The following is a 44,640-nucleotide window of genomic DNA, read 5'->3' as shown; positions in this document are numbered from 1 at the left end:
CCTTACTCGCCGCATCGCAAGAGCATGAAATCAGGCCCGATAGTTTTGAATCAGACTCTTAGGGTTTCAAGTATCCTGTTGGTTAGGGCTTTCTGCATGTGTCATCCTTTCGAATGACACTTCAATAATCACGGAAATCGGCCAATCTCAAAGAAATTCCCAGCGCTCGAAGGGCCTGCATCGGGAAAATGCAGCGCGATGCGATTTGACCATGCAGCCTGCGACCGGGGGGTGCTTTGGATCGAGGCTCTACATTGGTACTCGGACCAGATAGCGCGACACTGATTCTGGGTTTTTCAGTCTAACGCAATTACGTGTCGGGATGGCTGGAACCCAACTCCTCATCAACGATGGAGGCGATGCCATCGGTAGACAGACCACCCGCCAGACCCTCGGCGATCCTTTGTCCCAGCAGGCGCTTCAGTTCTTGCCATGCGGCCTCTTCACCGGCAGCGGCCGAAGAAGGCAAATCAGATCCTGCTTTATTCATCATTTCCAAGCTCCGTACCGATCCGAAGCAAATCGACATAGGCGGCGTAGGCAAAACTGCGGTCCCGACGCCTGCCGGTCGTTTCCGTCAGAACTCCCGCCGACATCAGCGTCTCTATCGCGCGGATAGCGGTTGGCTTGCTGATCCCGAGTAAGGTCATGACTGACGCGACTGTGACAATCGGGTGGCTGGGAAGTTCTTCAAACAGCCTGACGGCCGAAACGGAAGCCGCATTGCTCGCCAGCAGCCGGGTGCGATCTTGGCCGACTATTGCGAAGATATCCCGCGCCGATGTCACCGCCTCGTCGGCGATGGTTGCGACCCCGTCGAGAAAGAAGTCGGTCCAGCCTTCCCAATCGCCTTGCGTCCGCACAGCATCCAGCCGCCGGTAATATTCAGCACGATGACGCTTGAAGAACAGACTGAGGTATAGCGATGGCGCGCGAAGCAGCCCCCAATGCTGGAGCAGCAACGAAATCAGCAACCGGCCTATGCGTCCGTTACCATCAAGATAGGGGTGGATCGTTTCAAACTGGACATGAACGAGCCCGGCGCGAATGAGCGGGGGCAAGTCATCATCCGCGTGAATGTATTTTTCGAGCGCGCTCAGTAGCTCCGGTACGCGCGTGGGCGGCGGCGGAACGAACACCGCGTTGCCGGGCCTGCTACCCCCAATCCAGTTTTGGCTGCGCCGGATTTCGCCCGGCTGCTTGGTCGCGCCCCTCACGCCGTCCATCAATCGGCGGTGCGCGTCATTCAAGAGACGCATGGAAATCGGAATGCCCGATGGGTTCGCCAGTTCCTGTTGGACGTGGTTCAGGGCATCGAGATAATTGCAGACTTCTTCCACGTCCGCATCCGGCGCTTTTACGTCATCCGCTTCGAAGCTGAGCAGGTCGAGCAGCGTGGCTTGGGTGCCCTCGATCTGTGACGAAATCACCGCTTCCTTGCGAACGAATCCGTAGAGGAACCAGTCGAGCGACGGCACCATCTCGGTTGCTAGATCAAGCCGCACCAAGGCTTGTTCCGCAGCACGTAGACGCCTGCTGATTGTCTCGGACATGGCAAAAGCTGGATCACGTGGCGGCAGTGGGTGAGGCAGAAACGCAGGGACGCTCTCCCCGCCTGCGACCACATTTTCATATTCGCCCGTTGTTCGCTTCGTCATGGCATCCTGCAATCCAGTTCAGAGGTAGGAACGGCAGTGTACCTTTCTCTCCTCACTAATAACGATATCGTGACTTATTGTGCGCAAAAGTCAACCATCCGTTATTAACGCCTTCGGAGTTATGGTGACGACGAAGTGGGATTTTTCCTGACGCACGCCACCGCGATCGATATCACGCTGCTGCTAGGCTAGCGGTTGGATCACACCGCCTTTACCCTCCATCGCTCTGATACCCAGAAAATCGACGATCTTCCGTGTGGGTATCACGGGGGTCCCGGGCGCCCGAACTTGCATGAATGGACCTGAAGCAATACGCCTCGGAATCAGCGGGTCGAAGATACGATTTCGTGTTCCCCAAGATGCAAAATGACGAAGAATGAAGAGCAATAACAAGAGCTTATGGCTAGCTCTTAATCAGCGGGTCCTAGGTTCGAGCCCTAGTGCTCCACCAATTTTTCTCACAAATACAGCAACTTATTGTATCCGCAGCTAGGCGGCACACAGCCCGTAAGCATCGTGCAAGAGCATTGTAAGAGTGCGCGCCGCTGTGAGCTTGCTTTGTTCACTGCCGCAAAACGCGAGTAGCGGCATGAGATTTGTCATTTTAAGCCTTGCGCTTGCATTTGCCGCGCCAGCATACGCGGAATCTGATCTCGAACGAGGCTTCAGTGGAGCGTTGAAAGGCTGCGAGACTTGGGTGCTTGACCCCACCAGTTGGGCTAGTGGTCCTGAGCCGTTCATAAAGGCTGTCGGCCTCGGCGCGAAGATGGGATTGGTGGAGAGCGTGGAAGCCGTAAACCTTCCTCCCACCCAACTTCGGCAGGCAAATCACTTCTGGCGCATCAACTCAACGGAAGGCGCCGGCTACATTTTGGTTGTCTCTGACCAACTACCGATGTGCCACATCACTGGTGGCGGCAATGCGGACCTTCAGCCTGCGATTGAAGCGGTCCTTGCTTCGCCTGCATTCAGGAGTCGTTGGGAGCAGCAGAGCAACTCGATAAAAGACGGAATGGCTTCCACCACTTTCCGGAATCGCGAAGAGCCTGCCATGACGATCCAAATCAGTCGAGCGGTCCAGCCTAAGCAACGATTGGACAGAGTGCAGCTAATCGCGACAGCGACATTCAAAACGAAATAGCGCGGCTGACGCTGCTGCTCGTGCCACACTAGTAGCCATGCGGGGGCACCGTCAGCGAGCATGTGCACCACTCCGTCCTGCTCCCAGCGACGCAGTGCACCGACGACCGCCATATCCCTCCTCAGTGATTATGCCGCGGCGTCTTGTCCGCCACGGCGCGGTAGTTCACCGCGAATTCCAGGACGGCGCCGTCGGCGAGCTGGCCGGTCTTTTCGCGGTAGAGTTCTTCCCAGGGGGTGTGGCTGGCCGGCACGGGCGGCGGGGCTTCGGCCTTGCGGTGGGCGATTTCGGCCGCGTCGACCAGCGCGTCGCAGGTGCCATCGTTGAGATCGATCCTGAGGATGTCGCCGGTGCGCAGCCAGGCCAGCCCGCCGCCAGCCGCGCTTTCCGGCGAGGCGTTGAGGATGGACGGGCTGTCCGACGTGCCGGACTGGCGGCCGTCGCCCAGCGTGGGCAGCGCCAGGATACCCTTGCGGATCAGCGCGTCGGGCGGCTGCATGTTGACCACCTCGGCCGAGCCCGGCCAGCCGATCGGGCCTGAGCCGCGGATGACGAGGATGCAGTTTTCGTCGATATCGAGCGCCGGATCGTTGATGCGGTGGTGATAATCGTCCGATCCGTCGAACACGATCGCCCGCGCCTCGAACACGCCTTCCTGCCCCGGCCGGCTGAGGTAGCGCTGGCGGAAGGCATCGGAGATCACGCTGGTCTTCATGATCGCGAAATCGAACAGATTGCCCTTCAGCACGAGGAAGCCAGCGCGATCCATCAGCGGATCGGCGAAGGGGCGGATCACCTCCCGGTCCGAAGCCTCGCGGCCGGCCAGATTGTCGGCCACGCTGCGGCCGGTGACGGTGAGGCAATCGCCGTCGAGGCGCCCGGCGCCCAGCAGCTCCCACATCACCGCCGGCACGCCGCCCGCACGGTGGAAACGTTCGCCGAGATATTTGCCGGCCGGCTGCATGTTGACGATCAGCGGCAGATCATAGGCCGCGCTCCAGTCGTCCGGGCCGATCTCGACGCCGGCATGGCGGGCCATCGCCTGGATGTGCGGCTGGGCATTGCTGGAGCCGCCGGCGGCGCTGACCACGGCAATGGCGTTGAGGAAGCTCCGGCGCGTCAGGATGCGCGACGGGCGCAGATCCTCATAGGCCATGTCGACGATGCGGCGCCCGGTTTCGTAGGCGATCTGGCCGCGTTCGCGATAGGGCGCGGGGATCGCCGCGCAGCCGGTGAGCGACAGGCCCAGCGCCTCGGCCACCGCGTTCATCGTCGATGCCGTGCCCATGGTGTTGCAATGGCCGGCGGAGGGCGCGCTGTCGCACGCGCGGTTGAGGAATTCCTCCTCGTCGATCTCGCCGGCGGCAAGCTTGCGGCGGCTGCGCCAGATGACGGTGCCGGAACCGACCAGTTCGCCTTCGTGCCAGCCATCCAGCATCGGCCCGCCGGAAAGGACGATGGCGGGAATATCGACGGTGGAAGCCGCCATGATCCCCGAAGGCGTCGTCTTGTCGCAACCCGTGGTCAGCACCACGGCATCGATGGGATAGCCGTAAAGTATCTCGACCAGCCCGAGATAAGCGAGGTTGCGATCGAGCGCGGCGGTGGGCCGGCGGCAATTTTCGAAGATCGGGTGGACCGGGAATTCCATCGGAATCCCGCCGGCATCGCGAATCCCGTCCCGCACCCGGCGCGCGAGATCGAGGTGGATGCGGTTGCAGGGGGAGAGATCGCTGCCCGTCTGGGCGATGCCGATGATCGGCCGGCCGGAGCGCAGTTCCTCCGGCGTGATCCCGTAATTCATGAAGCGTTCGAGATAGAGCGCCGTCATGTCCGATCGGGCGGGATCGGCGAACCAGTCGCGCGAGCGGAAGGGGCGAACGGGGGTGCGCGGCACGGAACCTCTCCTGCATGTCCGGCCGGCGGCAGCCCGCCGCCGCGCCCGGAACTCCTCTCTATGGTAGCGTTACCATAGACCCCTTGGCGGTCAAGGCTTCACGCCATGCTGAACGTCGGTCGACGGCGCGGCGCGGCATCGGACTGGCGGCGCACCAGCGTGAAATCCAGCAGCATGCGACGGTGCTTCTCGCCTTCGCCGCCGCGCCGGCGCTTGATCTCGTCCACCAGCAATTCCACCGCCGCGCGCGACATGTCGGTGATGGGCTGGTGGATGGTGGTCAGTTCCGGCCAGATCGTCGTCGCCAGCGCGGTATCGTCGAACCCGCAGACGGTGAGGTCGCCCGGAACGTCCAGGCCGCGGCGGTGCGCCACCGCCACCGTGGCGGCCGCCATGTCGTCATTGCTGGCGAAGATCGCCGATGGCGGCTCGGCCAGCTCCAGCAGCCGCTCAGCCGCGTCCAGGCCCGATCGGTAGGTGAAGAGGCCCTGGGTGATCAGCTCGTCCGCAAGGGGCAGGCCCGCCGCCTCCAGCGCCGCGCGATAGCCTTCGAGGCGGCGGCCGCTGGCGGTCTGGTTGGGATTGCCGATGATGAAGCCGACGCGGCGATGGCCGAGCGACACGATATGGCGCGTCATCGCGAAAGCCGCCTCAAAATCGTCGATGCTGACGGCGGATACGTTATCGGCCACGCGGCCGGTGGCGACGGCGACGGCGGGCGTGCCGGCATCGGCGAGCACCTTCAGCACCGCCTGGGAATCGCAGAGCGGCGGCGGCAGGATGATGCCGTCTATCCCGCTGGCGACCAGCCGCTGGGCCACCTCCACCTCATGCCGGTCGAGATCGCATTTCTCGACCACGAGCTGCACGTTGCGGCGGCTGGCCTGATCGAGGCCGCCGACGAGGAATTCGCTGAGATAGGCGGAGGACGGGTTGCTGTAGAGCAGGCCGATGCGGATCTGGTCCGCGCCAGCCAGGCTGCGCGCCGCGGGATTGGGGGCATAGTTCAGCGCGGCGATCGCCGCGTTCACCGCCTCGCGGGTGGCCTCCCGCACGTTCTTTTCGCCGTTGATGACGCGCGACACCGTCATCGGCGACACGCCGGCCTCCCGCGCGACGTCCGCGATCGTGGGGGCGCCGCCCTGCCGTCGTGAAACCTTATTGGCCATCTGGTTCTCCCACCTGTTACGATTGCCTTACAGCAACCGGCGGGCCTGCCGCTACCGGCCAGGGAAAGAGGCGGCCGACATCGCTGCCGGCCGCCGAGGGTGGGGAAATCAGAAGGTTCCGCGCAGGCCGATCAGAAACTGGGTTCCCGGCTTGTACTGCGTGAAGGTGGCGTTTTCGAACTGGAAGTAGCTGCGCTGCTTCGCGTTGAAGATGTTCACCACGTCGAAGGTGAGCTGCGGACCGTGGTTGAGGCCGAACACCTTCTCCAGATCGACGCTCGAGGAGAAATCCCACTGCTGGTAGCTGTCGGAGAACAGCGCCGCGGCCGAAATGCCGTTCTGGCCGCCCAGCGAGCTTTGCGAGCCCTTGTTGTAGGTGGTCGACAGGCGCGCCATGAAGCCGCCATTCTCGTAATAGGCCGTCAGGTTATAGGCATATTTGGCGACGCCCAGCGCCACCGCCGGCGCAGCACCCGTGCCCTTCTGGTCGATGATGGTGGCGTTGGCGGTGAAGCCGAAGCCCTTCACGCCCAGATAGCGATCCAGCAGGAAATCGAGCGGCTGGACCCAGTTGAACTCCAGGCCGTTGACGGTCAGCGTGCCGGTGGCGTTCACCTGCTGCTGCACCACGACATCGGCCTGGCCCGGCCCGCCGCGGGCGTCGATCGCCTGCTGCTGCGAAGGCGTCAGCGTATCGTAGGTGATGCCGTAGGCCGCCAGATCGGTGAAGGCGACGGTGTTGAAGCCGGTCTGGGTGAAGCCCTTGATCGACTTGCGGAACGCCGCGAAGCTCACATAGCCGGCGCCGCCGGTATAATATTCGAAGCCCAGATCGATATTCTTCGAGATAAAGGGCTTCAGCGCCGGATTGCCGATGGTCGCCTGATCGGCGGACGGGGTGCTGAAGTTCACGCCCGGCAGCATCGCGTTCGGATCGGGCCGCGTCATCGTCTTGGAAAGCGAGACGCGGACCACCGCATTGTCCGCGACATTATAGGCCGCGCTCGCCGAAGGCAGCCAGTTGTCGTAGCTGTTCTGCGTCTCAACGAAATTGATGACGTTCGGGTAGAGCGAGCCGTCGGCCGGATTAGGCCCCGAAGGCGGCGCCGGCGGATTGCGCGGATCGGCAAGCGACACCTGGCCGCCGATCGTCTGATCGGTGTGGGCGTAGCGGATACCGATGTTGAAGCGCAGCGGGTTGCCGGCCACGTCGATGTCGCCGTTCACCTCGGCATAGGCGCCGGTCGTCTTCTCGCGGACATAGCCGCCGCTGGCGCCGGTATTGGCGGCACCGGCCTCGGGCGCATTGTCGTGGAAATAATCATAGTTGGAAGCGCCGGCGAACTTCTTCCAGTCCAGCGTCACGAAGCCGGGGCCGGGGCGCAGATAGGATGCGACCGCGCTGTTGGGGATCAGCGACCCCTGATAGACCAGCGGCGTGGTGATCCCGCTGGAATAGCCCGTGCCCAGCGCCGGATAGCTGGGATAGCCCGGCTGGCCCGGCGTGACGGAGGTCAGGCCCTCGCAGGCCGGCTGGCTGTTCGGCGAGAGCAGGAAGACATTGGGATTGCCGCCGCAAGCCGCGTTCTGCCAGGCTTGGCTGTTGTCATAGGCGCGGATGCGGCGCGACACATCGTCATAGGCGCCGCCGACCCGCAGGTTCAGGCGCGCATCCCCCCAGGTCAGGTTGCCGCGAATGCCCTTGGTCTTGGTCAGGCGGCGTTCGTCCTGCACGTTGACGCGGCTGCCGGGGAACCAGCCGAAATTGGCCGGATCGTTCAGGTCGACATTGGAGGCGATGTTGGGGATGCCACCGTCATTGCTGTAATCGACGGTCAGGCCGGAATTCGCGGCCGTGCTCAGCACCACCGACGGCGATTCACGATGGAAGCGGCTTTCCGTCCAATTGCCCTGGAGGTCGACCTTGATGGTGTCGGTCGCCTGCCATTCGATGCCGGGATTGACGCCCCAGAATTTCGTGTCCTCGATGAAGGGACGATATTCCAGGAAGAATTGCGAATTGGCGAAGGTGCCGTCGGTGACGACGCAACCGCCGCCGCAATCGTCGCGATCGACCTGCATGTTGATCGGGATCGGCGCGCCGCTGCGGACGACCCAGTTCATGTCGATGCGCTGGAGGTTGTTCTTCTTCCGCCCATATAGCGAGTCGACATAGATATTGAGATCGTCGCTCGGCTTATATTGCAGGCCGAAGATCGCATTGTAGCGCTTCTTGGTGCCGAACGTCTCGGATGGGCGGCCAAGGCGCGGCAGCAGGGCGTTGTCGATCTGCTGGATGGTGAGGCCGGGATTGTGATCGAGCAGCCACTGCTTGTCGATCGTCTCGCCGGCCGTCAGGCCGTTGCCGGCATTGCTGGGCACCGTGCCGGGGATCGACCAGTTGCCGCCCCCGGTATTGTTGCAGCCCGTGGCGGCACCGCATTGCGCGGCCGACAGATTGGCATTCGTCCAGCCGATCGTCTCGAAGCCCTTGGTGTTCACCTTGTTGCGCACGCCGGTGACGCCGGCGATCACGCCGAAATCGCCGAAGGTGGTGCTGGCGAGCAGCGAGCCGCGCTGGCCCCAGCCGTCCGCCGCGCTGTTCTTGGTGCCCTGCAGCGAATAGGCGATCCGCGTGCCCGGCTTGTCGAACGGCCGCGCGCTGCGCATGTCGACGGTGCCGGCGGCGCCGCCTTCGACCTGCTCGGCCGTGGGCGTCTTGCTGACGGTGAGCTGGGTGAACAGCTCCGTCGGGAACATGTCCAGATCGACTTCGCGGTTGGTGTTCTGCGAATCCATGCGGCCGCTCGATGCCACCGCCACCGGCGCGCCGTTCAGCAGCACCTTGGTGAAATTGGTGCCGAGGCCGCGGATCGCGACGTTCAGGCCCTCGCCGGAAGTGTCGCGGACGATGGTGATGCCGGGGATGCGGTTGAAGGATTCGGCGATGTTCGTATCCGGGAACTTGCCGATATCTTCCGCGAAGACGGAATCGGTGAAGCCGATGGCGTCGCGCTTGGCGTTGGTCGAGCTCAGAAGGCTGGCGCGATAGCCGGTGACGACGATGTCCTCGTTGGACACATTGGCGGCCGTGGCCGGCGAAGCATCCTGCGCGAAAGCGGGAACGCAATGCCCCGCCAGGATCGTCGCGCCCAGCAGGGCCAGCCGACGCACGGCAAAGCGAGTCTGTGATTCGGTAGACATGTCACTCCCCTCTCCCAACCGCGGCCGGCCTCACATGGGCTGATCCGCGGGGCGCCACACCCCTGTTTGGTAGCGCTCACATTTCGCAATCTACGTCCATTTCTCCGGACGTGTCAATCGGTCTTTCCGCGAATAATTCCGTGCTATTTCAAAGTATGTTAGCGCTCAATTTCCCGGCGCGTAAGGAAAACGCAGCGCCTTGTAATAGTCCAGATCATGCGCCGGCGGCGGCGATCCCGCCGGCAGCGGCCGCCGGGCGAAGGTGGCGAAATAGGCGATCGAGGCATCGCGCCACCACTGCGCCTCCCGCGCCTGCACCGCCAGGAAGCGCATCACGTCGGCGTGCCGATCGGCATCCACATAGGGCGCCAGCGTCGCCCAGCGCGCCCGCATCGCCGCCACCTCGGCAACGCCGCGATCATAACGGGTAACAAGCTCGTCCCACAAAATGCGGCCTGATGCCATGCGATGATCCCAGCGCACATGGTGGAACCACAGCAGATCGCGTTCCGGCACGGTGCGGATATCGCCGAGCTGCCGCGCCACCGGCGGCGCATATTGGGCGACGGCGTTGCTGCCGGTCTTCGTCCGGTCGAAGCCGATCCCCTGGGCATCGGCCCTGTGATAATAGACCGGGTTCCAGTCGGGCCGCTCGAGATCGTCGACCCAGGGGCCGGGGCCGTAGTGATGGCCGGTCGCCATCAGGTGGTGCAGGCCCAGCGGCGTCATATAATCGACCACCGCCTCGCGCGAACGCATCATCATGTCGACCACTGGAGCGACGAAGGCGGGATCGGTGGAGAAGGTCATCCCCGCCCAGTCCGCCGCGATCCTTCTGGCCGAGGCCTCCGGGTCCCAGGCGAGCCGGCCGAAGGCATACCAATTGGCCTGATCGAACTGCGATCCCGTCCAGTTGCGATCGACGCCGATATTGGCGACGCCGGCCATGCCGGTCCGCGCATGGCCTTCCAGCGATCCATCGATCACGCGGGCGACGGTCGATCCCTTGCCTTTGGCGAAGGTGTCGCTCGCCAGCGTCTCCTCGAACAGCGCGCCGAGATAGACGAGGTGGGTGGCGAAGCCGAGATATTCCTTGGTGATCTGGAATTCCATCATCAGCGGCGTCTTGGGCATCGCGCCGAACAGCGGATGGAAGGGTTCGCGCGGCTGGAAATCGATCGCGCCGTTCTTCACCTGCACGATCACATTGTCGGCGAACCTGCCGTCCAGCGGCTTGAACTCGTCATAGGCCTGCCTGGCGCGATCGTCGGGATTTTCATGCGCATAGACGAAGGCGCGCCACATCACGATGCCGCCATGGGGCTTCACCGCCGCCGCCAGCATGTTGGCGCCATCGGCATGGCTGCGATGATAATCCTGTGGCCCCGGCTGGCCTTCCGAATTGGCCTTCACCAGGAAGCCGCCAAAATCGGGGATGGCGGCATAGATCTCGTCCGCCTTGGCCTTCCACCATGCGGCGACGGCGGGATCGAGCGGATCGGCCGTCTTGAGCCCGCTAATCTCGATCGGCGCCGACCAGCGCGCGGAAAGATAGACGCGGATGCCATAGGGGCGGAAAATGTCCGCCAGCTTCGCCGCCTTGGCGATATAAGGCGCGGTCAGGCTGTCCGCCTTGGCGTTGACGTTGTTGAGGACGGTGCCGTTGATCCCGATCGACGCATTGGCGCGGGCATAATCGACATAACGGGGATTGGTGATGTCCGGCAGCTTCCACCAGTCCCAGATCGACTGGCCGGCATAGCCGCGCTCCACCGAGCGATCGAGATTGTCCCAATGGTTGAGCAGGCGCAGCTCCACCTTGGGCACCGAACGGATGTCGATCCGATCGATCGGATCGCCGGTCTGGACGAGGCGGAGCAGATGGAAAGCGCCGTAGAGCACGCCGACGCCGCTGTTGGCGGCGATCACCGTCGCCGGCTTGCCGTCCACGCGGACGCTGCGGATCAGATAGCCTTCCCGGCCAAGCGTCGAAAGCGGCAGGCCGAGCGCCGCGATCCGCCTGTCCCCGCCGGTGCCGAGCAGGATCGCGCCGGGCGCGATGGCGTCGGCCGATGCCGGCACGTCGGCGCGCAGCAGGCCGGTAAGGCCGCGATGCAGCTCGGCTGCGGCGATGCGGATCGAGGGATCGTCCTGCGGGGCGGCGATCGCCGTCGCCAACGGCCGGTAGCGCGCCTGCGCCGAATCGGCGAGCGGGCGATAGCGCAGCCAGAGGTCATAGCCGTCCTCGGCCATGGCCGGCCCGCTTGCCAGCAGCGCCACCACCGCCAGAATCAGCGCGCGGCAGGCGCCGAACACCCCTTTCCTCATCCCTTCTCCCTTTCCACGGCGCCACGTTTTGAAATGGTCGCGGCTGCCGTCCGCCATTGACAAGCTTTGCGGGACTATATCATGGTAGCGCTATCAATCAATAAAGCGGCGCGCCAATGTCGTCGCAGGCGGCATAGCCGCGACAGGAGAGGAGACGAAATGCGTTCCAGCGCCCGCCTTGCCATGCTTGCCTGCGCTTCCGCGATCACCGCGATCGGAACGCCCCTCGTCGCGCCCGTGATCGCCGCCGCGCAGCAGGCGCCGGCCCGGCCTATCTACAAGGATGCGTCCCAGCCCGTCGAGGCCCGCGTCGAGGATCTGCTCAAGCGGATGACGCTGGAGGAGAAGGTCGCCCAGATCATCACCGTCTGGGAAGGCAAGACCGCCGTCTTCGACGACAAGCTCCAGCTCGATCCGAAGAAGCTGCCCGCCGTCTGGCCGGACGGCATCGGCCAGTTCGCCCGCCCGTCCGACGCGCGCGGCGCCGTATCGCCGCGCGTCGTGCCCGGCCGCGACGTCCGGCAGACGATCGCGCTGGTCAACGCGCTCCAGCGCTGGGCGACGACGCAGACCCGGCTCGGCATCCCGATCCTGTTCCATGAAGAAGGGCTGCACGGCTATGCCGCCGTCGGCGCCACCAGTTTCCCGCAGGCGATGGCGCTCGCCTCCACCTGGGCCCCCGATCTGATCCGCCAGATCAACGGCGTGATCGCGGGCGAAATTCGCGCGCGCGGCGTGCATCTGGCGCTTTCCCCGGTGGTGGACGTGGCGCGCGATCCGCGCTGGGGCCGGATCGAGGAGACGTTCGGCGAGGACCCCTATCTGGTCGGCGAAATGGGCGTCGCCGCCGTGCAGGGCCTCCAGGGCGACACGGGCGCCGATCGCCTGCTGCCGGCCGGCCATGTCTTCGCGACGCTCAAGCACCTCACCGGCCATGGCCAGCCCGAAAGCGGCACCAATGTCGGCCCGGCGCCGATATCGGTGCGGGAGCTGCGCGAGAATTTCTTCCCGCCGTTCGAACAGGTGGTCCGCCGCACCGGGATCGAGGCGGTGATGGCGTCCTATAACGAGATAGACGGCGTGCCCTCCCACGCCAACCGCTGGTTGCTGCAGGACGTGCTGCGCGGCGAATGGGGCTTCAAGGGCGCGATCGTCAGCGATTATTCGGCGGTCGACCAGTTGATGAGCCTGCATCATGTCTCGCCCGATCTGGAAGGCGCGGCGATCCGCGCGCTCGATGCCGGCGTCGATTCCGACCTGCCCGAGGGCCTTTCCTACAAGACGCTGGTGAAGGCCGTGCGCGAGGGCCGGGTGGACGAGGCCAGGGTCGACGTTGCGGTGCGCCGCATGCTGGACCTGAAGTTCCGCGCGGGCCTGTTCGAAAACCCCTATGCCGACGTGCGGCAGGCGCTGGCGATCACCAACAATGATGCCGCCCGCGCGCTTGCGCTGAAGGCCGCGCAGCAGGCGATCACGCTGCTCAAGAACGACGGCACCCTGCCGCTGTCGCTGGCGGCGAAGCCCACCATCGCCGTGATCGGCCCCAATGCCGATGTCGCGCGGCTGGGCGGCTATTACGGCCAGCCGCCACACAGCGTCTCGATCCTCGAAGGCATCAGGAACCGGGCGGGCAACCGCGCCAATATCCTGTTCGCGCCGGGCGTGAAGATCACCGAGAATGACGATTGGTGGGCGGACGAGGTGAAGCTCGCCGATCCCGCCGCCAACCGCCGGATGATCGCCGAGGCGGTCGAGGTGGCGAAGAAGGCGGACCGGATCGTGCTCGCCATCGGCGATACCGAGCAGACCAGCCGCGAAGCCTGGGCCGACAACCATATCGGCGACCGCCCGAGCCTGGACCTGGTGGGCGAGCAGCAGGCGCTGTTCGATGCGCTGAAGGCGCTGGGCAAGCCGATCACCGTCGTCCTCATCAACGGCCGCCCCGCCTCGACCGTGACGATCGCGGAGCAGGCCAACGCGCTGATCGAAGGCTGGTATCTGGGCGAACAGGGCGGCAATGCCGTGGCGGACGTGCTGTTCGGTACGGTCAATCCGGGCGGCAAGCTGCCCGTCACCATCCCGCGCAATGTCGGCCAGCTGCCGATGTTCTACAATCATAAGCCCAGCGCCCATCGCGGCTATCTGTTCGATACCACGGCCCCGCTTTTTCCGTTCGGCTGGGGGCTGAGCTACGCCAGTTTCGATATCGGCCAGCCGCGCCTTTCGGCGGGCACCATCCGGCCGGACGGCGATGTCGACGTGCTGGTCGACGTCGCCAATACCGGCAGCCGCGCCGGCGACGAGACCGTGCAGGTCTATGTCCGCGACAAGGTAAGCTCGGTCACGCGGCCGGTGAAGGAGCTCAAGGGCTTCCAGCGCGTCACCCTCCAGCCCGGCGAGCGGCGCACCGTGAAGATCAGGCTGACGCCCGCCAGTTTCCAGATGTGGAACGACCGGATGGAGCGCGTGGTCGAACCGGGCGAGTTCGACATCATGGCCGGCCCTAATTCGGTCGACTTGAAGACCGTCACCCTGACGGTGAAGCCGTGAGCACCGGCATCGCCCGCCGGCAGGCGCTCGGCTGGCTGGCATCGGGATCGGTGCTGGCGGCGAGCGCGGCATCCTCCTCCGCCGCCTTCGCGCGCGGGGCGGGCCGCCCGCTCTACAAGGATGCGACGCAGCCGGCCGAGGCGCGCGTCCGCGATCTCCTGTCCCGCATGACGCTGGAGGAGAAGGTCGCCCAGATGATCGCGCTCTGGGCGACGAAGCAGGACGTGATGGTGGAAGGCGGGCTGGATTTCGATCCCGCCCGGGCATCGCGCGCCTATCCGGCCGGCTTCGGCCAGATCACCCGCCCGTCCGACCGGCGCGGCGGCCCGGCCGTCGCCGATGTCGCGGGCGGCACCGGCGCGCGCTGGCGGACGCCCGAGGACACGGTGAAGTTCGTCAACGCCGTCCAGCGCTGGGCGACGACCCAGACCCGGCTCGGCATCCCCGTGCTGTTCCACGAGGAATCGCTCCACGGCTATATGGCGACGGACGCCACCATGTTCCCGCAGGCGATTGCGCTGGCCGCCAGCTTCGACCGCGATCTGATGCGGGACGTGCAAGGCGTGATCGCCCGCGAGGCGCGCGCGCGCGGCGTCCACCTGGCGCTTTCGCCCGTCGTCGATATCGCCCGCGATCCGCGCTGGGGCCGGATCGAGGAAACGTTCGGCGAGGATCCCTATCTCTGCGGGGAGATGGGCGTCGCCGCCGTGCAGGGCCTTCAGGGCGAGGGCGATGTGCTGAAGCCCGGCAAGGTCTTCGCCACGCTGAAGCACATGACCGGCCACGGCCAGCCGCAGAGCGGCACCAATGTCGGCCCCGCGCCGATATCGGAACGCGAGCTGCGGGAGAATTTCTTCCCGCCCTTCCGCGCGGTCGTCGGCCGCACCCGGATCGAGGCGGTGATGCCGTCCTATAACGAGATAGACGGCGTGCCGTCCCACGCCAACCGCTGGTTGCTGCAGGATGTGCTGCGCGGCGAATGGAAGTTCGGCGGCATCGTCGTCAGCGACTATACCGCCATCGACGAGCTGGCGACGATCCACCATGTCGCCCCGGACGTACGCGCCGCCGGCATGATCGCGGTCAATGCCGGGGTAGACAGCGAGCTGCCGGACGGGGCGACCTTCCGCCACCTCGTCGATGCCGTCCGCGCCGGCCAGGTTTCCGAGGCGCGGATCGACGAGGCCTGCGCGCGGATGCTGAGCCTGAAGTTCCGCGCCGGCCTGTTCGAAAATCCCTATGCCGATTTCGCCGCCGCCGATCGCATCACCGGCAATGCCGAGGCCCGCGCGCTCGCGCTCGAGGCCGCGCGCAAATCGCTGTGCCTGCTCAGCAACGACGGCACCCTGCCGCTGAAGCCGGGCGCGCATCCGACCGTGGCGGTGATCGGCCCCAATGCCGCCATCGCCCGGCTGGGCGGCTATTCCAGCACGCCGCGCCAGGCGGTGAGCCTGCTGGACGGGGTGCGCGCGAAGCTGGCCGGCAAGGCGGAGGTGGTCCACGCCCAGGGCGTGTTCATCACCCGCAGCGAGGATCGATCGGCCGACGAGGTGCTGCTCGCCGATCCGGCGGAGAACCATCGCCTGATCGCCGAGGCGGCCACCATCGCCCGCAAGGCCGACGTCATCCTGCTCGCGATCGGCGATACCGAGCAGACCAGCCGCGAGGGCTTTGCGAAAAACCATCTCGGCGATCGTACCAGCGTGGATCTGGTGGGCGAGCAGAATGCGCTGTTCGATGCGCTCCACGCGCTGGGCAAGCCGATCGTCGTCGTCGCCATCAACGGCCGCCCGCCAAGCTGGCCCGGCGTCGCCGCCAAAGCCAATGCCATGCTGCTCTGCTGGTATCCGGGGCAGGAGGGCGGCACCGCCATGGCCGACGCGCTGTTCGGCGACGTCAATCCCGGCGCCAAGCTGCCCGTTTCCGTGGTGCGCAACGCGGGCCAGATTCCGCTTTTCTACAACCGCAAGCCATCGTCGCGGCGAGGCTATCTGTTCGAGGATGCGGCCCCGCTTTTCCCCTTCGGTCACGGGCTCAGCTACACCCGCTTCGATATCGGCGCTCCCCGCCTTTCGGCGGCGCGGATCGGCGTGGACGGCAGCGTCACCGTGGAGGTCGACGTGCGCAACATCGGCGATCGCCCGGGCGACGAGGTGGTGCAGATCTATGTCCGCGATCAGCTATCGTCGGTCACGCGCCCGCTCAAGGAACTGAAGCAGTTCGCCCGCGTCACGCTGGCCCCCGGCGAGGCGCGCACGCTTCGCTTCACGCTGGGCCGGGACGCCTTCGCGCTGTGGAACGAGGCGATGGAGGAGGTGGTCGAGCCCGGCCGCTTCGACATCATGGCCGGCCCCGACAGCGAACATCTGAAAACCGCGATCCTCGAGATCGCCTGACAGGACAGGAAGAGATGCCGAGGATCACCGCTGCGCGGGTTATCGTGACGAGCCCTGGTCGCAATTTCGTGACGCTGAAGATCGAGACGGAGGCGGGNATATATGGACTGGGCGANGCGACCCTGAACGGNCGCGAGCTGGCGGTGGCCTCCTACCTCGCCGATCATGTCGCGCCCTGCCTGATCGGGCGGGATGCGCACCGGATCGAGGATATCTGGCAGTTCCTCTACAAGGGCGCCTATTGGCGGCGCGGGCCGGTGACGATGTCGGCGATCGCGGCGGTCGATACCGCGCTGTGGGACATCAAGGGCAAGATCGCCGGGCTTCCGGTCTACCAGCTGCTCGGCGGCGCGAGCCGCGANGGCGTGATGGTCTATGGCCACGCCAATGGCAGGACGATCGAGGAGACGATCGACAATGCGCTCCATTATCAGGAGCAGGGCTATAAGGCGATCCGCCTGCAATCGGGGGTGCCGGGGCTGACCTCCACTTATGGCGTGTCGAAGGACCGTTATTTCTACGAGCCCGCCGATGCCGACCTGCCGACCGAGAATGTCTGGTCGAGCGAGAAATATCTCCGTTCGGTGCCGCCGCTGTTCGAGGCCGCGCGCGAGGCGCTGGGCTGGGACGTGCATCTCCTCCACGACATCCACCACCGGCTGACGCCGATCGAGGCGGGNCGGCTGGGCAAGGATCTGGAGCCTTATCGCCCCTTCTGGCTGGAGGATGCGACCCCGGCCGAGAACCAGGCGAACTTCCGCCTGATCCGCCAGCACACCACGACGCCGCTGGCGGTGGGCGAGGTGTTCAATTCGATCTGGGATGCCAAGCAGCTGATCGAGGAGCAGCTGATCGACTATATCCGCGCCACCGTGGTCCATGCCGGCGGGCTCACCCATCTCAGGCGGATCGCGAGCTTCGCGGACCTGCACAATGTCCGCACCGGCTGCCATGGCGCGACCGATCTGTCGCCGGTGTGCATGGCGGCGGCGCTGCATTTCGGGCTGTCGGTGCCNAATTTCGGCATCCAGGAATATATGCGCNACACCGCCGAGACCGATGCCGTCTTCCCCCATGCCTACGGCTTTGCCGACGGCCTGATGCATCCCGGCGACCAGCCGGGCCTGGGCGTGGACATCGACGAGGAGCTGGCCGCCAGATACGAATATAAGCGCGCCTACCTCCCCGTGAACCGCCTCCAGGACGGCACCATGACCAACTGGTGATCGCGGTGGACAAATCCCTCATTCCGCCGCCCCCCAAGGGCAAGGTGCGCTGGATCATCTGCGCGCTGCTCTTCGCGGCGGTGGTGCTCAGCTATGTCGACCGCCTCGTCCTTTCGGTGCTGAAGCCCACGCTGCAGCAGGAATATGGCTGGTCCGAAAGCGGCTATGGCGACGTGGTCTTCTGGTTCCAGGCCGCCTACGGCATCGGCTTCCTCTTCTTCGGGCGGCTGATCGACCGGGTCGGCGCCAAGCTGGGCTATCTGCTGGCGATGGCGGTATGGACGGCGGGCCATATGGCGCACGCCCTCGTCACCACCACCACCGGCTTCGCGCTTGCCCGCATCCCGCTGGCGCTGGGGGAATCCGGCACCTATCCCGCCGCGCTCGCCGCCGCCGCCGAATGGTTCCCCAAGCGGGAGCGCGCGCTGGCCATCGGCATCTTCAACGCCGGCGCCAATGTCGGCGCGATCGTGACGCCGCTGATCGTGCCGCTCATCACGCTGGCGATGGGCTGGCAATCGGCCTTCATCATCACCGGCCTGTTCAACCTCATCTGGATCGGCGCCTGGATCGCCTTCTACCGCCGCCCGCGCGAGCATCCGAGCATCACGCGGGAGGAGATCGCCTATATCGAGGCGGAGCCGTTCGAGACCGAGGGCAAGGCCAGCTTCCGCCAGGTGCTCGCCTGCCGGCAGGCCTGGGCCTATATGGCCGGCCGCTTCCTGATCGATCCGATCTGGTGGACCTTCCTGTTCTGGCTGCCGGATTTCTTCTCCAAGCGCTACGCCGTCGATCTCAAGGGCTTCGGCCCCCCGCTGATCGCGATCTACATCATCGCCGATGTCGGCTCGATCCTGGGCGGCTGGTATTCGTCGCGGCTGCTGGGGCGCGGCATCAGCGCCAATCGCGCCCGCAAGACGGCGATGCTCGCCTGCGCGCTCGTCGTCACCCCCGTCACCTTCGCCATGTATGCGCCATCGATCTGGATCGCCGTGGCGCTGATCGGGCTGGCCTGCGCGGGCCATCAGGGTTTTTCCAGCAACCTCTTCTCGATGCCGGCCGATCTGTTCCCGCGCTGGGCCGCGGGCACCGTCGTCGGCCTCGGCGGCTTCGCCGGGGCGGCCGGCGGCATGTTGATGTCGAAATATGCCGGCTATGTGCTGGAGACGGTCGGCACCTACACGCCGATCTTCATCGTTTCGGGATCGGCCTATCTGGTGGCGCTGCTGGTGGTCCACCTGATCAATCCGCATTATGCCCCTGCCACCAAGCTTTCCGCCCGACAGGCCTGACATGACCCATCCGCTGCGCCTCCACCCCGACCGCCTCTTCCCCGCCGACGAACGCAGCCGCGCCATCGCCCGCGCGCTTTATGCCGGCGTGAAGGACCTGCCGATCGTCAGCCCGCACGGCCATACCGATCCGGCCTGGTTCGCCTACGACCAGCCCTTCGCCGATCCGGCGGAGCTGCTGATCGTGCCCGATCATTATGTGTTCCGCATGCTCTACAGCCAGGGCGTGGGGCTGGAGGCGCTGGGCGTGCCCACGGTGGACGGCAGCGCCACCGAGACCGATCCGCGCGCGATCTGGCGGCTGTTCGCCAGCCATTACCACCTGTTCCGCGGCACGCCTTCGCGGCTGTGGCTGGACTGGGTGTTCGCCGAGATATTCGGCATCGACATCCGGCTGGAGGCCGCCACCGCCGATCATTATTACGATGTGATCGCGGCCGCGCTTCCCACCCCCGCCTTCCGCCCGCGCGCCCTGTTCGACCGGTTCGGGATCGAGCTGATCGCCACCACCGAAAGCCCGCTCGATCCGCTGGAGCATCATCGCGCGATCCGCGAAAGCGGCTGGCATGGCCGCGTCGTCACCGCATACCGCCCCGATCCGGTGATGGACCCGGAGCATCCGGGCTTTGCCGGCAACCTGATCCGCTTCGGCGAGGTGGCCGGCGAGGATATCTCCACCTTCGCCGGCTATCTGCGCGCGCACGAGAACCGGCGCGCCTTCTTCCGCGCGGCGGGCGCCACCTCCACCGATCACGGCCATCCGAGCGCCCGCACGGCGGACCTGCCCCCCGCCGAGATCGAGGCGCTCTATGCCCGCGTGCGTTCCGGCCCGGTGACGCCGGCCGAGGCGGAGCTGTTCCGCGCCCACATGCTCACCGAAATGGCGCGGATGAGCGTGGCGGACGGCATGGTCATGCAGATCCATCCCGGCGTCCACCGCAGCCACAATCCGGCGCTGCTCGGCCGGTTCGGGCGCGACAAGGGCGCCGATATCCCGGTGCCCACCGGCTATGTCGAGGCGCTGAAGCCGCTGCTGGACCGGTTCGGCAACGAACGCGATCTCACCATCATCCTCTTCACGCTGGACGAGACCGCCTATGCGCGCGAGCTGGCGCCGCTCGCCGGCCATTATCCGGCGCTGCGGCTCGGCCCGCCCTGGTGGTTCCACGACAGCCCCGAAGGCATGCGCCGCTTCCGCGAGCAGGTGACGGAGACGGCCGGCTTCTACAACACGGTCGGCTTCAACGACGATACCCGCGCCTTCCTTTCCATTCCGGCGCGGCACGATGTCGCGCGGCGGATGGACTGCGGCTTTCTCGCCCGGCTGGTGGCGGAGCATCGGCTGGAGGAGGATGAGGCGCACGAGCTGGCCCGCGCCCTCACCTATGATCTGGTGAAGAAGGCCTACAGGCTGTGACGCGCCTGTCCGCGACGACCATCGACCTGTTTCCCCCCGGCATCGCGCGGCCGGCTTATGATCGCGGGGCGATCGCCACCGGCGTCGTCCATATCGGCATCGGCGCCTTCCACCGCGCGCACCAGGCCGCGCTGTTCGATGCGGCGCTGGCCGCTGGCGATCTTCGCTGGGGGATCATCGGCGCGTCGCTGCGATCGCCTGCCGTGCACGACCAGATGGCGCCGCAGGACGGCCTCTACTCGCTCGTCGTCCGCGATGGCGCGGCGGAGGACGTGCGGGTGATCGGCGCGATCCGGGAGGTGCAGGTGGCGCCGCGCGATCCCGCCGCGCTGGTGGCGGCGATGTCCGCGCCGGGCGTCCACATCGTCACGCTTACCGTGACCGAGAAGGGCTATAAGCTCGATCCCGCGACCGGCGCGCTGCTGGCCGGTGATGACGATGTCGCGGCCGATCTGCGCGATCTTGCCGCGCCGCGCACCGCCCCCGGCTTCATCGTCGCCGCCCTCGCCCGCCGCCGCGCGGCCGGCCTCGCGCCCTTCACCGCCATTTCATGCGACAATCTGCCGCACAACGGCTCCCGCCTGCAGGCCGCCGTGCTGGCGATTGCTGCGCAGTATGACGCAAGCCTTGCCGACTGGATCGCGCAGCATGGCGCCTTCCCGGAAACCATGGTCGACCGCATCGTGCCGGCCACGCGGGACGAGGATATCGCAGCTCTCGCCGCCCGCACCGGGCTGGAGGACCAGGCGATGGTGAAGACCGAGCCTTTCTCCCAATGGGTGATCGAGGATCGGTTCGCCGGCGAACGGCCCGATTTCGAGCGGTTCGGCGCCCAGATCACCCGATCGGTGGCGCCATGGGAGGAAGCGAAGCTGCGGCTGCTGAACGGCGCGCATTCGGGTATCGCCTATCTGGGCGGGCTGGCCGGCGTGGATTTCGTCCACCAGTTCGTCGGCCTTGCCGAAGGGCGCGGCTTCGTCAAGGCGCTGTGGGATGAGGCGGCCGCCACGCTGTCCCCGCCGCCGGGCCTCGATATCCCGGCCTATCGCGCCGCGCTGATGGCGCGTTTCGCCAACAGTTCGCTGCAGCATCGCACGCGGCAGATCGCCATGGACGGATCGCAGAAGCTGCCGCAACGGCTGCTCGCCCCGATCGCGGCGCGGCTCGATCGCGGCCTGCCCGTGGAGGCGCTCGCATTGGCCGTGGCCGCATGGATGCGCTGGCAGGGCGGGCGCGACGACAGCGGCGCCATCTTCACCGTCGACGATCCGCTGGCGGCGGTGACGGCGGCGAAGCTTGCCGGTGCCGCATCCCCGGCCGATCGGGTGGCGGCGCTGCTCGCGATCGAGGCGATCTTTCCGCCCCGGCTCGCGGGCGATGCCGGCTTCCGCGCCACGCTGACCCGCCATCTCGCCTTGCTCGGCGAGGCGGGATCGCGCGCGGCGATCGCCTCCCTGCTTTCCAAGGAAAGGCCGTGACCGCATGAAGCGCTTCCTGACCGGGCTGGCCCTCGCTCTCGCCATCGCCGCCTCCCCCGCGATCTCGAAGGAGGCACGCTGGGTGGGAAGCTGGGCCGCGTCGCAACAGATACCCGAGCCGCGCAACGCGCTCGACCCCGCCGATCTGCGCGATGCGACGCTGCGGCAGATCGTCCGCCTCTCGGCCGGCGGCAAGACCATCCGCGTCCGCCTCTCCAACGCCTTCGGCACGGCGCCGCTGCGCTTCTCCCGCGTCCATGTCGCCCCCGGCCGGCCCGAATCGTCGCGGATCGATGCCGCGCGCGGCCGCGTCGTCACCTTCGCCGGCCGGCAGGATGTGATCGTCCCGGCGGGCGCAAGCTGGCTCTCCGATCCCATCGATCTTGCCGTGCCGCCGCTCGGCAGCGTCGCGATCAGCTTCCACCTGCCCGATCCGCCCGCGCAGCAGACCGGCCATCCCGGATCGCGCACCACCAGCTACCTCGTCCATGGCGACCAGGTGGACGCGGCGGAGCTGCCGGATGCCAAAACGGTCGACCGCTGGTATCAGATCGCCGGTATCGACGTGGCCGCCGGAAAGGGATCGGCCGCCATCGTCACCCTCGGCGATTCGATCACCGACGGGGCCGGATCGACCACCAATGCCAACGATCGCTGGCCGGATATCCTGGCGCAGCGCCTCCAGGCGTCACAGGCCACGCGCCATCTCTCGGTGCTGAACCACGGCATCGGCGGCAACCGGCTGCTGATCGACGGGCTCGGCCCCAACGCGCTGGCGCGCTTCGATCGCGATGTCCTCGCCCAGCCCGGCGTACGCTATCTGGTCCTGCTCGAAGGCGTGAACGATCTCGGCGGGCTGACGCGCGAGGCGCCGGCCACGCCCGCCCAGCGCGTCGATCTCGTCCACCGCATCACCGCCACCTATGCGCAGATCGTCGCCCGCGCGCGGGCGGCGGGCGTGAAGGCCATTGGCGCCACGATCCTGCCTTATGGCGGATCGGAATATTATCATCCCGATGCCGGCGCCGAGGCCGATCGCCAGGCGATCAACGCCTGGATCCGAACGCCCGGCAATTTCGATGCCGTGGTGGATTTCGACGCCGCGACCCGCGATCCTACCCGGCCCGATCGCCTGCGCGCCGATTATGATTCGGGCGACGGCCTGCACCCCTCGCCGGCGGGCTATCGCGCCATGGCCGATGCCGTGCCGCTGGGCCTGTTCGGCAGATGACGATCACGGCCGCGCTGCTGCTGGCGGCCGCCGCCGCACCGCGACCGCCCGGCCCGGAAATCGCGATCACCTTCGATGATCTTCCCGTCCACCAGCCCTTGCCGGCCGGGGAAACCCCGCNCGCCGTCGCCGATCGCATCCTGGCCGCGCTGAAGGCGGCGCGCGTGCCTGCCGTCCATGGCTTCGTCAACGGCGCCGCCACGGCAGGCGATCCGGCGACGGAGAAGGTGCTCGCCGCCTGGCGCGCCGCCGGATATCCGCTCGGCAACCATGGCTGGTCGCATGCCCGCCTCGATTCCCTCGACGCCGCCGCCGTCGCCACGGAAATCGAGCGCAACGAGCCGCTTCTGGAACGATGGGGCGTGAAGCCGGGGCGCCGCTGGTTCCGCTTCCCTTATCTGGCGGAAGGCGGAACGCCCGCGCACCGCGCCGCCATCCGCCGCCTGTTGGCCACCCGCGGCTACCGCATCGCCGCCGTGACGATGAGCTTCGGCGATTATCGCTGGAACGCGCCTTATGCCCGCTGCCTGGCCAGGGGCGACAAGGCCGCGATCGACACGCTCGAGCACAGCTTCCTCGCCGCCGCCGATGCCGCGATCATCCGCAGCCGATCGATGGCGAAGTCGCTCTACGGCCGCGACATACCCTATGTGCTGCTGATGCATGCGGGCGCGTTCGACGCGCATATGCTGCCGCGCCTGCTCGCGCTTTATGCGGCGCGGAATGTCCGCTTCGTGCCGCTCGACCGGGCGGAACGCGATCCGGCCTATGCCAGCGACGTCGATCCCCGCCTGCCGGCGCGCGCCGCCAGCCTCGAAGGCCGGATGACGGGGCAGGGCCTCGCTCCCCCCGTCCATGACGATCCGGGGGAAGGGATCGAAAAGCTCTGCCTCTGACGCCGTTTCGGCCGGCTCAGCGCCCGCCCATCGCCGCGCGCATGCCGTCCAGGCAGGATCGCACGCCCGCGCCGCGCCCCGAACGCTGCAGCGCATCGCCCAGATCGGCCGCCAGCCGGCCCAGCGGCTCCATGCCGTTCGCGCGCGCCACTTCGGCGATCGCATCCGCGCGGCGGCGCAGCTCGCCCACGGATAGCAGCCGCATGTCGCGGTCGATCTGGGCGATGCGCGCCTTCAACTCGTCTTCGACACCGGCCGTGGCCGCTGATTCGATTCGGCGTAACGAAGCCATGATTCTTCCTCCTGCCGGCCATCATGCCCGTTCAGGATTAGCGTTGGATTAAGCGAAACGGCGCATCGCGGGGCTTTGGCGCCCTTCGGCTTGACTTTCGGCTCCGCCTGCCGCATTGGCCCTGCCGATGGAATCAGGCGGCGGTGACGTCGCCTTATTTTTTCGTGCCACCCGGCACGCAGCAGCAGAATTCGAAGGATCAAAGGGTCATGGCCAAGCCGACCACCGTCAAGATCAAGCTCGTCAGCACGGCCGACACCGGCTTCTTCTACGTGACCAAGAAGAATCCGCGCACCCAGACCGAGAAGCTGAGCTTCCGCAAGTATGACCCGGTCAAGCGGGCGCACGTGGAATTCAAGGAAGCCAAGATCAAGTAAGCCGGCGGGCGGGGTCACCCCGCCTTGCGCTTGCGGATCGTTCGATGCCCGGCCATGCCCCGATCGCGGATCGGGCGCGTGGGCCGGGCTTCGGTCGTCTGGCCCGCATCGATCGTCCGCCGGTCCTCAGACCAGTGCCTCCACCGCCTCCACGAAGCGGATCACCGAAATCGGCTTGGAGACATAGGCTTCCGCCCCGGCGGCGCGGATGCGATCCTCGTCGCCCTTGCCGGCATAGGCGGTCACCGCCATGATCGGAATGGTCCGCAGCCCATCATCCGCCTTCAGCTGCTCGATCAGCTCGATCCCGCTGACATGGGGGAGCTGGATGTCCATGATGATGAGGTCCGGGCCGAAGCTGCGCGCCACGTCCACGGCCTCGCGCCCGTCCCGCACCGGCTCCGCCACATAATCATGCGCGCGCAGCAGATCGCAGAACAGCTTGAGGTTGAGTTCGTTGTCCTCGACAACGAGCACTTTCTTGGACACAGGCCGCCCCACCACGCTACACCCGCGGACGATTGTAAACTATGCCGGGACCGGAAACAAATCATGACCGCGCCGCGATCGCCCTCAACGCGCTCGCCTGGACGCTTGGCGAGCCGGACCGGGCCGATCGCTTCCTGGCGCTCACCGGCATCGGCCCGGATGAGCTGCGCCGCCGCATCCACGATCGGGCGCTGCTCGCCGCCGTCCTGGCCTTCCTCGAAGGGCATGAGCCGGATCTGATCGCCTGCGCCGCCGCCCTTGATGTCCCACCCCAGGCGTTGATCGCCGCCCGCATGGAAATGGAAGCATGAACCGTCCCCTGCTCGTCACCGATTGCGATGAAGTGCTGCTGCACATGGCCTCCCATTTCGGCGCCTGGCTCGATGAGGCGCACGGCATCGATTTCGCGCTAGACCGGCACGATACCTTCAACGCCATGACCCGGCGCGCCGACGGCTCGACCGTTCCCGCGGAGGAGGCGTGGCCCCTGCTCGACGCCTTCTTCCAGACGGAGATGCACCGGCAGACGCCCGTGCCGCATGCGATCGAGGCGCTGGGCGAGATCGCCGAGCATGCCGACATCGTCGTCCTCACCAATATCGGCGAACATTGCCGCCCGCACCGCATGGCCCATCTGGAATCGCTCGGCATCCGCCATCGCGTGCTCTGCAACAGCGGCGGCAAGGGCCGGCCGGTCGTCCGCCTGATCGAGGAACTGCGCCCCGGCGCCACGGTGTTCGTGGACGATCTTGCCGTCCATCACGAATCGGTCGCGAAGCACGCGCCGGACGTATGGCGCCTCCACCTCGTCGCCGAACCCCGCATGGCGCCCCATATCCCGGCCGCCCCGCACGCCCATGCCCGCATCGACGACTGGGTGTCCGCCAAGACCTGGGTGCTGGATCGGCTGGCGGCCCGGGCCGCCGCCTGAGGCCGCGCGAGGCGGCGGCGGAAGCGGGGGGCGCCCGTGCGGACCGGCCTCCGCCTTCTCCTCCTCACCGCGCTGCTCGCCTTCGGCGGCTGCGCGGGCTTCGTCCGGCAGAATCTCTACAAGCCCCGCACGGACATCGTCGCGATCACCGACTGGACGAAATCGCCGCCGGCGGAAGTCCGCGCCACCACCGCCGACGGCATCGCCCTCCAGGGCTTCCAGTGGGCGGGAAAGCCGGGCAGCCATGACGTCATCCTCTTCTTCCATGGTCGCCGGGCGCATCAGGGCGTGGGCGCCAAATACGCCCAATATCTCGTGGGCAAGGGGCCGGCCGTCCTCGTCGCCTCCTATCGCGGCTTCGCGGGCAATCCGGGCTCACCCTCACGCGAAGGGCTGCTGAGGGACGGCGCGGCCTTCATCGCGCTCGCCCGGCAACTCCACGGCGCGGACGCCCGCATCTTCCTGGTCGGCCATTCGCTCGGCGGCGCGGTCGCGCTCGAACTGGCCACCCGCGCGCCGGTAGCCGGTGTCGTCCTGATCGAGCCCTTCGCCGCGCTGGGCGAGGTCGCGCCCGATTATGCCCGCCCTTTCCTGGTCGATCGCTGGGACAATCGCGAAGCCATCGCCGCCGTCGCCCCGCCGGTGGTGATCTTCCACGGCACGGCGGACGATGTCGTCCCCCTGCCCCAGGCGCAAAGCCTGCTGGCCGCCGCCTGCAACCGCGCGCTCCTCGTCACCATGCCGGGCGCCACCCACAAGCCGAACATGCCCGTCCTCGGCCCCGCCATCGCCGACACGATCCGCCTCATCGCCGAAGACCGCCTCGCCGCCCTCCCGGCCACCCTCCCCGAAGGCTGGCGCCTCACCGATCATCCCCCCGCCCGGACCCCTGCCTGCCTCACCCGGCACCGGGGGCGATAGATCGGGAAAGATCGGTCAAACGCCCAGCCATTGCAGGCCGCCCGGCAGGTCCACGGCGGCATAGTCGACCTGCAGCACCCGCCGCCGGCCGGGGTGCGTCGCCGCGTCCGACGCATGCAATATGGGAGTCGAATAGAGCCAGACGTCACCGGCATCCGCCAGGCAGGCGCGAATGCCGCAGGCTTTCACCACTCCCGCGATATCGGCTTCCAGCAGCTTGCCCAACCGGTGCGATCCCGGCGCGACCAAAAGCGGCGCATTGGTTTCCGGCACGTCGTCCAGATGGACGCGCAAGGTGACCATCCCGGCCAGCAACGATGGCGGCGGCGCCACATGATGCATGCCCCGCTTCACGGTCCAGGGGCCGAAGCCGGGCACGTCACGGCGTTCGGCGACGCAGATCGTCCGATCCTGATGCCATCCCAGCGCCCAGTTCATGGCCGGAGACTTGTCGAAAAGAATGGCCCTCACCGGGCGGCTGGCCCGGCCCAGATGGCCGGCCGCAACCGAACCGATCGATCCGCCGGCGGACAGGAAGGGCGAAAGCGCCGCGATACCGTTCAGGCGCAGTCCCGCATGGTCCGCAGGCATCCGGCCAAGAACAGCGCGAAGTGCCGCCAGATCGCCGCACGCCGCTTCGGGGAATAACTGCGCGCCGTCTCGCTCCAGGCGCATGTCCGCGCTGCCATCGACAAGCAAAGCCATTGCCCTTGGTAGAAGGGCCATAGGCCGGGGCGCAATGCCGATGGATCGATTCCGCGCCAACCCGCTGGCTCCGCGCCCTTTCTCCCGCTACGCAATCGATATGACCGAGCGTTCTCCCGCCCTTCGCGCTTATGCCATGCTGGCCTTCGTCATGCTGTTCTGGGCGGGCAATTCCATCGTCGGCCGCGCGGTCAGGGATGATATTCCGCCCTTCACCCTCGCCTTCGTTCGCTGGACGGGGGCGCTCGTCATCCTGCTGCCGATCGCCTGGCGGGGGCTGGTGCGGGACAAGGCGGCGCTGATCGCGGGATGGAAGCCGGTGCTGGCATTGGGGCTGATCGGCGTCTCCGGCTTCAACGGGCTGCTTTACTGGGGCCTGCACCACACCACCGCGACCAACGGCCTGCTGCTGCAAGCCGCGACGCCGGCGCTGGTGCTCGTCTGCAATGCATTGTTCTTCCGCGACCGGGCCGGCGGGTGGCAGGTGGCCGGCGTCACCTTGTCGACGATCGGGGTGCTGCTGGTCGTCACCCATGCCGATCTCGGCGTGCTGGCCGGGTTCCGGCTGGGCAAGGGCGATATCCTGATCCTGGGCGCGGTGCTCGCCTGGTCGATCTATACCAGCCTGCTGCGCATCCGGCCGGCGATCAGCCAGGCGAGCTTCCTCTTCGCCACCTTCCTGATCGCGGCGCTGGCGATGCTGCCGCTGGCGGTGTGGGAATGGCATGCCGCCCCGCCGATCCACTGGCACCCGGCGGTGATCGGGGCCTTCGCCTATGTCGCGATCCTGCCGTCGCTGATCGCTTATTATCTGTTCAATTCCGCTGTCGAGATGATCGGCGCCGGCCGGGCGGGGCAGACGATCAGCCTGATGCCGCTGTTCGGCGCCGGCCTTGCCGCCGCGCTGCTGGACGAGCCGCTGCACGGCTATCACCTCGCCGGCATGGCGCTGATCCTGGGCGGCATCGCCATGACGGCGCTGCTCCAGCGGCGCCCCGCCCCTTGACGCAACGCGCCCGGCGGCGGAAGAGGCGGGCATGAGCATCGAAGCGCGCATCGCCGAACTCGGCCTCACCCTTCCCCAGCCCGCCGCCCCCGTCGCCGCTTATGTGCCGGCGGTCGAGGCGAACGGGCTTCTCCACATCTCCGGCCAATTGCCGTTCCGCGCGGACGGATCGCTGATGACCGGCCGGCTCGGCGAGGATGTCGACGTGGAGGGCGGCCGCGCCGCCGCCGAACGCTGCGGGCTGATGCTGATCGCGCAGATCAAGGCGGCGCTGGGCGGCGATCTGGATCGCGTCGAACGGATCGTCAAGCTCGGCGCCTTCATCTCCTCCACCGGCGATTTCACCGATCAGCCCAAGGTCGCCAACGGCGCGTCGGAACTGATGGCCGCCGTGTTCGGCGATGCCGGCCGCCATGCCCGTTCGGCCGTCGGCGTGCCGGTGCTGCCGCTCGGCGCCTGCGTCGAGGTCGATGCGGTCGTTGCCGTCCGGCCTGCCTGACGCGCTGTTCGCGCCGGCGCCCGCGGCGGAGCGGATCGCCTTCCTGAAAGGCCGCCGCTTCGCCCATCGTGGCCTCCATGGGCGCGGCCGGGTGGAGAACAGCCGCGCGGCCTTTACCGCCGCCATCGCCCATGGCGACGGGATCGAACTCGATGTCCAGCAATCGGCGGACGGCCAGGCCATCGTCTTCCACGATGCCACGCTGGACAGGCTGACCGGCCGATCGGGCGCGCTGGCAAATCTCGATGCCGCAGCACTCGGCCGGATCGCGCTCGCAGGGAGCGATGGCGAGACGCTGCCGACACTCGCAGAAATCCTCCGCCTCATCGCCGGCCGGGTCCCGCTGCTGATCGAGGTCAAGAGCCGCCACCGCCGGCCGGCGCGCCTCTGCGCGGCCGTCCGCGATGCGCTTGCGGGCTATTCCGGCGCGGTTGCCGTGATGTCCTTCAACCCCGAAGTCGCCCGCTGGTTCTCCATCCATGCGCCGACCGTCGTGCGCGGGCTGGTGGTGACGGAGGAGAAGGACCGGAACCTGCCGGGCCGCCTGCGCCGCCATCTTGCGCTCTGGCGGGCGCGTCCCGATTTCCTCGCCTATGACGTGCGCGATCTGCCCTCCCCCTTCGCCGCCGCCCAGCGCCGCCGGGGCATTCCGGTGCTGAGCTGGACGGTGCGGACCGACGCCGACGAAGCGACCGTCGCCGCGCATGCCGACGCCCCGATCCACGAGCATCCCCTTGGCTGATCGCGATATCGTCGCGCGCATGGCCGATGGCGTCTCGGCCGTTCCCGCCGCCGATTGGGATGCCTGCGCCGGCACGGGCAATCCCTTCGTGTCGCACGCCTTCCTTTCCGCGCTGGAGGATTCGGGCAGCGTAGGCCCACGCACCGGCTGGCAGCCCCTGCCGATCATCGTGGACGGCGCGGACGGGCGCCCCGCCGCGATCGCCCCGGCCTATGGCAAGAGCCACAGCCAGGGCGAATATGTGTTCGACCATGCCTGGGCGGATGCCTGGGAACGGGCCGGCGGGCGTTATTACCCCAAGCTCCAGATCGCGGCGCCCTTCAGCCCCGTGCCCGGCCCCCGCCTGCTGCTGCGCGATGGCGACGCGGCCGCCGCCCCGGCGCTGATCGCCGCAATCGAAACCGTCGTCCGCCAGAACGGCCTGTCGTCGGCGCACGCCACCTTCGTCGCGCCCGATCAGGTGCCGCTGTTCGAGGCCGCCGGCTGGCTGATCCGGTCGGACCGCCAGTTCCACTGGGCCAACCAGGGTTATGGCTGCTTCGACGATTTCCTGGACGCGCTGGCCAGCCGCAAGCGCAAGGCGATCCGCAAGGAACGCGCCGCCGCCGTCGCGGGGCTGGATATCGTCCATCTTTCCGGCGGCGATCTTACCGAGGCGCATTGGGACGCCTTCTGGGCCTTCTATCAGGATACCGGCGCCCGCAAATGGGGCCGCCCCTATCTCACCCGCGCTTTCTTCTCCACGCTGGGCGAGCGGATGGCGGACAGGGTGCTGCTGATGCTGGCGCTGCGCGATGGCCGGCCGATCGCCGGCGCGCTCAACCTGATCGGCGGGGACACGCTCTACGGCCGCTATTGGGGCGCGACGGAGGAGGTGCCCTTCCTCCATTTCGAGCTCTGCTACTATCAGGCGATCGATGCCGCCATCGCCCGCGGCCTCGCCCGGGTGGAAGCCGGCGCGCAGGGCGAGCACAAGCTGGCGCGCGGTTATGAGCCGGTCGCCACCTGGTCCGCCCATTTCATTCCCGATCCCGGCTTCCGCCGCGCCGTGGCCGACTATCTGGCCGCCGAGCGCCGGGCCGTTGACGACGAGATCGAAATGCTCGCCGAAATGGGGCCGTTCAGGCGGAGCTGACGTTTCAATTCGTCATCTCTTGCGGCTAAGGGCGGGCGCATGAATCGCATCCTCGCTCTGTTCGCCCTTCTCGGCTCGCTCATCGCCGCCACGCCCGCCGCGGCCTGGTGGGAATATGGCCATGAAACCGTCGCCAGCATCGCCATGGCGCAGGTGAAGCCCTCCACCCGCGCCGCGATCCGCAAGCTGCTCGCCCGGTCCGACCTGCTGGAAACGCCCACCTGCCCCGCCCGCACCATCGAGCAGGCGAGCGTGTGGCCCGATTGCGTGAAGCCGCTCGGCGATCGCTTCAGCTATGCCTATAACTGGCACTATCAGAACGTGAACATCTGCAAGCCGTTCGCGATCAAGCCCAATTGCCCGGACGGCAATTGCGTTTCCGCCCAGATCGAACGCAATGCGCGGCTGCTCAAGGATCGCACGGTGCCGGTGCGCGAACGGGTGATGGCGCTGGTCTTCCTCGTCCATTTCATGGGCGATCTGCACCAGCCGCTCCACGCCGGCGACAAGGCCGATCTCGGCGGCAATCGGGTGAAGGCGGCCTATGGGGTGATCGAGGGCCGCGCCAATCTCCACTCGGTATGGGATGGCCTGCTGGCCGATCGCGCGCTTTCCACGCCACCGGGCGGGGCGAAGGGGCTGCTGGAGGAATATGGCCCGCCGGCCCGCGCCGCGATGCGCGAAGGCACGGTGGAGGATTGGTCGCGCGAGAATTGGCAGGTCGCACGGGATTCCGCTTATGCCAGCGTGCTGGGCGATCCCTGCGCCCCCACGCCCGACCAGCGCGTGAAGATCGACGAGGCGACGATCGAAAAGCTGATCCCGGTGCTCCGGCTCCAGGCGATGCGCGGCGGCGTCCGCCTGGCGCGGCTGCTGGACGAAGCGCTGGGGTAAGGAAAAGGGGAGGGACCCGGCCGGCCCCTCCCCTTCGGATCACATGCCGGTGATGACGACCGAAACCGCGCGGCGGTTCTGGGCCCAGGCGGACTCGTCCGAACCTTCCACCGCCGGACGCTCCTTGCCGTAGCTCACGGTCGAGATGCGCGAGGCGTCGATCTTGGTCGCCAGATAATTCTTGGCCGAATTGGCGCGGCGATCGCCCAGCGCGAGGTTATATTCGCGGGTGCCGCGCTCGTCGCAATGGCCTTCCACCGTCACGCGCACGTTCGGATATTTGGCGAGCCAGTCGGCCTGCCGGTCCAGGATGGCGCGCGCCTCGCTGTCGAGGTCATATTTGTCGGTGCCGAAGAACACGCGGTCGGAACCCACCTGCTGGAGGAAATCCTCCTTCGATCCGGGCACGACGGTCGACGCCACCGGGCCTTCCGGCTGCGTCGTCTCGGGCGCCGGGGTGGATTCGGTGGGCGGAGCCGGCGGCAGCTGCGCCGGCGGCTTCTTGGAACAGCCGGCCACGGCGACGAGAGCCGCCGCCATCAGCAGCTTGGTCGTCAGGTTCTGCATGTCGATCTCCTTGATTTTAGCGACGAGTTGTTTGTTTGGAACGATGAACCGAAAGCAGGGCAGCGGTCAACCCATTTCAGGGCAGTAACGGCCCCCAGGCCGGATCGGATCCATCCAGCGGGGTGGGAACGCGTTTTTCGTTCACGCCGGTCAGATCGACCGACCACAGGTCGGCCTTGCCGGACCCTTGCGCCGTGCGGAAGAACATGATGACGCGGCCGTTGGGCGACCAGCTCGGCCCTTCATCCTGCCAGGCGTCGGTCAGCAGCTTCTCGCCCGATCCGTCCACGCCCATGATGCCGATGCGGAAGCCCGCGCCGATCTTGGTGAAGGCGATCAGGTCGCCCTTGGGGCTCCACACCGGCGTCGCATAGCGGCCGGAACCGAAGCTGATCCGCTGCTGGCCGGACCCGTCCGCGCTCATCACATAGATTTGCTGCGTGCCCGAACGATCGCTTTCGAAGACGATGCGGCTGCCGTCGGGCGAGTAGCTGGGCGCCGTGTCGATGCCGGGCGACGTCGTCAGCCGCGTCGCCGGGCCGCCGCTCGCCGATACGCGATAGATGTCGGTGTTGCCGTTGATCGCCATCGAGAAGACGATGAAGCGGCCATCGGGGGAGAAGCGCGGCGCGAAGGTCATGTTCGGCTGGTCCAGCACCAGCCGCTGCCGGCCGGAACCGACGTCATAGACATAGACGCGCGGCCGATCGTTGACGAAGGACATATAGACGATCGATTGCTGGTTGGGCGCGAAGCGCGGCGTCAGCACGATATTCTGGCCGTTGGTGAGGAAGCGGTGGTTGGCGCCGTCCTGGTCCATGATCGCCAGCCGCTTGATGCGGTTCTTCTTCGGCCCGGTTTCGGAGACGTAGACCACGCGGCTGTCGAAATAGGGGCCTTCGCCGGTCAGCCGGGTATAGACGGTGTCGGCGCATTTATGCGCGGCGCGGCGCCATTGCGCCGGCTGGACGACGAAGCCCTGCCGCGCCATCTCCGTCTTGGCGAATACGTCATAGAGGTAGCAGCCGACGGTGATGGTGCCGTCGCCATTGGCCTGGGCGAAGCCCTGCACCAGCGCCTGCGCGCCCGTGCCCACCCAGAAGGGGAAATCGGGCGCCGTCACCTGCGCGAAGTTCACCTGGCCCAGCGCGTTCGGCCCGATTGGCTGGAACAGGCCGCTGTTGCGCAGATCGTTGGTGATCACGTCCGCCACCTGCCGCCCGAGCGCTGAGGTATCGCCCGCCGCCGTCTGCACGATCGCCGGCGTCGGCATCGACGGGATAGCGATCGGCATGGGCGAGGAAATACCGCCCGTGATGTCGACCGTGATCGATTGCGCCGCCGCGGGCAGCGGCGCCGCCAGCGCCGCGGCCAGCAGCAGGGTTCGCATCGGCTTCATCCCTCGCGGGTTCGTCCCTGTCGGGTTCATCATCGTCTCCCGTTCCTTGTCCATTGCCCGGCCCGTCATGCCGCCCCGCCCGGGCTGAATGTCAGCTGAAACTCGCTCCAGCCATTTTCGTAAAGGTCCGCCGGCAGGCGGATCGGCTGGCAGCGCAGCACGGCGAGCGCGGCGGCTTCCGCCATCCGCTCCGCCTGCGCCGATATCTCCGGCGTCACGCCCGATTGCCGCGCCACCTGCGGCAACCCGATCAGCGTGCCGTCCGGCGCGTAGCGCACGGTAAGCGTGGTCGCGATCGTCCGCGCCGCGCCCGCGCTTCGGGGCGAGCGGTAGCAGCGCTTCACCTGATCGGCCGCCACCTGGATCGCCCGCATCGCCGCCGCGCGCTCGGGCGCAGGTACCGGCGCCACCACCGCCCCGGCCATCCGGGGCGCGGTGCACCCGGCCGACACGAACGGCAGCCCCAGCGCCAGGGGGATGGAGGCGCGCCATGCCTGCCTCATCCCAGCTGGCTCGGAATGAAGCGAAGCTGGAAATCGTTCCAGCCGCCTTCATAAAGCTCCGCCGGCAGCTTCACCGGCGTGCAGCGCAGCACCGCGCGCCGCGCGATGTCGCTCATCTGCCGGGCATAGGAGCGATTGGCATCGTTGACGCCGGTCTGCTCGACCATCTCCGGCTCGATCGCCACGGTGCCGTCCGGCTTGTAGCGCAGGCGCAGCGTCGTCACGATGCTCATCGCCGATGTGCCCTGCAGCGATCCCAGCTCGTAGCAGGGCTTGAACTGACGGGCGAGCGCGGCCGCCAGCCCCTGCATCGCCGCCCCGCTCACCGCCGCGCGCGGGCTCGCAGCCTTGCCCTTGGGGTCATCCGAAATGCCCTTCAGGAAATTGGCGCCCAGCCGCGATCCGGCGGGCTTTTCCGCCTTGCCCTTGGTTTCCCGGTCGGGACGGCGGCGATCGCTCGCATCCTCCTTGTCCTTCGCCGGCGCCTTTTCGGCGGGCTTGGGCTTTTCCGCGGGCTTCGGCTTGTCGGCCGGCTTCGGCGCGGGTGTCGGCTCGGCCGCCTTGGGGGTCGGCGCGGGCTCGGGCGGCGCAGGCGTCGGCTCGGCGGGCGCGGGCTCCTCGGGCGGCCCCGTCTCGGGCGCTTCCGATGGCGCCGGCGCCTCGGTCGCCGGATTGGGCACCGCCGAACGCAGCCCCACTTCGTCGGTCAGGATCACATCGAGCGGCTCGTTCACCGCCGGCGGCAGGCGCACGGTGGTGAAGATGCCGAGCGACAGCACCGCGAACAGGGCGGCATGCCCTATCAGCGCAACGCCGAAACCAGCCTTCTCCGCGCGATCGATCACGATCTGTCTTCACCCGCCGTAACCAGCGCCACCTTGTTCAGCCCGGCGCGGTTGAGCTCGCCCATCACCCGCATCACCCGGCCATAATCCAGGCCGCGATCGGCGCGCAGGAAGATCTGGGGCGCATCCTTGCCATGGCCGCGCGTCGCCGCGATGTCGCCCAGCCGCGCCGCCAGCGTCGATTCCAGCACTTCCTGATCGTCGAGGAACACCTTGCCGGTCCCGTCGATCGAAATCATGATCGGCTGGTCCTTCTGGTCCAGCGCGCCGGCGCGGCTGTCGGGCAGGTTCACCGGCACGCCCGTCGCCATCAGCGGGGCGGCGATCATGAAGATGATCAGCAGCACCAGCATCACGTCCACCAGCGGCGTGACGTTGATCTCCGCCATCGGCGCGCGGCGGCCGCCAGGCCCGCGGCCCTGCACCGGCCCCATGCCCATCAGCCTTCGACCTCCAGCTCGCGGCTCAACGTCGCATGGAAGCCGTCGGCGAAGCGGTGGAGGCGCGCCTCGATCCGGTTCAGCACATGGGTCAGGCGGTTATAGGCGATCACCGCCGGGATGGCGGCGAACAGGCCGAGCGCGGTGGCGAACAGCGCCTCGGCGATGCCGGGGGCCACGACGCCGAGCGACGTGTTCTGCTGGGCCGCGATATCGGTGAAGCTTTTCATGATGCCCCACACCGTGCCGAACAGGCCGACGAACGGCGCCACCGATCCGATGGTGGCGAGGATGTTCAGCCGGTCGGAAAGCCGGTCCACCTCGGCCGCCACGGCCACGCCCATCGACGTCGCCAGCCGCGCGCGCGTGCCTTCGCGGTCGATGCGGTCGCCCTTGGTCGATCGCCGCCATTCGGAAACGCCAGCCGAAAACACCTTGGCGCTCGGCAGGTCGGAACGGCCGGGACCGTCATAGAAGCGGTCGATATCCTCCGCCTTCCAGAATTCGCGTTCGAAGGCCTCGTTGGCCTTGGAAATCTTCCGAAGGCGCGTGCCGTGGGCCAGGATGATCGTCCACGTCCAGATGCTCGCCAGCACCAGCCCGATCATCACCGCCTTCACGACGAAATCGGCCTGCATGAACAAGGTTACGGGGGATAGCAGCGATTCCGTGGGCGCAATGGTCATGATCGGTCAGAATTCCCTTTCAGCCGTTCGAATATTTCGATCCAGCCACGTGGCTGCCGCCGTGGCCGACCGTCGGGGGAGAGGAAGGCCGCGGTGACGTCCGCTTCGGCGACTACCTCCCCACCCCGCATGACTCTCTGATGAATGACGCACGAAGCCGCGCGAATTTCCCTCACTTGCGAAACCACCAGCAGCGCATCGTCCAGCTTTGCCGGCCGGCGGTAGCGGATGGAAAGGTCCGCAACGGCATAATAGCCCTCGCCCCCTTCCTGCGCGGCGCGCTGGTCAATCCCGGCGACGCGCAGCATGTCGCTGCGGGCGCGTTCCATGAAGCGCAGATAATTGGCGTGGTAGACCACGCCCGAAAGATCGGTGTCCTCGAAATAGACGCGCAGCGCGAAGCGGTGCTCCGTGCCGACGAAGCGGCCCTCGAAGGGCTGATCCAACGCATCCTTAACCATGGCCCAGCGGTCTAGCTTGTCCGATTCGCGACCGGAACCCCAAAGTCGGCGCTAATGCCGCCTATTTTCCGTCGAACAGGCCGGCTTCCGCGCCCGGCGGCGGATTGAGGCCGAGATGCTTCCACCCCAGCGCGTTGAGGCAGCGCCCCCGCGCGGTGCGGGCGACGAGGCCGAGCTGGATCAGATAAGGCTCGATCACCTCCTCGATCGTGTCGCGCGGTTCGGACAGGCCGGCGGCCAGGGTCTCCACCCCCACCGGCCCGCCGCGATAGATGTCGGCGATCATGGTGAGGTAGCGCCGGTCCATGGCGTCGAGGCCGAGCTGGTCGACCTCCAGCCGGTTGAGCGCGGCATCGGCGGCCTTGCGATCGACCAGGGCATGGCCCGCGACATCGGCGAAATCGCGCACGCGGCGGAGCAGCCGGCCGGCGATCCGCGGCGTGCCGCGGGCGCGCCGGGCAATCTCCGTCGCGCCATCGGGCGCGATCGCCAGGCCCAGCAGGCCCGCCGCGCGCGTCACCACGCGCTCCAGCTCGTCCACCGTATAGAATTGCAGGCGCACGGGGATGCCGAAGCGGTCGCGCAGCGGCGTGGTGATGAGGCCCTGCCGGGTGGTGGCGCCGACCAGCGTGAAGCGCGGCAGATCGATCCGCACCGACCGCGCCGACGGCCCCTCGCCGATCATCAGATCGAGCGCGCGATCCTCCATCGCCGGATAGAGCACCTCCTCCACCGCCGGGCTCAGCCTGTGAATCTCGTCCACGAACAGCACGTCGCCATCCTCGAGATTGGTGAGCAGCGCCGCGAGATCGCCGGCCTTGGCGATGACGGGGCCGGACGTCGCGCGGAATCCCGATCCCATTTCCTTGGCGATGATCTGCGCCAGCGTCGTCTTGCCCAGGCCGGGCGGGCCGAAGAACAGGACATGATCCAGCGCGTCGCCCCGCGCCCGCGCGGCCTCGATGAACACGCGCAGATTTTCCCGCGCGGCCTTCTGGCCGACGAACTCGTCGAGGCTGCGGGGCCGGAGCGCGGCGTCCACGTCCTCGGGGCGGCGGGCGGCGGTGAGGATGCGGTCGGTATCGGTCACGCGATCGCCGTAGCGGCCACTGCCGCCGCTTGTCGAGGGCCGGCGGTTGACACGAAGTTGAGGAAGTTGAGGATTGCCATCCGGTCCGCCCGGACCATGGCGCAGGCCGGCCGGGCGAATGGAGAGGAAGAGGCGCGCGAGACGATCACCGCTGGCAGGCTGCCATTTCAGGTCCAACATTACCAGAGGGGGGAACGGGCGATGGACATGACGAGACGGGGCGTGCTGGCGGGCGGGGCCGCCTTGCTGCTGGCATCGCGCGCGGGCGCCGCGCCCGCCGGCTTCGACGACCGGCTTTATCGCAAGGCGATCGTGATCGACGGGCTGGGCGCGGTCAGCGATCCCGATTTCAAGCCGGGCATGACCCGCTTCACCCCGCGCGGGCTGGCCGAGATGCGCGCATCCGGCGCCACCGCCATCCAGATGACCGTCGCCGATCCGGGCAATGACGTATCGCTGGAGCAGGCGGTGCAGGCCCTTGCCGGCGGCGACCAGGTCATCGCCGACAATCCCGATATCCTGCTCCACGCGCTCACCGCCGCCGATATCCGCGCCGCCAAGGCATCGGGCCGGATCGCCATCGTCTATGGGCTGCAGGATTCGGCGGTGATCGGCCCGGTGCTGGATCGGGTGGCGCTGTTCAGGGGGCTGGGCGTCCGCGTGATCCAGCTCACCTACAATCTCCGCAACCTTTCCGGCGACGGATCGCTGGAGCCCGCCAATGCCGGGCTATCCAGGCTCGGCCGCGCCACGATCGAACGGATCGAGGCGGAAAGGCTGCTGCTGGACCTCTCCCACGGCGGCCAGCGCACCATCGCCGAGGGAATCGCGGCGGCGAAGCGCCCGCTGACCATCAGCCATACCGGCTGCCGCTCGCTCCACGACAATCCCCGCAACGTCTGGGATGCGGAGTTGAAGGCGCTTGCGGACAAGGGCGGCGTGGCCGGCATCTACTGGATGCCCTTCCTCGTCCCCGGCGGCAAACCGACGAAGGACGATCTGATCCGCCACATGGCCCATGCCGTGAACGTGTGCGGCGAGGATCATGTCGCGATCGGCACGGACGGCATGCTTTCCGCCACGGTGATCGACGACGATGCGCGCGCCAACCAGAAGAAATTCTACGAGGACCGCGCCGCCAAGGGAATCGCGGCGCCGGGCGAGGGGCCGGACGTCTTCAACCTGGTAATGGATTATAACAGCCATATGCGCTTCCGCATGCTGGCGGACGATCTTGCCCGCGCGGGCTGGCCGGCGGCGCGGATCGAAAAGATACTGGGCGGCAACCTGCTGCGCCTTTATGGCGAGGTGTGGGGCGGCTGATCCGTCCCTTTTTGCACAGAGAAGCCCGCTCCTTGCCTCACAAGCCCCCCGTCCTCCTGCTCGTCCAGGAGCCGCCGCACTGGATGCTCGACGACCTGCAAAGCCGGTTCGACCTGCGCACCGCGCCCGGCCCCGGCATCCGCGCGGCGGTGACGGGCGGGGCCGAGGGGATCGACGCCGCGACGATCGACCGCTGCCCGGATCTCGCGCTGATCGCGGTCTGCGCGGTCGGCTATGACAAGGTGGACGTGGCCCATGCCCGCGCGCGCGGCATCGCCGTCACCAACACGCCCGACGTGCTGACGGAGGATACCGCCGACACCGCCATCGCGCTGATGTTCGCGGTCTATCGCCGGGTCGCGCTCTACGATCGCTATGTCCGCGACGGCCGCTGGGAGAAGGAAGGGCCGCCGCCGCTGGCCCGCAAGCTCACCGGCCGGCGCATCGGCATTCTCGGCCTCGGCCGGATCGGCAGCGCGATCGCAAAGCGGTGCGCGCCCTTCGCCGGCGAGATCGCCTATCACAGCCGCACCCCCGTTCCGGGGGCGCCCTATCGCTACGCCGCCGACACGGTGGCGCTGGCGGCCGGCGTGGACGTGCTGGTCGTCGCCACGCCGGGCGGCAAGGGCACGGCCGGGCTGGTCGACCGCGCCGTGCTCGACGCGCTCGGGCCGGACGGCACGCTCATCAACATCGCCCGGGGATCGGTGGTGGACGAGGATGCGCTGGTCGCGGCGCTGGCCGAAGGCCGCCTCGGCGCCGCCGGCCTCGACGTGTTCGCGCACGAGCCGCATGTGCCGGAAACGCTGCTGGCGATGGAGAATGTCGTCCTCCTCCCCCACCAGGGCAGCGCCACCGTCGAGACGCGCAAGGCGATGGCCGATCTTGTGATCGCGAACGTGGAGGCGTTCTTTGCCGGAAAGCCGCTGCTGACGCCGGTGGAATAAGCCCTCCCCGTCATTCCCGAGGAAGCGTGAGTGACGAGGCAGGAGGCACCCGATGGTGAAAGCCTGCGGGCGATAGCCGGCACGGGATCGCGAACGCGGCGGCATTCTCGCCGGGAAGGCCGCTGCCGACGCCGGTGGGACAGGCCCCGTCATTTCCGCGAAAGCGGGAATCCATGGACGGCGACCGGCCCGACGAAACCTCCAGCGCCCCAGGATGAGGATTCCCCGGCTTGGCGAAGCGGGGAAGGGAGGACGCCCCTAGCGCGCCGCCTTCCTGAGCGCGAGGCGCACCAGCGCATCGAGCGTCGCGCCCGGCCCCAGCTCCTCCTCGGCGGCCGCCACCGCCGCATTGGCCTCGGCGGGGCGGAAGCCGAGATTGGCGAGCGCGGAGAGCGCATCGCCCGCGGCGCTGCCCGCCGGTGCCGCCACAACCGCGCCCGGCACGCCGATCGCGAGGCCGCCCACCTTGTCCTTGAGTTCGTTGACGATGCGCATCGCGAGCTTCGGCCCCACGCCGTTGGCCCGCGCCACCATCGCCTTGTCGCCGCCCGCGATCGCGCGGGAAAGCTCGTCGGGCGCCAGCGCGGAAAGGATCGCCAGCGCCACGCGGCCGCCCACGCCCTGCACGCTGGTCAGCAGGCGGAACCAGTCCCGCTCGCCCGCCGATCCGAAGCCGAACAGCGTGATCGCATCCTCGCGCACCTGCATCTCGGTGAACAGCATCACCTGCCCGCCCGCCGCGCCGAGGGCGGAAAGCGTGCGGGCGGAAGCCTGCACCAGATAGCCGACGCCGCCGACGTCGATCACCGCATGATCGGCCGTCGTCTCCGCGAGCAGGCCGGTCAACCGTGCGATCATGCGATGATCCTCTTCATGGCCCTGGCGCTCGCCAGATGATGGGCGTGGGTGATGGCGACGGCCAGCGCATCGGCCGCGTCGGCGCCGGCGATCTTCACGCCGGGCAGCAGCCGCGCGACCATGGCGTGCACCTGCTGCTTTTCGGCGGCGCCGGTGCCGACCACCGCCTTCTTGATGAGACGCGCGGCATATTCGCCGACCGCGATCCCCTGCCGGGCGACCGTCAGCAGCACCACGCCGCGCGCCTGCCCGAGCTTGAGCGTGGATTGCGGATTGGCGTTGACGAACACCTCCTCCACCGCCGCCGCATCGGGGCGGTGGGCCACCAGCACGTCCGTCAGCTGATCGTGCAGCGCCACCAGCCGTTCGGCCAGCGGCGCGTGGGTTTCCGTCTTCACCTGGCCGTTGGCGATATGGCTGAGCCGGTTGCCGTCAGCCGCGATCACCCCCCAGCCGGTGGTGCCGAGACCGGGATCGAGACCGATGAGGATCAAAGCCCCCCCTCCCTTTCAAGGGAGGGGGCCGGGGGGTGGGTGAACCTTGGCGGCAAGGAGGACGCCTTTCGGAGAATATCGGCCAGCACGCCCTCCAGATTCTCCCCCACATCCCGATTGGTAAAGCGCAATGTTGTGAAGCCGCGCGCCGCCAGCGCGGCATCGCGCCGCGCATCGGCCTGGGCATCGTGGCTGTCGCCATCAAGCTCCACGATCAGGCCGACGGCAGGGCAGAAGAAATCGACGATGTAGGGATCGAGGACGATCTGCCGCCGGAACTTGAAGCCGCCCAAGCGGGAGGAGCGGAGGTGGTGCCAGAGCTTTTCCTCGAGCGGCGTCGGCACCCGGCGCAGGGTGCGCGCAAAATCGCCCAATCTTGGATCGATCCGTAGCGCCATCACCCACCCCCAAACCCCCTCCCTTGAAAGGGAGGGGGCTGCTCGCGATCACCCCAGCTTTTCCATCACCTCGTCGGAGACGTCGTAATTGGCCCAGACGGTCTGGACGTCGTCATCGTCGTCGAGCGCGTCGATCAGCTTGAAGAGCGTCGCGGCATCGCCTTCGCCCACCGACACCAGCGTCTGCGGGCGCCAGGCGAGCTTCACGCCCTCGGCGTCGCCGAGCACGGCTTCCAGCGCCTTGGCGACTTCGTGGAGATTTTCCGTCGCGGTCCAGATCTCATGGCCCTCGTCGCTGGAGGAGACATCCTCCGCGCCGGCCTCCAACGCCGCCTCGAACACCTTGTCGGCATCGCCCGCGCTGGCCGGATAGTTGATCAGGCCCATCCGGTCGAAGCCGTGGCTCACGGATCCGCTGGCGCCCAGATTGCCGCCATTCTTCGAAACGGCGGTGCGGACGTTGGTGGCGGTGCGGTTGCGGTTGTCGGTCAGCGTCTCGATGATCAGGCTGACGCCGCCGGGGCCGAAGCCCTCGTAGCGCACTTCCTCGTAATTCTCGCCGTCGCTGCCCGCCGCCTTGTTGATCGCGCGCTCGATATTGTCCTTGGGCATGCCGCCCGCGCGCGCGGTGAGCACGGCCGCGCGCAGGCGGGCGTTCATCGCCGGATCGGGCAGGCCCATCTTGGCGGCCACGGTGATTTCGCGGCTGAGCTTGGAGAACAGCGCCGAGCGCTTCTTATCCTGCGCACCCTTGCGGTGCATGATGTTCTTGAATTTGGAATGGCCGGCCATTGCCGTCGCGGTCCTGTGCTGTCTGTCGGAATTGTGCGCGCTCCTTAGCGGGAGGCAGCCCCTTCGCGCAACGGCAACGCGATCTTCCACGCCACCACGCCCAGCGCGCAGCCGATCGCCAGCTGCACCGCCGATACCGCGCCATCGACCAGCGACAGCGCCGCCAGCGCGCGCGCCGGCAGGGCGATCTTCACCGCGACCAGGGTGAGCGCGAAATGCACGGCGGCGAACGGCAGCACCAGCGCGGCATAAGCCAGCCACAGGGGCACCAGCCGCCCCTGCTGGCGGGCGAAGATGTGGCGCAGGGGAAAGCCCGCATCCCCGATCGCCAGCGCCGCCTGCCAGGCGAGGATGGCGATGGTGAAGGCATACCAGATGGCGGTGGTGATCATGTGCGCCAGCCAGATATCGGCGATCGCCGCATCCTTGCCCGTGGCGATGGTGCCCAGCGCCGAAAACAGGCCGAAGCCGATCGCGAGCAGGATCGTCACGCCCAGATAGCGCGCCAGCGGCGCGCCAGGGGCGAAGGGCCGGCGCACGCCGGCGATGCGGCGGATCACCGCATAAGCCAGCCAGAACACGGCGATGACCCGGATCGCGGCGGCGGCGATGAACGCGCCGGACATCTCTCCCGGCTGCGGCTTGGTCGCGAAGTCGATCAGGTTGGTGCCGGTGGTGATGGCGAGCGCGATCAGCCAGATGTCGGCGGTCATGTGCGGCGGCTTCAGATGGGCGATCACCGCGCGGCGGACGCCGGCAACGTCCGGCTCGATCACGGCGCCGCTCAAAGCTTCACCGCCGTGCCGCTCACCGAAACCATCAGCATCGATCCGTTCTGGCCCAGCACCTCATAATCGATGTCGACGCCGATCACGGCATCGGCGCCGAGATCGCGCGCCTCGGACGTCAGCTCCTCGAACGCGGCCGTCCGCGCATCGCGCAGCGCCCCTTCATAGGCGCCGGACCGGCCGCCGACGATGTCGCGCACCGAGGCGAACAGATCCTTGAACAGGTTGGCGCCGACGATCACCTCGCCGGTGACGATGCCCAGATAGTCGCGGACCGGGCGGCCCTCGATCAGCGTGGTGGTGGTGACGATCATCGCCGGGCTCCCCATTGCCGTTGCCACCCCTTACTGCCCGATCCGGCCGCGCGCCGCCAGCGGCCGCGCGAGGAAGGCATCGAAGCTTGCCGCCATCTCCCCCGCCATCCGGCGGCCGGCGTCGCTGCCCAAGGCGCGATCCCGATATGCGGCAAGGCCGGCATCGGCCCGGATCGCGGCGGGATCGCCGAAGCGATCGCATACGGCCAGCATCGGCATCAGCGCGGCATCGGCATGGCCGAAGCGGTCGTCCTGCGCCCAGCGCGCGGCGGCATCCCGGAAATGGGCGATGGCGCCGAGACCGCGCGCCACCCGGCGCATCGCGCGGGCGACGGCATCCTCGCCGCCCATCCCGAACAGCGCATGGCCCAGCAGCATCGAGACGCCGGGACCGATCTCCACATCCACCATGCGGGCGGCGAAGGCGGCGCGGGCGCGGGCGCGCGGGTCCGCCGGCCATAACGAAGGGCCGGGCAGGACGGCATCGAGATAGTCGGCGATGGGGCCGGATTCGGGCAGGATGAAGCCGCCATCGTCCAGGCAGGGCAGCTTGGCCAGCGGGTTGATCGCGCGATAGGCGGGTGATCGCCAGTCGCCGTCGGGCGGAGGCGGCAACAGGGCGAGATCATGGCCCTTGGCCCGCGCCACCATCAGGCAGCGCTGGGCATAAGGCGAAAAGGCGACGCCGTAGAGCTTCATCGCTCCGCCGGCGCCGGTGCGGTCATGCTAGCCGAGGCCAAGCGCCGCCTTGTAGGTTTCGAGCAGGGCCTCGGCCTCATCGCGGGCATGCTTCTCCATCTTCCGCAGCCGGACGATGGCGCGCATCGTCTTGACATCATAGCCCTGGCTCTTGGCTTCCAG

General features: G+C 67.6%; 45 protein-coding genes (1 of these 45 running past the window's edge). 20 read left to right on the top strand and 25 right to left on the bottom strand.

The genetic code is table 11. The features are described 5' to 3' along the window. Positions 1 to 310 precede the first annotated feature (310 nt). Together BHE75_RS23005 and BHE75_RS02365 are read right to left on the bottom strand one after the other, a co-directional pair. Positions 311 to 493, bottom strand: a complete 183-nt coding sequence (locus tag BHE75_RS23005) for a hypothetical protein (protein ID WP_254684339.1) — start codon at positions 491 to 493, stop codon at positions 311 to 313. Further along, positions 483 to 1,658 carry a Fic family protein gene (locus BHE75_RS02365; RefSeq protein ID WP_070935394.1) on the bottom strand — a complete coding sequence of 392 codons (1,176 nt, stop codon included), beginning with the start codon at positions 1,656 to 1,658 and terminating at the stop codon, positions 483 to 485. Before BHE75_RS02365 ends, BHE75_RS23005 begins: the two co-directional genes overlap by 11 nt. Before the next feature lie 589 nt (positions 1,659 to 2,247). Here BHE75_RS02365 and BHE75_RS23855 point away from each other — a divergent pair. After that, positions 2,248 to 2,799: a hypothetical protein gene (locus BHE75_RS23855; RefSeq protein ID WP_139181608.1), complete on the top strand. Its 552-nt coding sequence runs from the start codon at positions 2,248 to 2,250 to the stop codon at positions 2,797 to 2,799. Between the two features lie 121 nt (positions 2,800 to 2,920). On the opposite strand, the gene xylD is transcribed toward BHE75_RS23855, so the two are convergent. The 4 genes from xylD to BHE75_RS02345 form a co-directional block, all read right to left on the bottom strand. Next, entirely contained in the window at positions 2,921 to 4,696 is a 1,776-nt protein-coding gene (gene xylD, locus BHE75_RS02360; protein WP_070932117.1) for a xylonate dehydratase XylD, read from the bottom strand. Between the two features lie 98 nt (positions 4,697 to 4,794). Further along, entirely contained in the window at positions 4,795 to 5,865 is a 1,071-nt protein-coding gene (locus BHE75_RS02355) for a LacI family DNA-binding transcriptional regulator (RefSeq protein WP_015459143.1), read from the bottom strand. Between the two features lie 108 nt (positions 5,866 to 5,973). Further along, on the bottom strand, positions 5,974 to 9,069 hold the full coding sequence (locus BHE75_RS02350) for a TonB-dependent receptor (RefSeq protein ID WP_070932115.1): 3,096 nt from the start codon (positions 9,067 to 9,069) through the stop codon (positions 5,974 to 5,976). A gap of 165 nt (positions 9,070 to 9,234) precedes the next feature. Then, complete coding sequence (locus BHE75_RS02345) at positions 9,235 to 11,385, bottom strand: alpha-glucuronidase family glycosyl hydrolase (protein ID WP_438830604.1); 2,151 nt, start codon at positions 11,383 to 11,385, stop codon at positions 9,235 to 9,237. Positions 11,386 to 11,556: 171 nt separating this feature from the next. Here BHE75_RS02345 and BHE75_RS02340 point away from each other — a divergent pair, with 171 nt between their 5' ends. The 8 genes from BHE75_RS02340 to BHE75_RS02305 all read left to right on the top strand — a co-directional run bounded on the left by BHE75_RS02340 (position 11,557) and on the right by BHE75_RS02305 (position 23,883). Continuing rightward, positions 11,557 to 13,947, top strand: a complete 2,391-nt coding sequence (locus BHE75_RS02340; RefSeq protein ID WP_070932111.1) for a glycoside hydrolase family 3 N-terminal domain-containing protein — start codon at positions 11,557 to 11,559, stop codon at positions 13,945 to 13,947. Further along, positions 13,944 to 16,343, top strand: coding sequence for a glycoside hydrolase family 3 N-terminal domain-containing protein (locus BHE75_RS02335; RefSeq protein ID WP_084652844.1), 2,400 nt, complete (start codon positions 13,944 to 13,946; stop codon positions 16,341 to 16,343). The genes BHE75_RS02340 and BHE75_RS02335 overlap by 4 nt, the downstream gene beginning before the upstream one ends. A 14-nt stretch (positions 16,344 to 16,357) precedes the next feature. Next, the gene (gene manD / locus BHE75_RS02330) at positions 16,358 to 17,569 is read left to right on the top strand and encodes a D-mannonate dehydratase ManD (protein WP_070932109.1); all 1,212 of its coding nucleotides are present in this window, start codon (positions 16,358 to 16,360) and stop codon (positions 17,567 to 17,569) included. Next, on the top strand, positions 17,566 to 18,861 hold the full coding sequence (locus BHE75_RS02325) for an MFS transporter (protein ID WP_015459137.1): 1,296 nt from the start codon (positions 17,566 to 17,568) through the stop codon (positions 18,859 to 18,861). Before manD ends, BHE75_RS02325 begins: the two co-directional genes overlap by 4 nt. A 1-nt stretch (position 18,862) precedes the next feature. Continuing rightward, positions 18,863 to 20,278: a glucuronate isomerase gene (uxaC, locus tag BHE75_RS02320; protein WP_070932107.1), complete on the top strand. Its 1,416-nt coding sequence runs from the start codon at positions 18,863 to 18,865 to the stop codon at positions 20,276 to 20,278. After that, positions 20,275 to 21,756, top strand: a complete 1,482-nt coding sequence (locus BHE75_RS02315; protein ID WP_070932105.1) for a mannitol dehydrogenase family protein — start codon at positions 20,275 to 20,277, stop codon at positions 21,754 to 21,756. Before uxaC ends, BHE75_RS02315 begins: the two co-directional genes overlap by 4 nt. Positions 21,757 to 21,760: 4 nt before the next feature. Further along, entirely contained in the window at positions 21,761 to 22,987 is a 1,227-nt protein-coding gene (locus BHE75_RS02310; protein WP_070932104.1) for an SGNH/GDSL hydrolase family protein, read from the top strand. Continuing rightward, positions 22,984 to 23,883, top strand: coding sequence for a polysaccharide deacetylase family protein (locus tag BHE75_RS02305; protein WP_070932102.1), 900 nt, complete (start codon positions 22,984 to 22,986; stop codon positions 23,881 to 23,883). The genes BHE75_RS02310 and BHE75_RS02305 overlap by 4 nt, the downstream gene beginning before the upstream one ends. 16 nt (positions 23,884 to 23,899) lie before the next feature. On the opposite strand, the gene BHE75_RS02300 is transcribed toward BHE75_RS02305, so the two are convergent. Further along, complete coding sequence (locus BHE75_RS02300) at positions 23,900 to 24,175, bottom strand: hypothetical protein (protein WP_139181607.1); 276 nt, start codon at positions 24,173 to 24,175, stop codon at positions 23,900 to 23,902. 209 nt (positions 24,176 to 24,384) lie between these two features. Here BHE75_RS02300 and rpmG point away from each other — a divergent pair, with 209 nt between their 5' ends. After that, positions 24,385 to 24,552 carry a 50S ribosomal protein L33 gene (gene rpmG, locus BHE75_RS02295; protein ID WP_015459131.1) on the top strand — a complete coding sequence of 56 codons (168 nt, stop codon included), beginning with the start codon at positions 24,385 to 24,387 and terminating at the stop codon, positions 24,550 to 24,552. A gap of 126 nt (positions 24,553 to 24,678) precedes the next feature. Here rpmG and BHE75_RS02290 read toward each other — a convergent pair whose 3' ends face one another. Beyond that, entirely contained in the window at positions 24,679 to 25,041 is a 363-nt protein-coding gene (locus BHE75_RS02290) for a response regulator (RefSeq protein WP_015459130.1), read from the bottom strand. A gap of 41 nt (positions 25,042 to 25,082) precedes the next feature. On the opposite strand from BHE75_RS02290, the gene BHE75_RS02285 reads away from it, so the two are divergent. From BHE75_RS02285 to BHE75_RS25160, 3 genes are read left to right on the top strand one after another with little or no spacing between them, the layout of a single operon-like run. Then, a complete protein-coding gene (locus BHE75_RS02285; RefSeq protein WP_070932098.1) occupies positions 25,083 to 25,352 on the top strand; it encodes a DUF3572 family protein in 270 nt (89 codons plus the stop codon). Then, the gene (locus BHE75_RS02280) at positions 25,349 to 25,972 is read left to right on the top strand and encodes a hypothetical protein (RefSeq protein ID WP_070932096.1); all 624 of its coding nucleotides are present in this window, start codon (positions 25,349 to 25,351) and stop codon (positions 25,970 to 25,972) included. Before BHE75_RS02285 ends, BHE75_RS02280 begins: the two co-directional genes overlap by 4 nt. Before the next feature lie 36 nt (positions 25,973 to 26,008). Next, a complete protein-coding gene (locus BHE75_RS25160) occupies positions 26,009 to 26,893 on the top strand; it encodes an alpha/beta hydrolase (RefSeq protein ID WP_070932094.1) in 885 nt (294 codons plus the stop codon). A gap of 15 nt (positions 26,894 to 26,908) precedes the next feature. Here BHE75_RS25160 and BHE75_RS02270 read toward each other — a convergent pair whose 3' ends face one another. Then, complete coding sequence (locus BHE75_RS02270; protein ID WP_254684338.1) at positions 26,909 to 27,568, bottom strand: phytanoyl-CoA dioxygenase family protein; 660 nt, start codon at positions 27,566 to 27,568, stop codon at positions 26,909 to 26,911. A gap of 130 nt (positions 27,569 to 27,698) precedes the next feature. On the opposite strand from BHE75_RS02270, the gene BHE75_RS02265 reads away from it, so the two are divergent. The 5 genes from BHE75_RS02265 to BHE75_RS02245 are packed head-to-tail and all read left to right on the top strand — an operon-like array spanning position 27,699 to position 31,874. Then, positions 27,699 to 28,604, top strand: coding sequence for a DMT family transporter (locus BHE75_RS02265; protein ID WP_070935390.1), 906 nt, complete (start codon positions 27,699 to 27,701; stop codon positions 28,602 to 28,604). Positions 28,605 to 28,635: 31 nt separating this feature from the next. Then, a complete protein-coding gene (locus BHE75_RS02260; RefSeq protein ID WP_070932090.1) occupies positions 28,636 to 29,103 on the top strand; it encodes a RidA family protein in 468 nt (155 codons plus the stop codon). Continuing rightward, complete coding sequence (locus BHE75_RS02255; RefSeq protein ID WP_070932088.1) at positions 29,075 to 29,845, top strand: glycerophosphodiester phosphodiesterase family protein; 771 nt, start codon at positions 29,075 to 29,077, stop codon at positions 29,843 to 29,845. Before BHE75_RS02260 ends, BHE75_RS02255 begins: the two co-directional genes overlap by 29 nt. Then, entirely contained in the window at positions 29,808 to 30,980 is a 1,173-nt protein-coding gene (locus BHE75_RS02250) for a GNAT family N-acetyltransferase (RefSeq protein WP_438830580.1), read from the top strand. Before BHE75_RS02255 ends, BHE75_RS02250 begins: the two co-directional genes overlap by 38 nt. A gap of 39 nt (positions 30,981 to 31,019) precedes the next feature. After that, complete coding sequence (locus tag BHE75_RS02245; RefSeq protein WP_070932084.1) at positions 31,020 to 31,874, top strand: S1/P1 nuclease; 855 nt, start codon at positions 31,020 to 31,022, stop codon at positions 31,872 to 31,874. A gap of 39 nt (positions 31,875 to 31,913) precedes the next feature. Here BHE75_RS02245 and pal read toward each other — a convergent pair whose 3' ends face one another. From pal to ruvB, 8 genes are all read right to left on the bottom strand, one after another. Then, the gene (pal, locus tag BHE75_RS02240) at positions 31,914 to 32,441 is read right to left on the bottom strand and encodes a peptidoglycan-associated lipoprotein Pal (RefSeq protein ID WP_015459120.1); all 528 of its coding nucleotides are present in this window, start codon (positions 32,439 to 32,441) and stop codon (positions 31,914 to 31,916) included. Positions 32,442 to 32,517: 76 nt separating this feature from the next. Then, positions 32,518 to 33,840 carry a Tol-Pal system beta propeller repeat protein TolB gene (gene tolB, locus BHE75_RS02235; RefSeq protein ID WP_015459119.1) on the bottom strand — a complete coding sequence of 441 codons (1,323 nt, stop codon included), beginning with the start codon at positions 33,838 to 33,840 and terminating at the stop codon, positions 32,518 to 32,520. 65 nt (positions 33,841 to 33,905) lie between these two features. After that, positions 33,906 to 34,343 (bottom strand): hypothetical protein, encoded by a 438-nt coding sequence (locus BHE75_RS02230; RefSeq protein ID WP_070932083.1) that lies wholly within the window; start codon positions 34,341 to 34,343, stop codon positions 33,906 to 33,908. Continuing rightward, positions 34,340 to 35,188: a hypothetical protein gene (locus BHE75_RS02225; RefSeq protein ID WP_015459117.1), complete on the bottom strand. Its 849-nt coding sequence runs from the start codon at positions 35,186 to 35,188 to the stop codon at positions 34,340 to 34,342. Before BHE75_RS02225 ends, BHE75_RS02230 begins: the two co-directional genes overlap by 4 nt. Next, positions 35,185 to 35,628: a protein TolR gene (tolR, locus tag BHE75_RS02220; protein WP_015459116.1), complete on the bottom strand. Its 444-nt coding sequence runs from the start codon at positions 35,626 to 35,628 to the stop codon at positions 35,185 to 35,187. Before tolR ends, BHE75_RS02225 begins: the two co-directional genes overlap by 4 nt. After that, positions 35,628 to 36,314 (bottom strand): protein TolQ, encoded by a 687-nt coding sequence (gene tolQ / locus BHE75_RS02215; RefSeq protein ID WP_015459115.1) that lies wholly within the window; start codon positions 36,312 to 36,314, stop codon positions 35,628 to 35,630. The genes tolR and tolQ overlap by 1 nt, the downstream gene beginning before the upstream one ends. Further along, complete coding sequence (locus BHE75_RS02210; protein ID WP_015459114.1) at positions 36,311 to 36,775, bottom strand: YbgC/FadM family acyl-CoA thioesterase; 465 nt, start codon at positions 36,773 to 36,775, stop codon at positions 36,311 to 36,313. Before BHE75_RS02210 ends, tolQ begins: the two co-directional genes overlap by 4 nt. Positions 36,776 to 36,836: 61 nt before the next feature. Further along, positions 36,837 to 37,865: a Holliday junction branch migration DNA helicase RuvB gene (gene ruvB / locus BHE75_RS02205; protein ID WP_070932080.1), complete on the bottom strand. Its 1,029-nt coding sequence runs from the start codon at positions 37,863 to 37,865 to the stop codon at positions 36,837 to 36,839. A 201-nt stretch (positions 37,866 to 38,066) separates the two neighbouring features. On the opposite strand from ruvB, the gene BHE75_RS02200 reads away from it, so the two are divergent. Both BHE75_RS02200 and BHE75_RS02195 read left to right on the top strand, forming a co-directional pair. Further along, positions 38,067 to 39,188: a dipeptidase gene (locus BHE75_RS02200; RefSeq protein WP_070935388.1), complete on the top strand. Its 1,122-nt coding sequence runs from the start codon at positions 38,067 to 38,069 to the stop codon at positions 39,186 to 39,188. A gap of 83 nt (positions 39,189 to 39,271) precedes the next feature. Next, complete coding sequence (locus tag BHE75_RS02195; protein ID WP_070935386.1) at positions 39,272 to 40,135, top strand: 2-hydroxyacid dehydrogenase; 864 nt, start codon at positions 39,272 to 39,274, stop codon at positions 40,133 to 40,135. A 258-nt stretch (positions 40,136 to 40,393) separates the two neighbouring features. Here BHE75_RS02195 and ruvA read toward each other — a convergent pair whose 3' ends face one another. The 8 genes in view from ruvA to BHE75_RS02155 are tightly spaced (at most 48 nt apart) and all read right to left on the bottom strand, a layout consistent with a single transcriptional unit that may run on beyond the window. Beyond that, positions 40,394 to 40,993, bottom strand: coding sequence for a Holliday junction branch migration protein RuvA (ruvA, locus tag BHE75_RS02190; RefSeq protein WP_070932078.1), 600 nt, complete (start codon positions 40,991 to 40,993; stop codon positions 40,394 to 40,396). After that, positions 40,990 to 41,487: a crossover junction endodeoxyribonuclease RuvC gene (gene ruvC, locus BHE75_RS02185; RefSeq protein ID WP_070932076.1), complete on the bottom strand. Its 498-nt coding sequence runs from the start codon at positions 41,485 to 41,487 to the stop codon at positions 40,990 to 40,992. Before ruvC ends, ruvA begins: the two co-directional genes overlap by 4 nt. Continuing rightward, positions 41,484 to 41,885: an endonuclease domain-containing protein gene (locus BHE75_RS02180; protein ID WP_070932074.1), complete on the bottom strand. Its 402-nt coding sequence runs from the start codon at positions 41,883 to 41,885 to the stop codon at positions 41,484 to 41,486. Before BHE75_RS02180 ends, ruvC begins: the two co-directional genes overlap by 4 nt. Positions 41,886 to 41,933: 48 nt before the next feature. Continuing rightward, complete coding sequence (locus tag BHE75_RS02175; RefSeq protein ID WP_015459107.1) at positions 41,934 to 42,677, bottom strand: YebC/PmpR family DNA-binding transcriptional regulator; 744 nt, start codon at positions 42,675 to 42,677, stop codon at positions 41,934 to 41,936. Positions 42,678 to 42,721: 44 nt separating this feature from the next. Beyond that, on the bottom strand, positions 42,722 to 43,465 hold the full coding sequence (locus tag BHE75_RS02170; RefSeq protein ID WP_070932072.1) for a hypothetical protein: 744 nt from the start codon (positions 43,463 to 43,465) through the stop codon (positions 42,722 to 42,724). Beyond that, positions 43,462 to 43,779: a heavy metal-binding domain-containing protein gene (locus tag BHE75_RS02165; protein WP_015459105.1), complete on the bottom strand. Its 318-nt coding sequence runs from the start codon at positions 43,777 to 43,779 to the stop codon at positions 43,462 to 43,464. Before BHE75_RS02165 ends, BHE75_RS02170 begins: the two co-directional genes overlap by 4 nt. A gap of 30 nt (positions 43,780 to 43,809) precedes the next feature. After that, complete coding sequence (locus tag BHE75_RS02160; RefSeq protein ID WP_070932070.1) at positions 43,810 to 44,478, bottom strand: glutathione S-transferase family protein; 669 nt, start codon at positions 44,476 to 44,478, stop codon at positions 43,810 to 43,812. A 27-nt stretch (positions 44,479 to 44,505) separates the two neighbouring features. After that, positions 44,506 to 44,640, bottom strand: the 3' portion of a protein-coding gene (locus tag BHE75_RS02155; protein WP_015459103.1) for a DUF2312 domain-containing protein. 108 nt of this gene lie beyond the right edge of the window; the window shows 135 of its 243 coding nt (coding positions 109–243); the start codon falls outside the window, past its right edge; the stop codon is at positions 44,506 to 44,508.

The organism is Edaphosphingomonas haloaromaticamans (genome assembly GCF_001853345.1).
Lineage (GTDB): Bacteria > Pseudomonadota > Alphaproteobacteria > Sphingomonadales > Sphingomonadaceae > Sphingomonas_E > Sphingomonas_E fennica.
This window is presented reverse-complemented; position numbering and strand designations above follow the sequence as displayed.

What these genes read in the sequence shown, in the direction of transcription:
- BHE75_RS23005 (WP_254684339.1), bottom strand. Translation starts at nt 493, where the DNA reads ATGATGAATAAAGCAGGATCTGATTTGCCTTCTTCGGCCGCTGCCGGT.
- BHE75_RS02365 (WP_070935394.1), bottom strand. Translation starts at nt 1,658, where the DNA reads ATGACGAAGCGAACAACGGGCGAATATGAAAATGTGGTCGCAGGCGGG.
- BHE75_RS23855 (WP_139181608.1), top strand. Translation starts at nt 2,248, where the DNA reads ATGAGATTTGTCATTTTAAGCCTTGCGCTTGCATTTGCCGCGCCAGCA.
- BHE75_RS02355 (WP_015459143.1), bottom strand. Translation starts at nt 5,865, where the DNA reads ATGGCCAATAAGGTTTCACGACGGCAGGGCGGCGCCCCCACGATCGCG.
- BHE75_RS02350 (WP_070932115.1), bottom strand. Translation starts at nt 9,069, where the DNA reads ATGTCTACCGAATCACAGACTCGCTTTGCCGTGCGTCGGCTGGCCCTG.
- BHE75_RS02340 (WP_070932111.1), top strand. Translation starts at nt 11,557, where the DNA reads ATGCGTTCCAGCGCCCGCCTTGCCATGCTTGCCTGCGCTTCCGCGATC.
- uxaC (WP_070932107.1), top strand. Translation starts at nt 18,863, where the DNA reads ATGACCCATCCGCTGCGCCTCCACCCCGACCGCCTCTTCCCCGCCGAC.
- BHE75_RS02310 (WP_070932104.1), top strand. Translation starts at nt 21,761, where the DNA reads ATGAAGCGCTTCCTGACCGGGCTGGCCCTCGCTCTCGCCATCGCCGCC.
- BHE75_RS02300 (WP_139181607.1), bottom strand. Translation starts at nt 24,175, where the DNA reads ATGGCTTCGTTACGCCGAATCGAATCAGCGGCCACGGCCGGTGTCGAA.
- rpmG (WP_015459131.1), top strand. Translation starts at nt 24,385, where the DNA reads ATGGCCAAGCCGACCACCGTCAAGATCAAGCTCGTCAGCACGGCCGAC.
- BHE75_RS02285 (WP_070932098.1), top strand. Translation starts at nt 25,083, where the DNA reads ATGCCGGGACCGGAAACAAATCATGACCGCGCCGCGATCGCCCTCAAC.
- BHE75_RS02280 (WP_070932096.1), top strand. Translation starts at nt 25,349, where the DNA reads ATGAACCGTCCCCTGCTCGTCACCGATTGCGATGAAGTGCTGCTGCAC.
- BHE75_RS02270 (WP_254684338.1), bottom strand. Translation starts at nt 27,568, where the DNA reads ATGCGCCTGGAGCGAGACGGCGCGCAGTTATTCCCCGAAGCGGCGTGC.
- BHE75_RS02265 (WP_070935390.1), top strand. Translation starts at nt 27,699, where the DNA reads ATGACCGAGCGTTCTCCCGCCCTTCGCGCTTATGCCATGCTGGCCTTC.
- BHE75_RS02260 (WP_070932090.1), top strand. Translation starts at nt 28,636, where the DNA reads ATGAGCATCGAAGCGCGCATCGCCGAACTCGGCCTCACCCTTCCCCAG.
- BHE75_RS02255 (WP_070932088.1), top strand. Translation starts at nt 29,075, where the DNA reads ATGCGGTCGTTGCCGTCCGGCCTGCCTGACGCGCTGTTCGCGCCGGCG.
- BHE75_RS02250 (WP_438830580.1), top strand. Translation starts at nt 29,808, where the DNA reads ATGCCGACGCCCCGATCCACGAGCATCCCCTTGGCTGATCGCGATATC.
- BHE75_RS02245 (WP_070932084.1), top strand. Translation starts at nt 31,020, where the DNA reads ATGAATCGCATCCTCGCTCTGTTCGCCCTTCTCGGCTCGCTCATCGCC.
- pal (WP_015459120.1), bottom strand. Translation starts at nt 32,441, where the DNA reads ATGCAGAACCTGACGACCAAGCTGCTGATGGCGGCGGCTCTCGTCGCC.
- tolB (WP_015459119.1), bottom strand. Translation starts at nt 33,840, where the DNA reads ATGAAGCCGATGCGAACCCTGCTGCTGGCCGCGGCGCTGGCGGCGCCG.
- BHE75_RS02230 (WP_070932083.1), bottom strand. Translation starts at nt 34,343, where the DNA reads ATGAGGCAGGCATGGCGCGCCTCCATCCCCCTGGCGCTGGGGCTGCCG.
- tolR (WP_015459116.1), bottom strand. Translation starts at nt 35,628, where the DNA reads ATGGGCATGGGGCCGGTGCAGGGCCGCGGGCCTGGCGGCCGCCGCGCG.
- tolQ (WP_015459115.1), bottom strand. Translation starts at nt 36,314, where the DNA reads ATGACCATTGCGCCCACGGAATCGCTGCTATCCCCCGTAACCTTGTTC.
- BHE75_RS02210 (WP_015459114.1), bottom strand. Translation starts at nt 36,775, where the DNA reads ATGGTTAAGGATGCGTTGGATCAGCCCTTCGAGGGCCGCTTCGTCGGC.
- BHE75_RS02200 (WP_070935388.1), top strand. Translation starts at nt 38,067, where the DNA reads ATGGACATGACGAGACGGGGCGTGCTGGCGGGCGGGGCCGCCTTGCTG.
- BHE75_RS02195 (WP_070935386.1), top strand. Translation starts at nt 39,272, where the DNA reads ATGCTCGACGACCTGCAAAGCCGGTTCGACCTGCGCACCGCGCCCGGC.
- ruvA (WP_070932078.1), bottom strand. Translation starts at nt 40,993, where the DNA reads ATGATCGCACGGTTGACCGGCCTGCTCGCGGAGACGACGGCCGATCAT.
- BHE75_RS02180 (WP_070932074.1), bottom strand. Translation starts at nt 41,885, where the DNA reads ATGGCGCTACGGATCGATCCAAGATTGGGCGATTTTGCGCGCACCCTG.
- BHE75_RS02175 (WP_015459107.1), bottom strand. Translation starts at nt 42,677, where the DNA reads ATGGCCGGCCATTCCAAATTCAAGAACATCATGCACCGCAAGGGTGCG.
- BHE75_RS02165 (WP_015459105.1), bottom strand. Translation starts at nt 43,779, where the DNA reads ATGATCGTCACCACCACCACGCTGATCGAGGGCCGCCCGGTCCGCGAC.
- BHE75_RS02160 (WP_070932070.1), bottom strand. Translation starts at nt 44,478, where the DNA reads ATGAAGCTCTACGGCGTCGCCTTTTCGCCTTATGCCCAGCGCTGCCTG.